The sequence below is a fragment of the Geodermatophilus africanus genome, from assembly GCF_900107105.1.
Taxonomy (GTDB): domain Bacteria; phylum Actinomycetota; class Actinomycetes; order Mycobacteriales; family Geodermatophilaceae; genus Geodermatophilus; species Geodermatophilus africanus.
In genome coordinates, this window is record NZ_FNOT01000002.1 from 395,728 (window position 1) to 450,958 (window position 55,231).

61 protein-coding genes and 1 pseudogene (2 of these 62 running past the window's edge) are annotated in these 55,231 nt (G+C 74.7%); 37 read left to right on the forward strand and 25 right to left on the reverse strand.

Translation table 11 applies throughout. The features are described 5' to 3' along the window. The 4 genes from BLW63_RS04555 to BLW63_RS04570 all read right to left on the reverse strand — a co-directional run. Positions 1-697, reverse strand: the beginning of a protein-coding gene (locus BLW63_RS04555) for a CYTH and CHAD domain-containing protein (RefSeq protein WP_091151907.1). It extends 905 nt beyond the left edge of the window; the window shows 697 of its 1,602 coding nt (coding positions 1-697); its start codon is at positions 695-697; its stop codon lies off the left edge, out of view. Positions 698-920: 223 nt separating this feature from the next. Next, positions 921-1,355 (reverse strand): hypothetical protein, encoded by a 435-nt coding sequence (locus tag BLW63_RS04560; protein WP_091151909.1) that lies wholly within the window; start codon positions 1,353-1,355, stop codon positions 921-923. Further along, positions 1,352-1,996 (reverse strand): hypothetical protein, encoded by a 645-nt coding sequence (locus tag BLW63_RS04565; RefSeq protein WP_139263471.1) that lies wholly within the window; start codon positions 1,994-1,996, stop codon positions 1,352-1,354. The genes BLW63_RS04560 and BLW63_RS04565 overlap by 4 nt, the downstream gene beginning before the upstream one ends. 215 nt (positions 1,997-2,211) lie before the next feature. After that, positions 2,212-2,490 carry a hypothetical protein gene (locus tag BLW63_RS04570; protein WP_091151914.1) on the reverse strand — a complete coding sequence of 93 codons (279 nt, stop codon included), beginning with the start codon at positions 2,488-2,490 and terminating at the stop codon, positions 2,212-2,214. Between the two features lie 289 nt (positions 2,491-2,779). Here BLW63_RS04570 and BLW63_RS26020 point away from each other — a divergent pair, with 289 nt between their 5' ends. Continuing rightward, a complete protein-coding gene (locus BLW63_RS26020) occupies positions 2,780-2,974 on the forward strand; it encodes a hypothetical protein (RefSeq protein ID WP_139263472.1) in 195 nt (64 codons plus the stop codon). 180 nt (positions 2,975-3,154) lie between these two features. On the opposite strand, the gene BLW63_RS04575 is transcribed toward BLW63_RS26020, so the two are convergent. Beyond that, on the reverse strand, positions 3,155-3,610 hold the full coding sequence (locus BLW63_RS04575; protein ID WP_091151916.1) for a hypothetical protein: 456 nt from the start codon (positions 3,608-3,610) through the stop codon (positions 3,155-3,157). 27 nt (positions 3,611-3,637) lie between these two features. Between BLW63_RS04575 and BLW63_RS27270 the strand changes: the two genes are divergently transcribed. Further along, positions 3,638-4,459, forward strand: a complete 822-nt coding sequence (locus BLW63_RS27270) for an ATP-binding protein (RefSeq protein WP_211516992.1) — start codon at positions 3,638-3,640, stop codon at positions 4,457-4,459. A 512-nt stretch (positions 4,460-4,971) separates the two neighbouring features. Here BLW63_RS27270 and BLW63_RS04590 read toward each other — a convergent pair. From BLW63_RS04590 to ppgK, 3 genes are all read right to left on the reverse strand, one after another. After that, on the reverse strand, positions 4,972-5,862 hold the full coding sequence (locus tag BLW63_RS04590) for a tyrosine-type recombinase/integrase (RefSeq protein WP_211516993.1): 891 nt from the start codon (positions 5,860-5,862) through the stop codon (positions 4,972-4,974). 117 nt (positions 5,863-5,979) lie between these two features. Then, a complete protein-coding gene (locus BLW63_RS04595; RefSeq protein ID WP_091151919.1) occupies positions 5,980-7,254 on the reverse strand; it encodes an RNA polymerase sigma factor in 1,275 nt (424 codons plus the stop codon). 303 nt (positions 7,255-7,557) lie between these two features. Beyond that, entirely contained in the window at positions 7,558-8,301 is a 744-nt protein-coding gene (gene ppgK / locus BLW63_RS04600) for a polyphosphate--glucose phosphotransferase (protein ID WP_091151922.1), read from the reverse strand. A 58-nt stretch (positions 8,302-8,359) separates the two neighbouring features. On the opposite strand from ppgK, the gene BLW63_RS04605 reads away from it, so the two are divergent. Continuing rightward, on the forward strand, positions 8,360-9,196 hold the full coding sequence (locus BLW63_RS04605) for an inositol monophosphatase family protein (protein WP_091151924.1): 837 nt from the start codon (positions 8,360-8,362) through the stop codon (positions 9,194-9,196). A gap of 121 nt (positions 9,197-9,317) precedes the next feature. Here BLW63_RS04605 and BLW63_RS04610 read toward each other — a convergent pair whose 3' ends face one another. Both BLW63_RS04610 and BLW63_RS04615 read right to left on the reverse strand, forming a co-directional pair. Continuing rightward, entirely contained in the window at positions 9,318-9,857 is a 540-nt protein-coding gene (locus BLW63_RS04610; RefSeq protein WP_091151926.1) for a LytR C-terminal domain-containing protein, read from the reverse strand. 131 nt (positions 9,858-9,988) lie between these two features. Then, a complete protein-coding gene (locus BLW63_RS04615) occupies positions 9,989-11,035 on the reverse strand; it encodes a phosphotransferase family protein (protein WP_170856641.1) in 1,047 nt (348 codons plus the stop codon). A gap of 275 nt (positions 11,036-11,310) precedes the next feature. On the opposite strand from BLW63_RS04615, the gene BLW63_RS04620 reads away from it, so the two are divergent. From BLW63_RS04620 to BLW63_RS04650, 7 genes are all read left to right on the forward strand, one after another. Continuing rightward, positions 11,311-11,613, forward strand: a complete 303-nt coding sequence (locus BLW63_RS04620; protein WP_012948011.1) for a DUF4193 domain-containing protein — start codon at positions 11,311-11,313, stop codon at positions 11,611-11,613. Positions 11,614-11,758: 145 nt separating this feature from the next. Continuing rightward, complete coding sequence (locus BLW63_RS26660) at positions 11,759-12,589, forward strand: hypothetical protein (RefSeq protein WP_170856642.1); 831 nt, start codon at positions 11,759-11,761, stop codon at positions 12,587-12,589. Between the two features lie 129 nt (positions 12,590-12,718). After that, positions 12,719-13,213: a dUTP diphosphatase gene (gene dut, locus BLW63_RS04630; RefSeq protein ID WP_211516994.1), complete on the forward strand. Its 495-nt coding sequence runs from the start codon at positions 12,719-12,721 to the stop codon at positions 13,211-13,213. Between the two features lies 1 nt (position 13,214). Continuing rightward, positions 13,215-13,907, forward strand: coding sequence for a DUF3710 domain-containing protein (locus BLW63_RS04635; RefSeq protein WP_091151933.1), 693 nt, complete (start codon positions 13,215-13,217; stop codon positions 13,905-13,907). Beyond that, positions 13,904-14,698 carry an alpha/beta hydrolase family protein gene (locus BLW63_RS04640; protein ID WP_091151936.1) on the forward strand — a complete coding sequence of 265 codons (795 nt, stop codon included), beginning with the start codon at positions 13,904-13,906 and terminating at the stop codon, positions 14,696-14,698. The genes BLW63_RS04635 and BLW63_RS04640 overlap by 4 nt, the downstream gene beginning before the upstream one ends. Beyond that, positions 14,695-15,072 carry an OB-fold nucleic acid binding domain-containing protein gene (locus tag BLW63_RS04645; RefSeq protein ID WP_091151939.1) on the forward strand — a complete coding sequence of 126 codons (378 nt, stop codon included), beginning with the start codon at positions 14,695-14,697 and terminating at the stop codon, positions 15,070-15,072. The genes BLW63_RS04640 and BLW63_RS04645 overlap by 4 nt, the downstream gene beginning before the upstream one ends. Further along, complete coding sequence (locus tag BLW63_RS04650; protein ID WP_244522355.1) at positions 15,069-15,959, forward strand: DUF3159 domain-containing protein; 891 nt, start codon at positions 15,069-15,071, stop codon at positions 15,957-15,959. Before BLW63_RS04645 ends, BLW63_RS04650 begins: the two co-directional genes overlap by 4 nt. Here BLW63_RS04650 and BLW63_RS04655 read toward each other — a convergent pair. Beyond that, complete coding sequence (locus BLW63_RS04655) at positions 15,956-16,624, reverse strand: potassium channel family protein (RefSeq protein ID WP_091151941.1); 669 nt, start codon at positions 16,622-16,624, stop codon at positions 15,956-15,958. The two genes, BLW63_RS04650 and BLW63_RS04655, sit on opposite strands and share 4 nt — an antisense overlap. Before the next feature lie 25 nt (positions 16,625-16,649). Continuing rightward, positions 16,650-17,318, reverse strand: a complete 669-nt coding sequence (locus BLW63_RS04660; RefSeq protein ID WP_091151943.1) for a potassium channel family protein — start codon at positions 17,316-17,318, stop codon at positions 16,650-16,652. Positions 17,319-17,481: 163 nt separating this feature from the next. On the opposite strand from BLW63_RS04660, the gene BLW63_RS04665 reads away from it, so the two are divergent. Next, complete coding sequence (locus tag BLW63_RS04665) at positions 17,482-19,518, forward strand: APC family permease (RefSeq protein WP_091151945.1); 2,037 nt, start codon at positions 17,482-17,484, stop codon at positions 19,516-19,518. Positions 19,519-19,561: 43 nt separating this feature from the next. Then, positions 19,562-20,857: a class I SAM-dependent RNA methyltransferase gene (locus BLW63_RS04670; protein ID WP_280140485.1), complete on the forward strand. Its 1,296-nt coding sequence runs from the start codon at positions 19,562-19,564 to the stop codon at positions 20,855-20,857. 4 nt (positions 20,858-20,861) lie between these two features. Here BLW63_RS04670 and BLW63_RS04675 read toward each other — a convergent pair whose 3' ends face one another. After that, positions 20,862-21,560 (reverse strand): hypothetical protein, encoded by a 699-nt coding sequence (locus BLW63_RS04675; RefSeq protein ID WP_091151949.1) that lies wholly within the window; start codon positions 21,558-21,560, stop codon positions 20,862-20,864. A 202-nt stretch (positions 21,561-21,762) separates the two neighbouring features. Here BLW63_RS04675 and BLW63_RS04680 point away from each other — a divergent pair, with 202 nt between their 5' ends. The 4 genes from BLW63_RS04680 to BLW63_RS04695 all read left to right on the forward strand — a co-directional run bounded on the left by BLW63_RS04680 (position 21,763) and on the right by BLW63_RS04695 (position 24,841). Next, complete coding sequence (locus BLW63_RS04680; protein WP_091151951.1) at positions 21,763-21,990, forward strand: DUF4177 domain-containing protein; 228 nt, start codon at positions 21,763-21,765, stop codon at positions 21,988-21,990. Between the two features lie 182 nt (positions 21,991-22,172). Next, a complete protein-coding gene (locus BLW63_RS04685) occupies positions 22,173-22,532 on the forward strand; it encodes a hypothetical protein (protein ID WP_091152265.1) in 360 nt (119 codons plus the stop codon). Positions 22,533-22,646: 114 nt separating this feature from the next. Further along, positions 22,647-24,563: a 1-deoxy-D-xylulose-5-phosphate synthase gene (gene dxs, locus BLW63_RS04690; RefSeq protein WP_091151953.1), complete on the forward strand. Its 1,917-nt coding sequence runs from the start codon at positions 22,647-22,649 to the stop codon at positions 24,561-24,563. Further along, the gene (locus BLW63_RS04695; RefSeq protein ID WP_091151955.1) at positions 24,560-24,841 is read left to right on the forward strand and encodes a thiamine-binding protein; all 282 of its coding nucleotides are present in this window, start codon (positions 24,560-24,562) and stop codon (positions 24,839-24,841) included. The genes dxs and BLW63_RS04695 overlap by 4 nt, the downstream gene beginning before the upstream one ends. A 110-nt stretch (positions 24,842-24,951) precedes the next feature. Here BLW63_RS04695 and BLW63_RS04700 read toward each other — a convergent pair whose 3' ends face one another. From BLW63_RS04700 to BLW63_RS04715, 4 genes are all read right to left on the reverse strand, one after another. Further along, positions 24,952-27,069 (reverse strand): 3-hydroxyacyl-CoA dehydrogenase NAD-binding domain-containing protein, encoded by a 2,118-nt coding sequence (locus BLW63_RS04700; protein ID WP_091151957.1) that lies wholly within the window; start codon positions 27,067-27,069, stop codon positions 24,952-24,954. Continuing rightward, positions 27,066-28,289, reverse strand: coding sequence for a thiolase family protein (locus BLW63_RS04705; RefSeq protein ID WP_091151960.1), 1,224 nt, complete (start codon positions 28,287-28,289; stop codon positions 27,066-27,068). The genes BLW63_RS04700 and BLW63_RS04705 overlap by 4 nt, the downstream gene beginning before the upstream one ends. 156 nt (positions 28,290-28,445) lie before the next feature. Continuing rightward, the gene (locus BLW63_RS04710; RefSeq protein WP_244522357.1) at positions 28,446-29,687 is read right to left on the reverse strand and encodes an HRDC domain-containing protein; all 1,242 of its coding nucleotides are present in this window, start codon (positions 29,685-29,687) and stop codon (positions 28,446-28,448) included. A gap of 139 nt (positions 29,688-29,826) precedes the next feature. Then, on the reverse strand, positions 29,827-30,456 hold the full coding sequence (locus tag BLW63_RS04715; RefSeq protein ID WP_091151963.1) for a DUF3000 domain-containing protein: 630 nt from the start codon (positions 30,454-30,456) through the stop codon (positions 29,827-29,829). A 72-nt stretch (positions 30,457-30,528) separates the two neighbouring features. Here BLW63_RS04715 and hemE point away from each other — a divergent pair, with 72 nt between their 5' ends. From hemE to hemQ, 4 genes are all read left to right on the forward strand, one after another. Next, on the forward strand, positions 30,529-31,596 hold the full coding sequence (gene hemE / locus BLW63_RS04720) for a uroporphyrinogen decarboxylase (protein ID WP_091151966.1): 1,068 nt from the start codon (positions 30,529-30,531) through the stop codon (positions 31,594-31,596). After that, on the forward strand, positions 31,593-32,957 hold the full coding sequence (gene hemG, locus BLW63_RS04725; RefSeq protein ID WP_091151969.1) for a protoporphyrinogen oxidase: 1,365 nt from the start codon (positions 31,593-31,595) through the stop codon (positions 32,955-32,957). The genes hemE and hemG overlap by 4 nt, the downstream gene beginning before the upstream one ends. 62 nt (positions 32,958-33,019) lie before the next feature. Continuing rightward, a complete protein-coding gene (locus tag BLW63_RS26665; RefSeq protein ID WP_170856643.1) occupies positions 33,020-33,169 on the forward strand; it encodes a hypothetical protein in 150 nt (49 codons plus the stop codon). A gap of 81 nt (positions 33,170-33,250) precedes the next feature. Further along, complete coding sequence (gene hemQ / locus BLW63_RS04730) at positions 33,251-33,967, forward strand: hydrogen peroxide-dependent heme synthase (protein ID WP_091151972.1); 717 nt, start codon at positions 33,251-33,253, stop codon at positions 33,965-33,967. An 89-nt stretch (positions 33,968-34,056) separates the two neighbouring features. Here the strand turns inward: hemQ and msrB are convergent, their stop codons facing one another. Together msrB and BLW63_RS04740 are read right to left on the reverse strand one after the other, a co-directional pair. Beyond that, complete coding sequence (gene msrB, locus BLW63_RS04735) at positions 34,057-34,479, reverse strand: peptide-methionine (R)-S-oxide reductase MsrB (RefSeq protein ID WP_091151974.1); 423 nt, start codon at positions 34,477-34,479, stop codon at positions 34,057-34,059. After that, the gene (locus tag BLW63_RS04740) at positions 34,476-35,243 is read right to left on the reverse strand and encodes a response regulator transcription factor (protein ID WP_244522358.1); all 768 of its coding nucleotides are present in this window, start codon (positions 35,241-35,243) and stop codon (positions 34,476-34,478) included. The genes msrB and BLW63_RS04740 overlap by 4 nt, the downstream gene beginning before the upstream one ends. On the opposite strand from BLW63_RS04740, the gene BLW63_RS04745 reads away from it, so the two are divergent. Both BLW63_RS04745 and BLW63_RS04750 read left to right on the forward strand, forming a co-directional pair. Beyond that, a complete protein-coding gene (locus BLW63_RS04745) occupies positions 35,242-36,096 on the forward strand; it encodes a hypothetical protein (RefSeq protein ID WP_139263473.1) in 855 nt (284 codons plus the stop codon). The genes BLW63_RS04740 and BLW63_RS04745 overlap by 2 nt on opposite strands. A gap of 71 nt (positions 36,097-36,167) precedes the next feature. Continuing rightward, complete coding sequence (locus tag BLW63_RS04750; protein WP_091151978.1) at positions 36,168-36,620, forward strand: hypothetical protein; 453 nt, start codon at positions 36,168-36,170, stop codon at positions 36,618-36,620. A gap of 66 nt (positions 36,621-36,686) precedes the next feature. On the opposite strand, the gene BLW63_RS04755 is transcribed toward BLW63_RS04750, so the two are convergent. Further along, positions 36,687-36,890, reverse strand: coding sequence for a cold-shock protein (locus BLW63_RS04755; protein ID WP_012948038.1), 204 nt, complete (start codon positions 36,888-36,890; stop codon positions 36,687-36,689). Positions 36,891-37,110: 220 nt separating this feature from the next. Between BLW63_RS04755 and BLW63_RS04760 the strand changes: the two genes are divergently transcribed. After that, positions 37,111-37,401 (forward strand): hypothetical protein, encoded by a 291-nt coding sequence (locus BLW63_RS04760; protein WP_091151980.1) that lies wholly within the window; start codon positions 37,111-37,113, stop codon positions 37,399-37,401. 24 nt (positions 37,402-37,425) lie between these two features. On the opposite strand, the gene BLW63_RS04765 is transcribed toward BLW63_RS04760, so the two are convergent. From BLW63_RS04765 to BLW63_RS04780, 4 genes are all read right to left on the reverse strand, one after another. Further along, complete coding sequence (locus BLW63_RS04765; protein WP_091151982.1) at positions 37,426-37,821, reverse strand: hypothetical protein; 396 nt, start codon at positions 37,819-37,821, stop codon at positions 37,426-37,428. Between the two features lie 99 nt (positions 37,822-37,920). After that, on the reverse strand, positions 37,921-38,193 hold the full coding sequence (locus tag BLW63_RS04770; RefSeq protein ID WP_091151984.1) for a YciI family protein: 273 nt from the start codon (positions 38,191-38,193) through the stop codon (positions 37,921-37,923). Positions 38,194-38,268: 75 nt separating this feature from the next. Then, positions 38,269-39,036 carry a DUF6544 family protein gene (locus BLW63_RS04775; protein ID WP_211516996.1) on the reverse strand — a complete coding sequence of 256 codons (768 nt, stop codon included), beginning with the start codon at positions 39,034-39,036 and terminating at the stop codon, positions 38,269-38,271. Further along, on the reverse strand, positions 39,033-39,917 hold the full coding sequence (locus tag BLW63_RS04780) for a helix-turn-helix transcriptional regulator (protein ID WP_211516997.1): 885 nt from the start codon (positions 39,915-39,917) through the stop codon (positions 39,033-39,035). The genes BLW63_RS04775 and BLW63_RS04780 overlap by 4 nt, the downstream gene beginning before the upstream one ends. 143 nt (positions 39,918-40,060) lie before the next feature. Between BLW63_RS04780 and BLW63_RS04785 the strand changes: the two genes are divergently transcribed. The 6 genes and pseudogenes from BLW63_RS04785 (at position 40,061) to BLW63_RS04805 (ending at position 44,074) form a co-directional block, all read left to right on the forward strand. Continuing rightward, entirely contained in the window at positions 40,061-41,083 is a 1,023-nt protein-coding gene (locus tag BLW63_RS04785) for a zinc-dependent alcohol dehydrogenase family protein (protein WP_091151988.1), read from the forward strand. A gap of 21 nt (positions 41,084-41,104) precedes the next feature. Then, entirely contained in the window at positions 41,105-41,515 is a 411-nt protein-coding gene (locus tag BLW63_RS04790) for a (R)-mandelonitrile lyase (protein ID WP_091151990.1), read from the forward strand. A 41-nt stretch (positions 41,516-41,556) separates the two neighbouring features. Then, positions 41,557-41,927 (forward strand): annotated as a pseudogene (locus BLW63_RS28465) (alcohol dehydrogenase catalytic domain-containing protein); the annotation flags it as partial. Positions 41,928-42,140: 213 nt separating this feature from the next. Beyond that, on the forward strand, positions 42,141-42,596 hold the full coding sequence (locus BLW63_RS28470) for a zinc-binding dehydrogenase (protein WP_280140486.1): 456 nt from the start codon (positions 42,141-42,143) through the stop codon (positions 42,594-42,596). Between the two features lie 76 nt (positions 42,597-42,672). After that, positions 42,673-43,446 carry an SDR family oxidoreductase gene (locus BLW63_RS04800; protein WP_091151992.1) on the forward strand — a complete coding sequence of 258 codons (774 nt, stop codon included), beginning with the start codon at positions 42,673-42,675 and terminating at the stop codon, positions 43,444-43,446. Positions 43,447-43,750: 304 nt separating this feature from the next. Beyond that, positions 43,751-44,074: a 5-deoxy-glucuronate isomerase gene (locus BLW63_RS04805; RefSeq protein WP_280140487.1), complete on the forward strand. Its 324-nt coding sequence runs from the start codon at positions 43,751-43,753 to the stop codon at positions 44,072-44,074. A 113-nt stretch (positions 44,075-44,187) separates the two neighbouring features. Here BLW63_RS04805 and BLW63_RS04810 read toward each other — a convergent pair whose 3' ends face one another. Beyond that, positions 44,188-45,201: a LacI family DNA-binding transcriptional regulator gene (locus tag BLW63_RS04810; RefSeq protein ID WP_244522359.1), complete on the reverse strand. Its 1,014-nt coding sequence runs from the start codon at positions 45,199-45,201 to the stop codon at positions 44,188-44,190. A gap of 210 nt (positions 45,202-45,411) precedes the next feature. On the opposite strand from BLW63_RS04810, the gene BLW63_RS04815 reads away from it, so the two are divergent. From BLW63_RS04815 to BLW63_RS04850, 8 genes are all read left to right on the forward strand, one after another. Continuing rightward, positions 45,412-46,950, forward strand: a complete 1,539-nt coding sequence (locus BLW63_RS04815) for a sugar ABC transporter ATP-binding protein (protein ID WP_211516999.1) — start codon at positions 45,412-45,414, stop codon at positions 46,948-46,950. Next, positions 46,947-48,050 (forward strand): ABC transporter permease, encoded by a 1,104-nt coding sequence (locus tag BLW63_RS04820; protein ID WP_211517000.1) that lies wholly within the window; start codon positions 46,947-46,949, stop codon positions 48,048-48,050. Before BLW63_RS04815 ends, BLW63_RS04820 begins: the two co-directional genes overlap by 4 nt. After that, a complete protein-coding gene (locus BLW63_RS04825; protein WP_211517001.1) occupies positions 48,040-49,167 on the forward strand; it encodes an ABC transporter permease in 1,128 nt (375 codons plus the stop codon). The genes BLW63_RS04820 and BLW63_RS04825 overlap by 11 nt, the downstream gene beginning before the upstream one ends. Next, a complete protein-coding gene (gene rhaS / locus BLW63_RS04830) occupies positions 49,164-50,249 on the forward strand; it encodes a rhamnose ABC transporter substrate-binding protein (protein ID WP_091151996.1) in 1,086 nt (361 codons plus the stop codon). Before BLW63_RS04825 ends, rhaS begins: the two co-directional genes overlap by 4 nt. A 69-nt stretch (positions 50,250-50,318) precedes the next feature. Continuing rightward, the gene (locus BLW63_RS04835) at positions 50,319-50,681 is read left to right on the forward strand and encodes an L-rhamnose mutarotase (RefSeq protein ID WP_091151998.1); all 363 of its coding nucleotides are present in this window, start codon (positions 50,319-50,321) and stop codon (positions 50,679-50,681) included. After that, a complete protein-coding gene (gene rhaI / locus BLW63_RS04840) occupies positions 50,678-51,847 on the forward strand; it encodes an L-rhamnose isomerase (RefSeq protein ID WP_091152000.1) in 1,170 nt (389 codons plus the stop codon). Before BLW63_RS04835 ends, rhaI begins: the two co-directional genes overlap by 4 nt. 117 nt (positions 51,848-51,964) lie before the next feature. Beyond that, positions 51,965-54,001: a bifunctional aldolase/short-chain dehydrogenase gene (locus BLW63_RS04845; RefSeq protein ID WP_091152002.1), complete on the forward strand. Its 2,037-nt coding sequence runs from the start codon at positions 51,965-51,967 to the stop codon at positions 53,999-54,001. 97 nt (positions 54,002-54,098) lie between these two features. Then, positions 54,099-55,231, forward strand: partial view of a rhamnulokinase gene (locus tag BLW63_RS04850; protein ID WP_091152004.1) — the 5' portion only. It continues 346 nt past the right edge of the window; 1,133 of the gene's 1,479 nt are visible here — the first part of the coding sequence; it begins with the start codon at positions 54,099-54,101; its stop codon lies beyond the right edge, outside the window.

Below are 55,231 nucleotides of genomic sequence, written 5' to 3' on the forward strand. Positions count from 1 at the left end.
CGGCCTTGCCACCGGTGCGTGGCCCGGGCCGGGCGTCGTCCAGGACGTGGGCGAGCTTCGACCCCGCCGCGGTGCGGAGGCCGCGGTGCCGCAGCCGGGCATCCAGCGCCTCGACGAGGTCGCCGGCGCCGTCGCCGAGCTCGACCTCGATCTCCCGCCAGCGGATCGGCGCGCTGACCACATCGCCGGTGCCGTCGTGGGAGGTCAGCCGCTGAGCGGTGACCCGGTCGTCGGCCACCTCGACGAGCACCTGACCGGTGGGGTCGCTCAGCCGTCGCAGGGTCCGTTCGGTCGTGATGCGCGCGACCGGCTGCAGCGGGCGCCCGAGGGTCCGCGCCCACACCATCGACTGCAGCTGGTCGGGAACGGCGCGCGGGGTGCGTCCGGGCGGCACCCGTCCCGGCGGCAGCCGGATCTCCGTCCGGGTCGCGGTGCCCGCCGGGAGCTTCAGGTGCCAGCCTGCGTCCTCGCCGCCGCTGCGCCGGCGCAGCGTCAGCCCGGCTGCGGCGAGGCGGAGATCGGCGGTGTCGAAGTAGACCGCCTCCAGCCGGTGCTCGGCCGCCACCCCGTCCGCCAGCGGTACGCCACCCGGCGAGGACGCCCCGGCGGCGTCGGCCACGAGCTCGACCAGCGACGGCAGCTCGAGGTCGTCGTCGGCGGCGTACTTCAACTCGACTTCTCGGTGAACAGCGGGCATCTCACAGGTGTACCCCGTGTGGATGAACGGTAGCCCCCTGGTGTCCGTCTGAAACTGAGGCGCCGACCAGTCCCCGGCCCGACTCCGCCGTCGAGCTCGCGGGGCAGCGGTAGTCCGTGTCGCGGTGGGCGGATGACCCCTGGCCTGTCCGTCGCCCACGTCGCCGCAGCGACCACCGCCGTGCTCGCAGCTCGTCCTTGCGACGGTCCGCAGCCGACGCGTGTCAGGCGCCGGAGGGAGCCCAAGCGAACCGCTCGGCGGAGCGCCGTGCACGGGGCGGGTTGCTCACCGCGACGTCGACCGGCCGCTCGCCGGAGAGGAACGCGGAGGGCGTGGTCAACCAGGTCCAGGTCGCCCAGTCGCCGAGGTCGGCGCCGACGAGGACCTCGAGCAGGGGCTGCAGCTCCGGCCGTGGGTCGCCCGCGGCGGTCAGCTGGAACGCCGGCACCAGCCGTTCCCCGTCGTGCGTGACGGTGATGAGCGCCCGGTCGCCGATCTGGCGGGCGAGCCACATGCGGGTGCAGGCCTCGTCCTGGCCGCGCATCGCGGCGAGCTCAGCGACCGTGAAGGCACCCGTGTGCAGCAGCGCGGTGCGGTGCGCGGCCAGCCTCATCGCCTGCTCGGCGCGGGCCTGCATCACCTCGACGGGGTCGGTCATGCGAGCCCCTCGTCGGCCGGCCCGGCTGCAGCCTGGATGACCGGCGGCTCGTCCGGGCCGCCGAGCTCATCGGCGGGGCGCTTGGTCCTGAGCCAGCCGTCGTTCCCGAGGGACCGGAGCTCGAACTCCCAGGGGGAGAGCTCGCCGCCCAAGGCGTGCTGGACGTCGGCGATGACGGGGCGGGGCTGCCCGGCCTCGTCGAGCTGGTGGCTGGGGAACCGCGGCGACCCGTCGGCGCCGGGCACGGTGACGCGCCGTCCGGCGAGCCAGCGGTCGACCTGCTCGTCGCCGTCGGCGTGGGCCGCGATCTCGCCCGCCGTGAGCGGACCGACCTCCGGGGCGAGCGCGACCTTCGCCTGCCCGTTCGGGCGCCGCTGCCTCCGCAGCACCGGGCCGGGGCCGGACCGACTCGCCGCGTCGTCGAGCGCCTCGGCTCCGACCTCGGGGTCGTCGTCCACGACCGACGGCACTCGGGCGTGGAATGGCGGGACGTCGTCGCCGAGAACGACGACGGTGTCGCCGACGTGCGACCGCCGGCGACCCGCGGCCTCCACGCGGGTGGGGCAGCGGCGGGCACGGCCGACGTGGGTGTGGCCGGGACGGATCTCCGGCGCGTCCGTGGGTCCGGCTGAGCGGGTCATCGACGTCGCACCCGGTAGCTCGGCCCGCACCAGGCTGGCTCGACGGCCTCCACGAAGCCGTCCAGCAGCCGGCCGTCGACATCGCGCAACTGCAGCTGGTCGCCCGACCGCAAGGATCACGCCGGCGTCGGCGATCTGCGCGCTGTTGTCGTCGACCACGCGCAGCTGGCGCTCGAGCGGACCGAGCTCGGCGTCGATGATCATCGCGGTCTGCCTCAGGTGTTTCGGTCGCCGAGTGGCGGCACGCTCGACCGGTCGGGTACCGGAATGGGCGGCTGCGCGGGCTGCGTCCCCCGGTTCCGGTGCACCCGCAGCTCGGCGGAGCCGTCGGGGTGGGCCGCGAGCACGTCCGCCTCAGGAGCGGCGGAGTCCTCGTCGACGACACGGATCCGCTCACCGACCGCGGGGCCGGCCACGCCGTGCACCGCGCCGGAGCCGGCCGACGTGGAAGGTGTCAGGTCGGGGTCGGTGGTTCGCGGTGCGGTTGTCGCCATCTCGACCTCTCTCCGCGGCACGAGGAGCCCCCGGGGCGCAGAAGGCGCCCAGGGCGTGCGGATCGTCGCCTCGGCCACCGACGACGGTCTACCGGGCCTCGGTGAACGGCCACGGCACGGCGGTCGACCAGCGGGTGGACGAACGTCCGTCCCTGGTCCCCCGGGGCCGGCCGTCCGACTTGCGCGCATCCCCTCTCGTCCTCACCACGTCTCATCCGGCGCCGGGGTTCATCACGGGGCTGGACCCACGCAGCGCCGCGGCCCACTGCGGTCATCGGCTCGGAAGGCGATGGTCGACTACGCGGCCGCCATGCTGGTCTCGCGCGTCCGCGGCAAGCGGGCAGGCCATCGCGCCGGCCTCGTGGTCAGCGCTGGTCGGGAGCGGAGTAACCGACCCAGCGTTCACCGGCGGCCCGATGGCCTGGCTCGAGAACAGCAACGGTCACTGTGCCGTCTGCTCGACGACTTCGAGCTCGACCTGTGAGTGGTGCAGTCCTCGCGCCCTCCTCAGGGTCGCCGCCGCGCTGGCGCCGTCGGCCGGTCGCCGGCAGCTGTTGGGGTGGTGTCCCCGGGGTCGGGTGTTCCGTCAGTAGTCGGCCCGTCGGGCGGGGAGGGCGCTGACCGCCAGGGGAGTGGGGGGCTGCGGTCGGCGGCCCGGGCGTGATCAGGCGTTGGCGCCGGCGCCGGCGTCTGCGACGAGGTGGGTGACTGGGACGTCGCAGCCCTTGCGCAGCCGCGTCGGCAGGTCCCGGCGGATCCACTGCGACAGCCCGCGGGGCAGGGTGGAGATGACGATCTCGTCGGCGCGGAAGCGGCCGAGGGTAAGGAGGACCGCCTGCAGCGGGTCGGGGTCGCCGACCTCGCCGTCGACCGCGGCCCCTAGGCCCCGCAGGTGCTCCAGTGCGCGGTCGAGGCGCTGCTGGGCCAGGGCGTAGGCACGGTCGGTCGCAGACGGCCCCAGGGCCGCATACGCGGCGGGTCCGTCGACCTCGTCCGGCGCCGGGGTAGCCGGCGCGACGAGGAAGAAGTGGTGCGGCTCGGCGGCGATCCGCTCCTCGACTGCGCGGGTGAGCGTGTCGGTCGTCAGGGTCTGGTTCGCGACGATCAAGCAGCGGCGCATGGCCTGTGCTCCGTTCGGTCGAGCCCCATGAACGCCTCAGTGTGGGAGCGGGACGCCATCCGGGTCCACATCCTCCACCACGCCGCCGAGGACAAGATCCACGGGACGTCCATCCGGCCCCCCGTTCGCCACATGGCAGGCGACCGGACAATGAAATCGGCGCGAACCGTGCGTATCCGGGTCGGGAACATCCGTCTGTCCCGCGCCCATCCGAGGCTTGTGTTGACCGTGCGGGGGAAGCTGCAGGTGCGCAGAGCTGCAGCAGACGGTGTCGACCGGATTCGGCTGAGGTTCACCGGCGATCCCGGGAATGCCGCTCATTCGCATGTCGGTCATGACGTGACCCTGAGGACGCAGATGAGCGTGACGGACTGGTTGCAGCGGCCGCCGGAACCGGCCGTCGATCTCACCGCGGGATGGTTGGCAACTCCCGGCACGGTCGCCGACCTGATCCAACTGCGCCACACCCTGCCCGCCCTGGTGGGGCACCGATCCGGACCGGCCGGTGACGACGCCGATCTGGAGGACTTGCTGCTGGTCTTCGAGGAACTGGCGTCCAACGGGCTGCGGCATGGTCGGCCGCCGGTGCGCGTGGTGGTCGCGTCGATCCCCGCCGGCTGGCTGCTCGATGTCTCTGACGCCGCCGCCGACACCCCGCCGGTACCCGCCCCCGACCGTGATCCGGCCACCGGTGGCCTGGGCCTGTGCCTGGTGGCCGCCCTGTCCGCCGCGCACGGCTGGACGGTGGACGGGGACCGCAAGCACATCTGGGCCCGGATCGACGCCGGCTCCTCGGCGCGCCGGTCGCCGTACCGGGCGGTTCCCGCTTCTCCACGTACTCGGGTGTGAGCGGGACGCACCGAGGAGGGCTTGCCCGCTCTCGTCGGGCGCCGCAGGTGCGGCAACGCAGAGCTCCGGTGCGCCGCGGTCCGGCCGGGCGCAGGCTCGGCGCGGCGGGCGGCTGCAGACACGCAGGCCCCAACCGACGGAAGAGGGCCACCATGCCCGACCGGGCACCGGGACAGGGTCCGCCAGCGGTGCGGCGACCAGCTGGGCCGCAGCGCGGACGGCGCCCCGATTCCGTTTCGCCGGCCGGCCGCTGCCCCGGCAGCGCCTGCAGACCGCGCTGTCCCGGGCCGTCGAGCGCGTCTCGGTGAGGCTGGTGAGCGAGCCGGCCGGCTCGGGCAGGACCGTGCCGGCGGCTACCTGGGCTCGGCGGGCGGCTGCTTGCACCGCGGGGCCGCGTGGGTCCGCCTGGGCCGCGATGACCTTGAGGTGACCGAGTTCTGCCGCGGTCCCGTGATACGGCCGGCGCCGAGCAGATGGTCGGGTCCTCAGCGGATGACCGCCGCCTGCTGCCGTCAGAAGTCGCCGAGCCCCAGGGCGCGAGCCTCCGCGGCGGCACGGGGCCGACGCCTGCGCGCGCGTGTAGCGCAGTAGCATGTCCGGCCGCGTCCAGCCGGCCACCGCCATGAGTCCACCCTCGCTGCCGCCGGCGGCGAGCCAGCGGTGTACTGCGGTGTGCCGCAGCCGGTGCGGCCGGAACCCCTCGATCCCGGCCGCGCGGGCCCGCTCGCCCAGCGTCTTGTGCAGCGCGTCGTAGGAGAACGCCTTGCCGCGGTCGCCGAGCCACAGCGCCGGGGTGTCGACCAGTCGGTGGCTGCGACGGGCCCGGAGGTAGCGGTCCAGCGCCCGGGAGGTCTGCGGGCCGAAGGGGCCACCCGGCCCCTACCACCCTTGCCCCGGCGCACGGTGGCCGTGCCGGTGGACAGGTCGACGTCCTCGGTGCCGAGCGCGACGACCTCGCCGGCCCGGGCACCGGTCTCGACCATCAGCCGCACGAGCGCCTCGTCCCGGCGGTCGCGCAGCTCGCGGCCCGCGCAGGCGGCGACCAGCGCCTTGATCTGCTCGATGGCCAGCGGCTCGACGACCTTCGCGTCCAGCCTGGGCGCCTTGAGGCCGAGCAGGGAGTCGGCGTCGCTCTCGCCCTCCTCGCGCAGCCAGGCCGAGAAGCGCCGGAGGGCGAGCTGCCGAGCGCGGGCGGTGGCGGGCTCGGCGCCGGCCTCGAGCAGGTCGGCGGTCAAGGCGTTGACGCTGGCCCGGTCGAGCACCGCCGGGCGGCCGGCGCCGTCGGCCCAGGTGAGGAATCGGAGCACCCCGTCGCCGTAGGACTTCACCGTCTCGGGGCTCCTGCGCTCGGCGCGCAGGTGCAGCTCCCAGGACGGCAGCAGGGCGGCGAGGTCGACGGCCATGCCGCGCGCCCTAGGCCAAAATCTGGACTGGGAGCGGTGTGCATGGTCTCCCCGGTCGCGAACCGACCGAGAAACCGCCCCCTGAGCTGCAGAAACAGGTCAGGGGGCAGCCAGGGCTCAGTCCAGGTAGTCGCGCAGCACCTGGGAGCGGCTGGGATGGCGCAGCTTCGACATGGTCTTCGACTCGATCTGCCGGATCCGCTCGCGGGTGACCCCGTAGACCTGGCCGATCTCGTCGAGCGTGCGCGGCTGGCCGTCGGTGAGGCCGAACCGCAGCCGGACGACGCCGGCCTCACGCTCGGACAGCGTCTGCAGCACGCTGGTCAGCTGGTCCTGCATCAGCGTGAAGCTGACCGCGTCGACGGCGACGACCGCCTCGGAGTCCTCGATGAAGTCGCCGAGCTGGCTGTCTCCCTCGTCACCGATGGTCTGGTCGAGGCTGATGGGCTCCCGGGCGTACTGCTGGATCTCCAGCACCTTGTCCGGGGTGATGTCCATCTCCTTGGCCAGCTCCTCCGGGGTGGGCTCGCGGCCCAGGTCCTGGAGCAGCTCGCGCTGGATGCGGCCGAGCTTGTTGATGACCTCGACCATGTGCACCGGGATGCGGATGGTCCGGGCCTGGTCGGCCATGGCGCGGGTGATGGCCTGGCGGATCCACCACGTCGCGTAGGTCGAGAACTTGTAGCCCTTGGTGTAGTCGAACTTCTCGACCGCGCGGATCAGGCCGAGGTTGCCCTCCTGGATGAGGTCCAGGAACGCCATGCCGCGGCCGGTGTAGCGCTTGGCGAGGGAGACCACGAGGCGGAGGTTGGCCTCCAGCAGGTGGTTCTTGGCGCGCTCGCCGTCGCGGACGATCCAGTTGAGGTCGCGGCGCATCTGCGGGGAGAGCTTCTGGCCCTCCTCCTCGGCCTGGCGCAGCCGCTCGGCGCCGTAGAGGCCGGCCTCGATGCGCTTGGCGAGGTCGACCTCCTCCTCGGCGTTGAGCAGCGCGACCTTGCCGATCTGCTTGAGGTAGGCGCGGACCGAGTCGGCCGAGGCGGTGAGCTCGGCGTCCTTGCGGGCCTGGCGGAGGGCCTCGGACTCCTCCTCGTCGTCCCACTCGAAGTCGCCGCCCTCGGCGGTGGCCTCCTCGGGGGTCGGCTCGGTCTCGGCGACGCCGTCGGGCGTGGCGACGACGGTCTCGTCGATCTTCAGGCCCTCCCCGCCGGCGTCGACCACGGCGACCGTGGCGCCGTCGGTGGCCACGGCGGTGAGGACGGCACCCTCACCGCCACCCGGCGACGGCGCGATGCTGGGCTTGCGGGCGCCCGTGGCGGCGGTGGGCTTCGCCGCGCTCTTGGCCGTCCGCTTGCGAGCGGGGGCCTTGGCCGGTGCTGGCTGGTCGGCGGGCACTCAGGTTCCTTCCCGTGCTGGGTGCGTTCCCCGGGGGGCCGTCTGGTCCCCGGGCAGCGGCCTCGGCCGGCGTCCGGAGCGGGGAGGGGCCCGACGGGCGACCGGGTTTGACCGGTGCGCAGGCGGGGGATGCCTCTCGGCTGGGAGCGACGGGGGCGGGGCTCCTCCATTGTAACGACGCGTTTCGGGTGGTCCACCGTTTCGCAAGGCCGGTGCCCCCCGACCTGGGGGGAGGACCCCAGGTCCAGGGGCGTTCTCACCCTCCGTGGTGGCCCGGCGGCGGGCGGCGGTGCCCCGCGGTCGTCACTGTCCGATGCGCTCCTCGGCGGCCAGGGCCGCGCCGACGATGCCGGCGTCGTTGAGCAGCTGCGCGGGGACGACGGGCGTGCGGGTCGACAGCAGCGGCACCCACTTGTGCGCCTTCTTGCTCACCCCGCCGCCCACGATGATGAGGTCCGGCCACACGGCGGCCTCGAGGACGTCGAGGTAGCGGTCCACCCGCTTGGCCCAGTGCGGGTAGCCGAGGTCCTCGCGCTCCCGGGCCGACGCCGAGGCGCGCTTCTCCCCGTCCTCGCCGTCGACCTGGATGTGCCCGAACTCGGTGTTGGGCACCAGGACGCCGTCGGTGAACAGCGCGCTGCCGATGCCGGTGCCGAAGGTGAGCATGAGGACGACGCCCCGCTTGTCCCGGCCGGCGCCGTAGCGCATCTCGGCGAACCCGGCGGCGTCGGCGTCGTTGAGCGTCTGCACGGTGCCCGGGATCCGGGAGGCCAGGCCCTCGGCCAGGTGCGTGCCCAGCCAGCTCTTGTCGACGTTGGCCGCGGTGTGCACCACCCCGCTCTTGAGCACCCCGGGGAAGGTGACGCCGATGCGCCCATCCCAGCCGAAGGAGTCGACGATCCGGCCCACGACGTCGTACACGGGGTCGGGCAGCGAGGGCTTCGGGGTCTCGATGCGCAGGCGCTCGCCCGCGAGCTCGCCCTTGTCGAGGTCGACCGGGCACCCCTTGATGCCGCTGCCACCGATGTCCACGCCGAACCCGAGCACGCGGTCAGGGTAGTGATCGTCGCGGCGGGCGCCAGAGCAGCTCGTGCAGGATCGGGGCATGACCACGACGCCGGAGCCCGCCGCCCTGCTCGACCTCGCCGTCTCGACCGCGCGCGAGGCCGCCGATCTGGTGGCGCGCGGGCGCGCCTCGGCCGCCGAGCAGGTCGACGTCAAGTCCAGCCCGGTGGACCTGGTCACCGCGGTGGACCGGGCCTGCGAGGAGCTGGTGATCAGCCGGCTGCTCGGCGCCCGTCCGGACGACGGGCTGCTGGGGGAGGAGGGCGGCGAGCGCACCGGCAGCAGCGGGGTGCGCTGGGTCGTCGACCCGATCGACGGCACCACCAACTTCGTCTACGGCCTCCCCGCGTACGCGGTGTCCATCGCCGCGGAGGTCGACGGGCGGCCGGTCGCGGGCGTGGTGCTGAACGCGGCGACCGGTGAGCTGTACGCGGCGACCGCGGGCGGCGGGGCGCACCTGACCACCCCCGGCGCGGAACCGGTGCGGCTGACCGGCAGCCGGCCGGCCGCGCTGGGCCAGGCGCTCGTCGCCACGGGCTTCGGCTACCGGGCCGAGCAGCGCCGGGCCCAGGCCGCCGTGGTCGCCGGGCTGCTACCGGAGGTCCGCGACATCCGGCGGCACGGCTCGGCCGCCCTGGACCTGTGCACCGTGGCCGCCGGCCGGGTGGACGCCTACTACGAGATGCACCTCAACCGCTGGGACTTCGCCGCGGGCGCGCTGGTCGCGGCCGAGGCCGGCGTCGTCGTCACCGGCCTGCCGGGACGGCCGTTCGGCGAGCCCCTGGGCATCGCCGTGGCGCCGTCGGTCGCCGACGAGTTCCTCGCCCTGCTGGGCCGGCTGCACCAGGAGGACCACGCTCCCGGGCCGGCGTCCTGACCGCCGCTGTGTGCACGGAGTGTGGTCTCCGGGGCCCCGGAGACCACACTCCGTGCACCCAGCGTGCCAGGGTCGGCCGGTGGCCGAGCCCGCGGAGTGGTGGGCGCAGGGGGTCCTCCGATCAACAGGCGGCGGCGGCGCTGGCGCCGGCGACCAGCGCGGCGTCGACCTCCTCGGGCGGCGCGAGGCCGGCCCAGTCGGGGCCGATCACCACGTCGACCGTGGCCGTGGCGCGGGTGTCCAGGAAATCACCGGACCCCGGGAGGAACAGCCGGACGTAGGCGGCCGCGTCGTTGCCGCGCGGGCCGTGCCGCAGCTCGCCGACCCCGGTGACCTCGCGCTCGGTGGGGTCGTTGGCGACCTCCTCCACCACGAAGCCCCGCTCCTGCAGCGACGCGGCGACCTCCTGGGCCAGGCCGGCCCGGTCGGTGGCGTTGAACACCCGCAGCGCGACCGTGGTCGGGTCCAGCGAGGGCGGCGCGGCCGACGCGCTGGCGCAGGCCTGGGCCTCCTCGGCCTCCAGCTCGCCCTCGGTGTCGAAGACGTTCCACCAGACGGCCAGCGCGGCCAGCGCCAGCACCAGCAGGAAGACCAGCGGCGGGATCGGCCGGCGACCGCTCCGGGGACGGACCGCGGATCGGTCGGTGGGCGGCGCGCTCACGGGCTCTCCTCGCTGGCGTTCATCGGCCGTGTACCCCGGCGCTGCCTGCTCTCACGTGAGCTCGCCAGCCCGCTCACGGAGTCCCCCTCGATCGCTGACGGTCGGCGGGAGTCTAGAGCCGGTCGAGGGACCTAGATCGCACCGTCGTCGAGCGCGGCGCGTCCCCGCTCCACGCACGGGTCGATGCGGTCGGCGTAGCCCGCGGTGTCCTTGCCGGCCATGGCGCCGGCGGCCGACCGGGCCACGATGCCGGCGACGATCGCGGCGAACTTGAAGTACGCGAAGGCGACGTACCAGGGCAGGTGGGAGAGGTCCAGGCCACTGCGCTCGCCGTAGCGCGCCGCGACCTCCGCCCGGGAGGGGAAGCCCTCCAGCGCGGTCACGGTGCTCTGCCCCGCGACGGCCTCCTCACCGGGCTGCGGCCAGTACACGTGCAGCATCCCGAGGTCGGCCAGCGGGTCGCCCAGGGTCGACATCTCCCAGTCCAGCACCGCCCGGACCCGGCCGGGGGTCTGCGGGTCGAGCAGGCAGTTGTCGAGCCGGAAGTCGCCGTGCACGATCCCGGACCGCTGCGTGGTGGGCACGGTCTCGGCCAGCCGCGCGGCGAGCGCGTCCAGGCCCGGGCGCTCGCGGTCTCGGGTGGCCTCCCACTGCTGGGTCCAGCGGCGCACCTGCCGGGCCATGAAGCCCTCGGGCCGGCCGAAGTCACCCAGCCCCACGGCCTCGTGGTCGACGGCGTGCAGGTCGGCCAGGACGTCGACCAGTCCCTCGCCGATCGCCCGCCGCTGCGCCGGCTCGTCGGCGTAGCCGGCCGGGATCCGGTCGACGACGTGCAGCCCGACGACGCGCTCCATCACGTAGAACGGGGCGCCCAGCACGGCCGGGTCGGTGCACAGGTGCAGCGTCCGCGGCACCGGGACGGCGGTCGGCACGAGAGCGGAGACGACCCGGTGCTCGCGCGCCATGTCGTGCGCGGTGGCCAGCACCGCGCCCGTCGGCGGGCGCCGCAGGATCACCGCGTCGTCGTCCGACCCGCTCTTCGGCGTGATCGTGTACGTGAGGTTGGACATGCCCGCCGCGATGAGGTCGACGCGGACCCGGGACCAGCGCTCGTCGCCGAGCACGGAGGCGAGGTAGGGCCCGACGACGGCTGGATCAGCACCCACGGGAGTCGACACGGCCGCAGGGTAGCCTCTGGCGCTCCGCGCCTCGTCCGACCCGTTCCGGCAGTGGGGTGGTCCCCCTCGCGCGTCGGGCACAAACAGGGGCCGCGCGACGTTGGGGGGTCCGCCGGTCAGACCGTGCCGGCCGATCTGCCCTCCGGCGGAGGGTCGGACGGCGCGGTGGACCCCCGGTCGCCCGCGGCGACCGGACAGCACGGCGGCGCTCCCGCGCGCCGCCGCAGACGATGCGGGCCCCTGCCCGCGACGACCCCGGAGGAGGGGCACTTCCCATGGCCACCGACTACGACGCCCCGCGCCGCAACGAGGCGGACGAGCTCGGCGAGGACTCGCTCGAGGAGCTCAAGGCCCGCCGCGCCGAGGCCCAGTCCTCGTCGGTCGACGTCGACGAGACCGACTTCAACGAGAACCTCGAGCTGCCCGGCGCGGACCTGTCCAACGAGGAGCTCACCGTCCGCGTGCTGCCCAAGCAGGAGGACGAGTTCACCTGCTCGCGCTGCTTCCTCGTGCAGCACCGCAGCCGGCTGGCCGCCACCAAGGGCGACCAGCTGTTCTGCCGCGACTGCGCAGCCTGAGGGAGGACCCCGTTGCCCCCGCCCCTCGCAGGCTCGCGGCGGGACCTGCAACGGGGCCGTTCCAGCACTCGACCGAGGAGGGCCAGTGACGGACCACGGTGATCGCACCGGGCCGGTGCGGGATGTCCCGCCACCGCGTCCGGTCGTGCCCGGCGCGGCCCGGGGAGCGACTGCCGCGCCCGCGGAGGAGGGTCCGCTCGGGCGGGCCGGCCGGCTGCTGGCCGAGGCCGTGTCCGGCCTGGTGGCCGGGACCACGGGTGGGGCCGACGGGCGCCGGTCGACCGCGGCGACGCTGCGCGACGTCGTCGCCGCGGTCGCGGCCGCCGGGACGCGCGCCGGCCGCGGCGCGCGGCCCGCCGCGCCGTCCGGCCCGGACGACGGCGGGGCTGCCCGCACGCCCAGCGCCCTGCTGGGCGACCTGCTGGCGACCGCCGCCCCGCGGCTGCCGATCCGCGACGCCGCGAGGCTGCGGGCGGTCCACCCCGGTGTCTCGGACGACGAGATCGCCGACGCGCTGGTCTCGCGGGCCGCCACGCTGACCTCCGGCATCGGCGCCGCGGCCGGTGGGCTGTCGGCGGCCCACTGGATCGCCCCGCCCTCGCTCCTGGCGCTGCCCCTGGAGCTCGGCGCGGAGACGGTGCTCACCGCCGCCGTCGAGCTGGTCCTGCTCGGCGAGCTGCACGAGCTGTACGGCCGGCCCGCGCCCGGCGACGCCCGCGATCGCGCGCTGGCCTACCTGTCCAGCTGGACGCGGCAGCGCGCGGTCGAGGAGTCCGTCGTCCCCGGGCTGGGCGCCGTCCTGTCCTCGGCCGGGCTGCGGACGCTCAGCCGCCGGATGACCCGGCGGATGGCCCGCAGCGTCCCGGGGGCGGCTCCCTTCCTCGTCGGCGCGGCCCTCGGCGGCCGGGCCAACCGCAAGGCGACCGAGGCGCTGGCCCGCCGGGTGCTCACCGACCTGCGCCGCCCCCGCCCCTGAGGCGAGGACCCGGACCCGTGCCGGGTACCGGCCCCGTCCCGAGGCTCGCCGCGAGCCTGGGAGCGGTGCGGAGGACGGGGTCCTTCTCCGAGCGGTGGGGGGCAAGGGGGTCCTCCTAGGATCGCGGGCGTGCCCGACCCCTCCCTCCCCGCCGTCACTGAGGTGGAGGTCCCGGTGCGGCTGACCTCCCCCGAGGACGTCGTCCCCGCCTACGCCCTGCCCGGTGACGCCGGGGCCGACCTGGCGATCGCCGAGGACCTCGAGCTCGCGCCGTTGCAGCGCGCGCTGGTGGGCACCGGCGTCGCGGTGGCCATCCCGGAGGGCTACGCCGGTTTCGTGCACCCGCGCTCGGGCCTGGCCCACCGGGTCGGCCTCTCCCTGGTCAACGCCCCGGGCACCATCGACGCCGGCTACCGCGGGGAGGTCAAGGTCAACCTGGTCAACCTCGACCCCTCGACGCCGCTGACGCTGCGCCGGGGCGACCGCGTCGCCCAGCTGGTCGTCCAGCCGGTCGTGCGCGCCCGCTTCGTGCCGGTCGAGCAGCTGCCGGAGAGCGCGCGGGGGGCCGGGGGCCACGGGTCCACCGGCGGGCACGGGAGCGTCCACGAGAAGGGGACCGACTGACATGCCGTTCGGACGGCGACGCAACCGGATCGACCGCAGTCTGCGCGAGCGCGGCGTGCCGCCGGAGCCGCAGCACAAGGTCCGCGAGGTCGAGGAGACGACCGGGCCGTGGGACTCCGCCGACGCCCCCGACGACGGCGTCGCCCGCATCGACCTGGGCTCGCTGCGGCTGCCCGCGATCCCCGGCACGGAGCTGCGGGTCGACGTCAACGCCCAGCAGAAGGTCATCGGCGCCACGCTCCGCTACGGCGACTCGCTGCTGCAGGTGGCCGTGTTCGCCGCACCCCGCGCGGCCGGCATCTGGGACGACGTCCGGGCCGACCTCGCCCGCAGCGCCTCGGGCCAGGGCGGCCACCTCGAGGAGGTCGACGGGCCGTTCGGTCCCGAGCTGGCCGGCTTCGTGCGGGCCACCCCGCCGGCGCAGGCGGGCCAGCCCGCGGCCGCGCCGGTGCGGCGGCCCGCTCGCTTCGTCGGTGTCGACGGTCCCCGCTGGTTCCTGCGCGGCATGATCAGCGGCTCGGCGGCGGAGACCCCCGAGGCCGCCGCGGCGCTGGAGCAGGCGTTCCGGCAGATCGTCGTCGTCCGCGGGACCGCGCCGATGCCCGTCCGCGAGCCGCTGCCGCTGACCCTCCCGCCGCAGGCCGCCGCGCAGCTGGCCGCCCGGCCGCCGGGCACCCCGCCGCCGGGCCCGTGAGCGCCGTCCGCACGACCTACGGACCGCACCCCGACCAGTTCGTCGAGCTGACCCTGCCCACGGGCGCGAACCCGGCGCCGGTGGTGGTCGTGCTGCACGGCGGCTTCTGGCGGGCCGCGTACGGCGTCGAGCGGGCCCGGCCGCTCGCCGCGGACCTGGCCGCCGCCGGCTTCGCCGCCGTCGCGGTCGAGTACCGCCGGGTCGGCGCCGGCGGGGGCTGGCCGGCCACGCTGGCGGACGTCGCTGCGGCGCTGGACGCGCTGCCGGACCTAGCCGCCGCGGATCGGCTCGACCTGGCCGGGGTCGCGGTCGTCGGGCACTCCGCCGGCGGGCAGCTGGCCGCCTGGGCGGCCGGCCGTCCCCGGCTGCCGGAGGGGGCGCCGGGCGCGCGGCCGCAGGTCCGGGTGACCGCCGCCGTCCTGCAGGCCGGCGTGCTCGACCTCGAGCGCGCCGCGGCGCAGCGGCTGGGCGACGGGGCGGTGCAGGACCTGCTCGGCGCCGCGCCCGCGGACGCACCGGAGCGCTACGCGGCCGCCGACCCGGTGCGGCTGGTCCCGGCCGGCGTCGACCTGCTGTGCGTGCACGGGACCGACGACACGACCGTGCCGCCCGAGCAGAGCACCCGCTACGCGGCAGCGGCGGCGGCGCAGGGTGCCGCCGCCGACGTGCGGCTGGTGCCCGGGGACCACATGGCGCTCATCGACCCGGCGGGCGAGCCGTGGGCGCTGGTCCGCGACTGGTTGCGGTCGCGCGCCGGGTGTGCCGGCGACCGCTCTACGCTGGACCCGTGACGCAGACACGTCAGGGCGGTTGGTTCTCGCGGACGCTGCAGCGGCTGACCGCCGACGACCAGACGATCGACGCGGAGGAGCTGCGCGCGGGCACGGCGATCGCCGGCTGCGAGGCGGTCAGCGCCTGCCGCAAGGGCGCCGTCGTCACCGTGACCGGCCGGCTGAAGTCGGTCGTGTACACCCCGCGGGAGACGGTGCCCACCCTCGAGGCCGAGCTGTTCGACGGCTCCGGCTCGGTCACCCTGGTGTGGCTCGGCCGGCGGCGCATCCCCGGCATCGAGCCCGGCCGCACGCTCACCGCGCACGGCCGCTTCGCCTCCTTCGACGGGCGGCAGGTCATCTACAACCCCCGGTACGAGCTGAGCGCCGGGTGACGGCTGCGCCCGAGGGGGACGGGCGCCCGGGTCCGGCCCGCCCCGGGGACGACGCCGGGTCCGGCCCGCGCGGCGTCGCCTTCGACCGCCACCTCGTCCTCGACCAGCTGGGCGGCTGGCGGGGCATGCTCGACGCCACGCTGCCCACGGTCGCGTTCATCGTGGCCAACTCGCTGGCCGGGCTGCGCCCCGGCATCGTCGCCGCGCTCGCCGCCGCCGTCCTGCTCTTCGGGTGGCGCCTGGTGCGCCGCGAGAGCGTGCAGCAGGCTTTCAGCGGGCTCTTCGGCGTCGCGATCGCCGTCGCCATCGCCGCCGCGTCGGGGCAGGCCCGCGACTTCTTCGTCCCCGGCCTGATCCGCAACGCCGCCCTCGGCGTGGTGCTGATCGGCTCGATCGCCGTCCGGTGGCCGCTGGTGGGCGTGGTCGCCGAGTTCCTGGCCCCCAGCCACCTGGGCTCGATGGCGTCGCACTCGCTCCCGGGGCTGCGGCGCCGCTTCGACCGCGTCAACGCCACCCTCCACCACCGGCCGCCGCCGCCCGCACCGACCGGTGCCCGCCCGGCGGACCCCGCGCCCGAGCGGCACTGGCGCGACGACCCGCGGATGGTGCGCGCCTACTCCTGGCTGACGCTGCTGTGGGGCGTCGTCTTCCTCGTGCGCGTCGCCGTCCAGTGGGTGCTCTACCGCGCCGACGAGGTCGAGCTGCTGGGCACCGCCTCGCTGCTGCTCGGTCTGCCGGTCACCGCCGTGGAGGTCGTGGCGACCCTGTGGGTGGTGTCCCGGCTGCACCGGCACCGCGTGAAGGGCCCTCCTGCCCCCCACCGCTCGCACGCTCGCGGCGGGCCCCTGCAGGAGGGCCGACGGTCCCCCGAGACGGACCTCGGTTAGAACGAGGGCGCGGGGGAGAGCACCTGCTGCAGCTGCTCCTCGACGTCGGCGTGGGTGACGAACAGCAGCTCGTCGCCGACCTCCAGCGGCTCGTCGGGGGTGGGGGTGATCACCCGGTCGCCGCGCAGGACGGCGGTCAGCACCGTCTCCCGCGGCAGCGGCACCTCGCGCAGCGGCTTCCCGGCCCACGGGGTGTCCTCGGCGAGGGTGATCTCGACCAGGTTGGCCGCGCCCTTGCGGAAGCTCATGAGCCGGACGACGTCGCCGACGGTCACCGCCTCCTCGACCAGCGCTGCGAGCACCCGAGGGGTCGAGACGGCGACGTCGACGCCCCACGCCTCGGTGTAGAGCCACTCGTTGCGCGGGTCCTTGACCCGGGCGACGACCCGGTTGACCGCGAACTCGGTCTTGGCCAGCAACGAGACGACCAGGTTGGCCTTGTCGTCGCCGGTGGCCGCCACGACGACGTCGCAGGTGGCCAGCTGTGCCTCCTCCAGGGAGGAGACCTCGCACGCGTCGGCCTGCACCCACTCGGCGCCGGGCACCGCGCGGGTGCGCACCTTGCGGCCGTCCTTCTCGATGAGCATCACGGTGTGCCCGTTGGAGAGCAGTTCCCCGGCGATCGAGCGCCCCACGGCACCCGCGCCCACGATGGCGACTCTCATGCTCGGTCCCCTCGTGCCGTGCGCATCAGTGTCCCCCTCCCGTGGGGCCCTGCTCGACGACCTGGTGCACCCGCTGGGTGATCGCGTCGGTCGCGGCGACCACGAGCTGGTCGCCGTCCTGCAGCACGGTGCCCGCGGTGGGCAGCTGGGCGTCGCCGAAGCGGACCAGCCAGGCGGCGCGCGCCCCGGAGGCGGCCTCCAGCTCGGTCAGCCGCCGCCCGACCCACGGCTCGGTGACGGTGACCCGCATGAGCAGCACCTGGCCGGTGGGCTCGCGCCACAGCTCGCTGACCTTGACCGAGAGCAGCTCGCGCAGCAGCCGGTTCACCGTCCAGGGGACGGTGGCGACGCTGGGGATGCCCATCCGCTCGTAGATCTCGGCGCGCTTGGAGTCGTAGATGCGGGCGACGACGTGCTGCACGCCGAAGGTCTCGCGGGCCACTCGGGCGCTGATGATGTTGGAGTTGTCGCCGCTGCTCACCGCGGCGAACGCGCCGGCGGAGTCGACGCCGGCGTCGAGCAGCGTCTGCCGGTCGAAGCCCAGGCCGGTGACCTGCCGGCCGGCGAAGTCCGGGCCCAGCCGGCGGAAGGCCTCCGGGTCCTGGTCGATCACGGCCACACTGTGCCCGACCTCCTCGAGCCGGCGGGCGATCGCCGACCCGACGCGGCCGCAGCCCATCACGACCACGTGCACGTGCAACTCCCGAGCTCGCAGGTCCGGTGCGCCGGGGTCGGAACCCGGCGCGTGTCCGGCCGCGAAGCTACACCTGGGCGGGGAAGCGGCCGCGGTCCGCAGCGCCGCAACTCACCCTCCTGGCGGGGGCGCGAGGGGTCCCGCCGTCCGTACCATCGCCGCCGTGCCGACCCTGTCCGACCTCGGACAACTCCCGAAGCGCCTGGTCCTGGGCCGCCCCGTGCGCAGTGACCGGCTGGGGGAGTCCCTGCTGCCCAAGCGCCTGGCGCTGCCCATCTTCGCGAGCGACCCGCTGTCCTCCGTGGCGTACGCCACGCAGGAGATCCTCATCGTCCTGACCCTGGCCGGGACGGCGTTCCTCTACCTGGCCCCGTGGCTGGCGATCGCCGTCGTCCTGCTGCTGGTGACCGTCGTCCTCTCCTACCGGCAGGTGGTGCGGGCCTACCCCTCCGGCGGCGGCGACTACGAGGTCGCGATGAAGAACCACGGCCAGTTCGCCGGGCTGACCGTGGCCAGCGCGCTGCTCGTGGACTACGTGCTGACCGTGGCCGTGTCGGTGGCGGCCGGCACCGACAACATCATCTCGGCGTTCCCCGACCTGAACCAGCACCGGGTCGCCATCGCCGTGGGGCTGGTGGCGGTGCTGGCCGCGGCCAACCTGCGCGGGCTGCGGGAGTCCGGCCGCACCTTCGCCGTCCCGACCTACCTGTTCATCTCCGGCATCCTGGTGATGACCGTCACCGGGCTGATCCGCCACCTCTTCGGTGCGGGCCTCGATGCGGAGAGCGCCGGCTACTCGATCACCCCCGAGCCCGGGTTCGAGCAGGTCACCGGTCTGGCGCTGGTGTTCTTCGTGCTGCGCGCCTTCGCGTCCGGCTGCACCGCCCTCACCGGTGTCGAGGCGATCGCCAACGGCGTCCCGGCGTTCAAGCCACCGAAGAGCCGCAACGCGGCGACGACGCTGGCGCTGATGGGCGGCATCGCCGCGACGATGTTCTCCGGCGTCACGGCGCTGGCCCTCGCCGCCGACGTGAAGTACGCCGAGCACCCCTGCGACCTCGTGGGCTTCACCGGGTGCGAGACCGAACCGCAGCGGACCGTCATCGCGCAGATCGCCGCGGCGGTGTTCGGCGGCCCCACGTCGCCGGGCTTCTTCTACATCCAGGCGGCCACCGCGCTGGTCCTCATCCTGGCCGCGAACACCGCGTTCAACGGCTTCCCGCTGCTGGGCTCGGTGCTCGCCCAGGACCGGTTCCTCCCCCGCCAGCTGCACACCCGTGGCGACAAGCTGGTCTACAGCAACGGCATCCTGCTGCTGGCCGGGTTCGCCGCGCTGCTGATCGCCGCCTTCGGTGCCGACGTCAACCGGCTGATCCAGATGTACATCGTCGGGGTCTTCACCAGCTTCACCATCGGCCAGTGGGGCATGGTCCGGCACTGGAACCGGGAGCTGCGCTCGGAGGACGATCCGCAGGCCCGCGCCCGGATCCGCCGCTCGCAGGCCATCAACGCCGTCGGCGGCACGCTGACCACGGTGGTGCTGCTCATCATCATCGTCACGAAGTTCACCCGCGGCGCCTGGCTGGTCCTGCTGGTGATGCCGGTGCTGTTCCTCCTGATGAGGGCGATCAACCGGCACTACTCGCACGTCGCCGAGCAGCTGGTGCCCGACACCGACTCGCGCCTGCTGCCCAGCAAGGTGCACGCCGTCGTGCTGGTCTCCCGGGTGCACAAGCCGACGCTGCGGGCGCTGGCCTTCGCCCGCGCCACTCGGCCGGACCACCTCACCGCGCTGACGGTCAACGTGGACGACGCGGAGACGCGGGCCCTGCAGCAGCAGTGGGAGCGCTACGACATCCCCGTGCCGCTGACGGTGGTGGAGTCGCCGTTCCGGGAGATCACCCGGCCGGTCGTCGACTTCGTCAAGTCCATCCGCCGCGACAGCCCCCGCGAGCTCGTCGTCGTCTTCGTGCCCCAGTACGTCGTCGGGCACTGGTGGGAGAACCTGCTGCACAACCAGAGCGCGCTGCGCCTGCGCGCCCGCCTGCAGTTCCAGCCCGGCGTGATGATCACCTCGGTGCCCTGGCAGCTGGAGAGCTCGATCGGCCGGGAGGACGCCGGGCTGCGCGCCACCGGGCCGGCACCCGGCGACCTGCGCCGAGGCCTGACCGACGAGCAGGAGCACACGCCGTATGGATGAAGGACCCCCTCCTCCCCGCCACTCGCAGGCTCGCGGCGGTGCCCTGGAGGGGGCCGCCCGCGGCAGGCGGCCACGGCCGGACCGGGGTGCCGGCTGGACCGGGCGCGAGTTCGAGGTCACCGTCGGCCCCGTGGCCCACGGGGGGCACTGCGTCGCCCGCCACGAGGGCCGCGTCGTGTTCGTGCGGCACGCGCTGCCCGGGGAGCGGGTCGTCGTCCGGGTCACCGAGGACCGCCAGCCCGGCTTCTGCCGCGCCGACGCCGTCGAGGTGCTCGAGGCCGCGGCCGACCGGGTACCCCGGCCCTGCCCGTACAGCGGGCCCGGGCGCTGCGGCGGCTGCGACTGGCAGCACGCCGCTCCTGAGGGCCAGCGCCGGCTCAAGGCCGCGGTGGTCCGCGAGCAGCTGACCCGGCTGGGCGGGCTGTCCGGTGAGGACGCCGTCGTGCGCGACCTCGCCGTCGAGGAGCTGCCCGGCGGCCCGCTGCGCTGGCGCACCCGCGCCCGCTTCGCCGTCGACCGCGCCGGGGCGCCGGGACTGCGCCGGCACCGTTCCCACGACCTGGTGCTGCTCGACGACTGCCCGATCACGGTGGAGCCGGCCGCCCACGCCGTCCTCGACCGCCGGTGGCCCGGTGCCGGCGCGGTGGACGTCGCCGTCGACTCCGCCGGCACGGTGACCACCACTCGGCTGGACCGCCGCGGTCGGCCGCAGTCGACGCGGGTGCTGCGCGCCGGGGAGGACGTGCCGGCCGAGCCGGCCGGGCGGTCCGCGCGGACGGCCGCCGGTCGCGACTGGGAGGTCGAGGGCACCGGCTTCTGGCAGGTGCACCCCGCCGCCGCCGACGCGCTCACCAGGGCGGTGGCCGCGTTCGCCGGCGTCCGGCCGGGGGAGACGGTGCTCGACCTCTACGCCGGGGCCGGTCTCTTCGGCGGCGCGCTCGCCCCCGCCGCCGGGACCGCGGGACGGGTGGTCTGCGTGGAGGCCGACGAGACCGCCTGCGCCGCCGCCGAGACCAACCTGGCCGCGCTGCCGCAGGCCGAGGTCTGGCAGGGCGAGGTGGACGCCGAGGGGCTCACCGACCTGCTCGCCGAGCTCGGGGGAGCGCCCGACGTCGTCGTCCTCGACCCGCCGCGGGCCGGCGCCGGGGCGGCCGTGAGCCGGGTGCTCGCCGGGGCCGGGCCGCGCGCGGTGGTCTACGTGGCCTGCGATCCGGCGTCACTGGCGCGCGACGTCGCCGCCTTCGCCGGGGCGGGCTACCGGCTGACCGGGCTGCGCGGCTTCGACGCCTTCCCGATGACCGCGCACGTGGAGTGCGTGGCGCTGCTCGAGCGCGCCTGACGGGTCAGTCGCGGCCGCGGCCGCGGTTCTCGCGCTCCTCCTCCGGAGCCGGCTCGGTCGCCGTGGCGGTCTCCGTGGGCTCGGCCGGTGTCGGCTCCGCCGAGGGCGTCGTCGGCAGGACCTGCGGGACGGCCTGCACCGGCGGCGCCGGGACGACCGGCCGGGGGACGACGGGTGCCGGGACGGCCGGCGTCGGGACGGCGGGGGCCTGCGGCGCCGGTGTTGCGGGTGACGCGGCCGACGGTGACGTGGCCGACGAGGCCGGGGCCGGCTGCTGCGCCGGTGAGGCGGCCGGGGCCGGCGCAGGGGCAGGCACCGGAGCCGGTGCGGGTGCGGCGCTCTCGGCGGGCGGGACGGGCGCCGGTACCGCTGCGGCGGTCGGCGTCCCGGCGTCCGCGGGAAGGGGAGCGGCGACGGAGGGGACCGGGGTGCGGCTCTCGGCGGCCCGGAGCGCCTCGCCGAGCTCGCCGGCGCGCGCGGCGTCCCCGATCTCCCCGGCGCGGACGGCATCCCCGACACCGCTGCCGGACACGTCGACCGCGCTGTGCGCCGACGTGGTGCCCGGACCGGACACCCCGCCGTCGTCGGCCGCGACGGCGCCCAGCCCGGCGGCCATGCCGACGAAGGACAGCATGCCCAGGGCGGTGGTCGCGATCCGGGGCGGACGGGAGCCCTCGGTGCGGGCGCGCGACAGGCGGAGCATGCGGGTAGTCCCCTCGGGCGGAGCGTGCGGCGGCGGTCGGGCGCGGGGCCCGGGAACGGCACCCCCGGTCTGCACACGCAGAGCGTTCGGATGGGCGCGCAAGGTGACGGTAACCCGGATGCGGCGGTGACGGAAGGGTCCGGCCGGGATCCGGTCGGCCGGTCCGGGAGGAGGCGACGGCGACCGACTACGGTGGCTCTCCGTGACCACCTGGGAGTACGCCTCGGTCATCACGGCCAACGACGCGGAGTCGCAGCGGGCTGGGGTGAGCGTCAAGCTCCCCGGCGGGCAGCCGGAGCGGCAGGTCGGTGACACCAGCTCGGTGCTCAACCGGCTCGGCAGCGAGGGGTGGGAGCTGGTCAGCTACCACTCCAGCGGAGCCGGCACCTGGGGCTTCGAGCAGTTCTGGCTCAAGCGCCCCACCTCCTGAGGGAGGACCCCTGCCCCCGCCACCGGCGAGCTCGCGGCGGGACCCTGCAGGGGGCCGGCGGGATCGTCGATCTCGCACGGATCCGACCCTGCAGCCGGGCGAGCTCGCCGATCTCGCCGCCGGCCGGCGCGGTGAATCGAACGTGCGTTCGACAGGTGCGGCAGACTGGCGCGGTGGACGCGATGCTGCCACCGGGCTGGCCCGCCGCCGTGCGGCCGCCCGGCGCCCCCGACTGGGAGCACACCGCCGTGGCCTGGCTGTTCGACCTCGTGCCACCGGACTACCGGGCGCACGAGGTGCTGCGCCGCTACCCGGTGCTGCTGGCCCGCTTCGCCCGCGACCACGTCACCGCCGGCCTGGAGGCGGCCCGCGCCGGCTGGCGCACGGTGCGGGTGGAGCTCGCCGACGAACTGCCGGCCGACGCCATGGAGGCGGCGATCGCCGCGTACGAGCGGGAGGGCGTCCGGCTCGCCTCGGCCGCCCGCGGGGTCGACGTGGTGGCCGGTGCGCTGCGGGGCGAGCGCTGGGTGCCGCGGCTGTGAGCCGTACCCCGGAGGCCCGCGCTCGCCCGGACGGCACGCGCGCACGCGTCTACAGTTGGTCGGCGGCACTCGCGACGCCGCACCTGCCGCCGATGGAGAGGACGCACCCCCCTCGTGTCGCTCCTGCGATCGCTCCACAGCCCTGACGACCTGAAGGCGCTGCCGGCCGAGCAGCTGCCGGCCCTGGCCGCCGAGATCCGCGACGCGCTGGTCACCAGCGTCGCCAAGACCGGCGGGCACCTCGGTCCCAACCTCGGCGCGGTCGAGCTGACCATCGCCCTGCACCGGGTGTTCGACTCCCCGCGCGAGCCGATCGTCTTCGACACCGGCCACCAGAGCTACGTGCACAAGATGCTCACCGGCCGGGTGACGGACTTCCAGCGGCTGCGCCAGCGCGGCGGCCTCTCCGGCTACCCGAGCCGCGCCGAGAGCGAGCACGACTGGGTGGAGAACAGCCACGCGTCCACCTCGCTGTCCTACGCCGACGGGCTGGCCAAGGCCTTCGCCGTCCGCGGCGAGCAGCGCCCCGTCGTCGCCGTCATCGGCGACGGCGCGCTCACCGGCGGCATGGCCTGGGAGGCGCTGAACAACATCGCCGGCGCCCAGGACCGCCCGGTGGTCATCGTGGTCAACGACAACGGCCGCTCCTACTCGCCGACGATCGGCGGCGTCGCGGACGCGCTGGCCACGCTGCGGCTGCGCCCGGGCTACGAGCAGGCGCTGCTGCAGGTGCGGCAGGCGCTGCACCGGGCCCCGGTGCTGGGCTCGGCGCTCTACGACGCGCTGCACGCCATCAAGAAGGGCCTCAAGGACGTGCTCTCCCCGCAGGGCATGTTCGAGGACCTCGGCCTGAAGTACCTCGGCCCGGTCGACGGGCACGACGTCCGGGCGATGGAGTCCGCGCTGCGCCGCGCCCGCTCCTTCGGCGGGCCGGTCATCGTGCACGCCGTCACCACCAAGGGTTTCGGTTACCCGCCGGCCGAGACCGACCAGATCGACGCCTGGCACGCCACCGGCGTCTTCGACCCCGACAGCGGGGCGAGCCCGGCCGCCCAGGGCCGGGACTGGACGACGGCCTTCTCCGACGAGCTGGTGCGCATCGGCGCCGAGCGCTCCGACGTCGCCGCGGTCACCGCGGCGATGCTGCACCCGACCGGCCTGGCCGCCTTCGCCGAGCGCTTCCCGGAGCGCACCTACGACGTCGGCATCGCCGAGCAGCACGCGCTGACCTCGGCCGCAGGCCTGGCGATGGGCGGGCTGCACCCGGTGGTCGCGGTCTACTCGACCTTCCTCAACCGGGCCTTCGACCAGCTGCTCATGGACGTCGCGCTGCACCGGCAGCCGGTCACCGTCGTCCTGGACCGGGCCGGGGTCACCGGCAGCGACGGCGCCTCGCACAACGGCATGTGGGACATGTCGATCCTCTCCGTCGTGCCCGGGCTGCGGCTGGCCGCGCCGCGGGACGAGGCGACGCTGCGGGAGGCGCTGCGCGAGGCGGTCGAGGTGACCGACGGGCCGAGCGTCGTCCGGTTCCCGAAGGGCACCCCGCCGGTCGACGTCCCGGCGCTGGAGCGGCGCGGGCCGGTCGACGTGCTGCGCCGCGGCGCGAAGCAGGAGGTGCTGCTGGTCGCGGTCGGCTCGATGGTCCCGCTGTGCCTGGCTGCCGCGGAGCGCGCCGCCGACCACGGCATCGAGGTGACCGTCGTCGACCCGCGCTGGGTGCTGCCGGTCTCGTCCGAGCTGGTCGACCTCGCGGCCGCCCACCGCCTGGTGGTCACCGTGGAGGACGGCGGCCGGGCCGGCGGCGTGGGCACCACGCTCACCCAGGCGCTGCAGGACCGCGGCGCCGACGTCCCGCTGCGGGCGCTGGGCCTGCCGCAGGCGTTCCTCGAGCACGGCAGCGTCGGCCAGGTGCTGGCCGACGTCGGCCTGACCGAGCAGGACGTCGCTCGCCGGATCGCGGAGTGGGCGGCGGTGCTCGACGAGCGCGCCGAGGGCAGCGTGGCCGAGGCGGTCGAGGAGCGGCCGTGATAGCCGAGATCCAGGTCGCGCCCTCGCCGGCCGGGACGCCCGACGACCCCCACGCGTACGTCGAGGCCGCGATCGGGGTGATCCGGGACTCCGGGCTCCGCTACGAGGTGAGTGCCCTCGGCACGACCCTCGAGGGTGACGACGACGCGGTCTGGGCGACGCTGCGGGCCGCTCACGAGGCGGTGCTCGCGGCCGGCGCGACGAGCGGGCTCTCGCACGTCAAGATCGCCTCGGTGGACCGGACGATGGCCAGCCTCACCCACAAGTTCCGCAGCTGAGACGGCGAAGGGCCCGGACCCCCGCGGGGTCCGGGCCCTTCGCCGTCCTGCCTCACCGTCGCCTGTCCTGGCTCAGCACCGGTGGTGAGCCAGGACAGGCGGTGACCAGGTCAGCTGATCATCGGGAGGCGGTGCTCAGGCAGGCTGGCGACGCCCTTCGGGAGGAACCGGGAGCCGGTCACCTGCTCGGAGACCCCGGCGCGGTCCAGGTAGGCGGAGATGCCGCCCAGCCAGAACGGCCAGCCGGCGCCGAGGACCATGCACAGGTCGATGTCCTGCACCGCCTGGACGACGCCCTCGTCGAGCATCAGCCGGATCTCGTGGGCCAGGGCCTGAACCGCGCGCTCGCGCACCTGCTCCTCGGTCAGCGGCGTTGGGTGGGCGGGAGAGCCAGGGCCGATGCCGGCGAGGTCGGGGTCGACGACGCCCGGCTCGCTGTACACCGACGACTTGCCCCGCTCGACCATCCGGCGCAGCCCCTCACCGACGGCGAACCGGTCGGGGAAGGCCTCGTGCATCCGCTCGGCCACGTGCAGCGCCACCGGCGGGCCGACGAGCGTGAGCAGCTCGAACGGCGTCATCGGCAGGCCCAGCGGGTCCAGCGCCCGGTCGGCGACGGTCACCGGCGTGCCCTGCTCCACCGACGCGGTCACCTCGCCCAGGAAGCGGGTGAGCAGCCGGTTGACCACGAACGCCGGGGCGTCGGCGACCAGCACGCAGCTCTTCCTCAGCGCCTTCCCGACGGCGAAGGCAGTGGCCAGCGTCGCGTCGTCGGTCTGCTCGGCGCGCACCACCTCGAGCAGCGGCAGGACGGCGACCGGGTTGAAGAAGTGCAGCCCCACGACCCGCTCGGGATGCTCGAGCTTCGACGCCATCTCGGTGACCGACAGCGCCGAGGTGTTCGTGGCGAGCACGCACTCGGGGCTGACGACGGCCTCGACCTCGGCGAAGACCTGCTGCTTGACCGACATCTCCTCGAACACGGCCTCGATGACGAGGTCGGCGTCGGCGAAGGCGGCCTTGTCGAGGGCCCCGGTGACCAGGCCCCTGAGCCGGTTGAGCGCGTCGGCCGAGAGCCGGCCGCGGGCGGCCAGCTTCTCGAGCTCGCCGTGCACGTAGCCGACGCCCTTGTCGACGCGCGCCTGGTCGATGTCGGTGAGGACGACGGGCACCTCGAGCCGCCGGACGAACAGCAGCGCCAGCTGCGAGGCCATCAGGCCCGCGCCGACGACGCCGACCTTGGTGACCGTGCGGGCCAGCTTCCGGTCGGGGGCGCCGGCCGGCCGCTTGGCCCGCTTGTTGACCAGGTCGAACGCGTAGAGGCCGGCCCGCAGCTCGTCGCTCATCAGCAGGTCGGCCAGCGCCTGGTCCTCGGCCGCGGTGCCGGCGGTGAAGGCCTCGCCCCCGACGCCCTGGCGGGCCAGGTCGAGCAGGTCGACGGTGCGCAGCGCGCCGGGGGAGGCGTTGCGGGTGCGCGCCGCGACGATGCCGCGAGCCCGGGCGATCGCGTCGTCCCACGCCGCGCGGTCGACCTCGGGCCGGGAGACGGTCACCTCGCCGGTGAGCACGCCGACGGCCCACTCCAGCGAGCGCTCGAGGAAGTCGGCGGGCTCCAACAGCGCGTCGGCGATGCCGAGCTCCGCCGCCTTCGGCCCGGGCGTCGTCCTGTTCTGCGCGAGGGCGTTCTCGACGACGACGGTGACCGCCGGGTCGATGCCGATGAGGTTCGGCAGCAGCTGCGTGCCGCCCCAGCCGGGCACCAGGCCGAGGAAGGCCTCGGGGAAGGCCACCACGGCGGTCGTGGCGATGGTCCGGTGGTGGCAGTGCAGCGCCAGCTCCAGGCCGCCGCCGAGCGCCGCGCCGTTGACGAAGGCGAACGTCGGGATCGCGGAGTCCTTGAGCCGGCGGAACACCCGGTGTCCGGTCTCGGCGATCTGGCGGGCGTCGTCGGCCGAGGTGATCGCCGGGACGCCGGAGAGGTCCGCGCCGACGGCGAAGACGAAGGGCTTGCCGGTGACGGCGATGGCCGCGGGGGCCGGGGTGCGCGCGGCGACCTCGTCGAGCGCGGCGTCCAGCGACGCCAGCCCGCCGGGACCGAAGGTGGACGGGCGGGTGTGGTCGTGCCCGTTGTCCAGGGTGATCAGGGCCATCTCACCGGCGAGCCCGGGCGCCCGCAGGTACCGGACCTTCGCCTGCGTGACGACCTCGTTCTCGAACGTCGCGGTCACGTGGCGACCCCCTCCCAGTTCGGGTTCTCCCAGATCACGGTGGCGCCCATGCCGAGGCCCACGCACATGGCGGTCAGGCCGTAGCGGACGTCGGGCCGCTCGGCGAACTGGCGGGACAGCTGGGTCATCAGCCGGACGCCGGAGGAGGCCAGCGGGTGGCCGACGGCGATGGCGCCGCCCCACGGGTTGACCCGCTCGTCGTCGTCCGCGATGCCGAAGTGGTCGAGGAAGGCCAGCACCTGGACGGCGAAGGCCTCGTTGAGCTCGAACAGCCCGATGTCGTCGATGGTCAGGCCGGTGCGGGCCAGCGCGCGCTCGGTCGAGGGCACCGGGCCGACGCCCATGACCTCGGGCTCGACGCCGACGAAGCCGTAGCCGACCAGCCGCATGCCGATGTCCAGCCCCAGCTCGAGCGCGACCTCCTCGGCGGCGAGGAGGCAGCCGGTGGCGCCGTCGTTGAGACCGGCCGCGTTGCCGGCGGTGACGTGCCCGTGCGGGCGGAACGGCGTCTTCAGCGTCGCCAGGTCCTCGAGGGTGGTGTTCGGCCGCGGCGGTTCGTCGACGGTGGCCAGGCCCCAGCCCTGCTCGGCGCTGCGCGTGGCGACGGTCACCAGTTCCGGACCGATCTGCCCGTTGGCGACGGCCTTGGCGTACCGCTGCTGGCTGGCCAGCGCGAAGGCGTCGGCGCGCTCCCTGGTCAGGTGCGGGAAGCGGTCGTGCAGGTTCTCCGCGGTGGCGCCCATGACCAGCGCGGACCCGTCGACGAGCTTCTCGCTGAAGAACCGCGGGTTCGGGTCGGCGCCCTCGCCCATCGGGTGGCGGCCCATGTGCTCGACCCCGCCGGCGATGGCGACGTCGTAGGCGCCGAAGGCGATGCCCGACGCGGTGGTGGTCACCGCGGTCATCGCGCCGGCGCACATGCGGTCGATCGCGTAGCCGGGCACCGACTTCGGCAGCCCGGCCAGCAGCGCGGCGGTGCGGCCGATGGTCAGGCCCTGGTCGCCGACCTGCGTGGTGGCGGCGATGGCCACCTCGTCGATCCGGTCGGCCGGCAGCGCCGGGTTGCGGCGCAGCAGCTCGCGGATCACCCGCACGACCAGGTCGTCGGCGCGGGTCTCGGCGTAGACGCCCTTGGGGCCGGCCTTGCCGAAGGGGGTGCGCACGCCGTCGACGAAGACGACCTCACGCAGCGAGCGTGGCCGCCGTTCTCCAGATGACACAGGACCTCCGCAGCAGATCGGTGCCGGGCCGGGTCGGCGCGACACCGATCAAGTTACCCGCCGGTAACCGCGGTTCCAAGCGCGGCACGTCACCCCGCGGGGTCGGTCCCCTCGCCGGGGAGGGCAGTCCCGGCGGCGGGCGGCGGTCCCCGGTCTTCACGCCCGGTCGAGAGCGTCGGTGAGCAGGTCGCGGGTCAGCTCGACCTGCCACTCGCGGGCGCCGCCGGCCCGCAGCGTCGCGACCACCGTGTCCGCGTCCCGCGGCTCGGGCGGGGTCCACATCAGCCGCCGCACGAGGTCGGGGGAGAGCAGGTTCTCCACCGGCAGGGAGTGCGTGGCGGCCAGCTCGGCCAGCCCGGCGCGGGCGGCCTGCAGCCGGGTGGCGGCGGCCGGGTCGCGGTCGGCCCAGCGGCTCACCGGGGGCGGGCCGTCGCCGGAGCGGCTGTGCGGGGGCAGCTCGGACTCCGGCAGCTGGCGACCGCGGGCCAGCGCCCTGAACCAGGTGTCCACCAACTTGCGGTTGGCCCGGCCGCGGAACACCGGCAGCTCCAGCAGCGCGGCCTCGGTCCGCGGGTCGGCCTGCACCGCGGAGACCATCGCCGCGTCGGGCAGCACCCGCCCAGGGGCGACGTCGCGGCGGCGGGCCAGCTCGTCACGCGCCTGCCAGAGCGAGCGGAGCATGCCCAGCTGCCGGCGGTTGCGCAGGCCGTGCACGCCCGACGTCCGCCGCCAGGGGTCGGCCTTGGGCGCGGGCGGCCCCGCGGTCAGGATCGCCTCGAACTCCTGCCGGGCCCACTCGGTCTTCCCCTGCTCCTCGAGGAGGGCGGCCAGCGCGTCGCGCAGGTCGACGAGCACCTCGACGTCCAGCGCGGCGTAGACCAGCCACTCCTCCGGCAGCGGGCGGGTGCTCCAGTCGGCGGCCGAGTGGCCCTTCTGCAGCGAGTACCCCAGCAGCGACTCGACGACGGCACCCAGGCCCACCCGGGGCAGCCCGGCCAGCCGGGCGGCGAGCTCGGTGTCGAAGACGCGGGCCGGCACGAGGCCGATCTCGGCCAGGCAGGGCAGGTCCTGGTTGGCCGCGTGCAGCACCCACTCGGCGTCTGCGATCGCCTCCTGCACCACCGACAGGTCGGGCAGCGGGATCGGGTCGACCAGCCCGGTACCCGCGCCGGCACGGCGGAGCTGCACCAGGTAGGCCTTCTGGCCGTAGCGGTAGCCGGAGGCGCGCTCGGCGTCGACGGCGACCGGGCCCTTGCCCGCCACCAGTGCCTCGGCGTAGTCGACCAGCGCAGTGGAGGTCTCGACGACCGGGGGCAGCCCGTCACGGGGGGCGAGCAGCGGGACCGCCGGGGGAGCGGTCGGCTCGTCGTCGGACGCGGGGAGGGGCTCGGCGGGCATGGGCTGGGTGCTCAGGGCAGGTCCACCTTCTCGCCCGTCTCGACAGCGTGGTCAGCGCGCGGTTCCGCGGCGGGGCCGCAGCAGGCCCCGGGAGAGGGGCGCCGGCGCGGGGGTGGCGCGCACCCCTGGGACACCGATGTTACGGAGTGCCGTCGTCCGGCTGCCCGGAGGGACCCAGCAGCCGCACGCCGGGCGGTGGCAGCCCGGCCGCGCTGCCCAGCACGTCCAGCCACGCGGTGAGGTGCCGGTCGAGGTGGGTGTCCTCCGCCGTCCAGGACGCGCGGATCTCGACGTCGACCGAGTGCTCGGGGCCGGCGAGCTCGCCGAACCGGGTCGAGGCGGTGCGGGTGACGGTGCCGCCGAGGGCGTGCGACGCCGCGCCGCACTCCTCGAGGGCGTCGGTCAGCCAGCTCCAGGCCACCTCGGAGAACATCGCGTCGTCGACCATGTGCTCGTCGGTCGTGGCCGACAGGTAGCCGACACAGCGGGTGGTGCCGGCCCAGGCCTCGTGGCCGGCCGGGTCGTACAGCACGATGAAGCGCCCGCTGGCGACCTCGACGTCCTCGTCGCCGTCCGGCTCGGTGACCAGCGCGCCGATCGCGTACGCGTGGGGCGCCAGCCGCTGCGGGGCGGGGATGGCCTCGAGCACGATCTCGGGGCGGGCGGTCACCTGCGCCAGCGCCTCCAGGGCAGCGCGGAACTCGGCCGGCGGCTCGCCGCCGGGCCGGTCCGCACCGTGGCCGGTGCCGGCCAGGCTGGAAGGCTCCACGTTCGCAGGGTAGGTCGCCCGACCGCCCCGTGCCGCCGACGCGCCGCGCGGGTTCTGGGAGGATGGGTCGTCGTGACCGCCGTTGCCGACGCCGCGCCGACCCCCGCGTCCTCTCCCGCCGACTCGGACCTGGTCCGGGCCGCCCGCGGCCTGCCGGTGCGGCGCACCCCGGTGTGGTTCATGCGCCAGGCCGGCCGGTCGCTGCCGGAGTACCGGGCGCTGCGGGCCGGCACCCGGATGCTCGAGGCCTGCCAGGACCCGGACCTGGTCACCGAGATCACCCTGCAGCCGGTGCGCCGGCACGGCGTGGACGCCGCGATCCTCTTCTCCGACATCGTGCTGCCGCTGGTGGTGGCCGGCGTCGACATCGACATCAAGCCCGGCGTGGGTCCGGTCATCGCCCAGCCGGTGCGCACCGTCGCCGACGTCGACGCGCTGCCGCCGCTGGAGCCCGACCGGCTGGCCTTCCTCGCCACCGCCGTCCGCCGGCTGGTCGCCGAGCTGGGGACGACGCCGCTGATCGGCTTCGCCGGCGCGCCGTTCACCCTCGCCACCTACCTGATCGAGGGTGGCCCCTCCAAGGAGCACGCCCGTACGAAGGCCTTCATGTACGCCGAGCCCGAGGCGTGGGGCCGGCTGCTGGACCGGCTCGCCGTCTCCGCGGCGACGTTCCTCACCACGCAGGTGGACGCCGGCGCCTCGGCCGTGCAGCTGTTCGACTCCTGGGCCGGCGTGCTCTCCGCGGCCGACTACGCCGAGCGGGTGCTGCCGCACTCCCGGGCGGTGTTCGACGCGCTCGGCGACCGCGACGTGCCGCGCATCCACTTCGGCGTCGGCACCGGCGAGCTGCTCCCGCTGATCGGGGACGCCGGGGCCGACGTCGTGGGCGTCGACTGGCGGGTGCCCCTCGACGAGGCCGCCCGCCGGGTGGGCCCGCAGCGCTCGCTGCAGGGCAACCTCGACCCGGCCGCTTTGCTGGCCGACCGCGCCACCGTCGACCGCGAGGTCCGCCGGGTCGTGCAGCAGGGCCGCGCCGCCCGCGGCCACGTGTTCAACCTCGGCCACGGCGTGCTGCCCGAGACCGACCCCGGCGTGCTGACCTCCGTCGTCGACCTGGTCCACGAGCTGACGACTCGATGAGCCGGCTGGTCGTCGTCGGCGCCGGGATCACCGGCCTGGCGGCCGCGTTCGAGTGGCGCCGGCGGCGGCCGGACGACGAGGTCGTCGTCCTCGAGGCCGGCGACCGCGTCGGGGGCAAGCTCGACCGGGTCGAGCTGGCCGGGCACTGGTACGACACCGGCCCCGAGGCGGTGCTGGCGCGGGTGCCCGAGGCGGTGCAGCTGGTCGAGCGGCTCGGGCTGGCCGACCGGCTGGTCGCGCCGGCCACCACGCAGGCGTCGGTGGTGCTGCCCGACGGCCGGTACCCGCTCCCGGGCGGCACCGTGCTCGGCGTCCCGGCGTCGGCCGAGGGGCTCGACGGCGTGCTGACGCCGGCCGGCGTGGCCCGGGTGGCCGCCGAGGCCGACCTGCCGCCGCTGACGCTCGGCGGCGACGTCGCGGTCGGCGCCCTGCTGCGCGCGCGGCTGGGCGACGAGGTCGTCGACCGGCTGGTCGAGCCGCTGCTCGGCGGCGTTTACGCCGGGCGGGCCGACGAACTCTCGCTGGTGGCGACCATGCCGCAGCTGGCCGCGCACCTGCCGGCCGCCGGGTCGGTGCTCGGTGCGGCGGCGGCCGCCCGCGACGCCGGGGCGCGCAGCCGCTTCGACGCGGACAGCCCGGTGTTCGTGACCGTCGCCGACGGCATCGGCTCGCTGCCCGCCGCGCTGGTCGCGGCCTCCCGCGCCGAGGTCCGGCTGCGCACCCCGGCGCACGGGCTGGTGCGGACGGCCGCGGGCTTCGAGCTCTCGATCGGCCGGGCCAACGCCCCCGAGCGGCTGACCGCGGACGCCGTCCTGGTGACCTCCCCGGCGCCCAAGGCCGCCCGGCTGCTGGCCGGGATCGCGCCGGGCGCGGTCGAGCCGCTGCAGGGCATCCCGTACGCGTCGATGGCCGTGGTGGCGATGGCGTTCCCGGCGCAGGAGGTGGCCGCCGGGTCCGGGCTGCTGGTGCCGCCGGTGACCGGCCGGCTGGTCAAGGGCGTCACTGTCTCCTCGCGCAAGTGGCCGCACCTGGACGGCGGGCACCTGCTGGTGCGCTCGTCGGTCGGCCGGTTCCGCGACGAGCACCAGCTGCAGCGGGACGACGACGACCTCGCCGCGGCCGTGGTCGCCGACGTCGCCGACCTGCTGCAGCTGTCCCGGCCCGAGCCGGTCGCCACCCGCGTCGTCCGATGGGGTGGCGGACTGCCGCAGTACCTGGTCGGCCACCAGGAGCGGGTGGACGCCGTCCGCGCGGCCGTCAGCGCGGTGCCGGGGCTGGCGATCGCCGGGGCGGCGTTCCGCGGGGTCGGCGTGCCGGCGTGCATCCGCGACGCGTACCACGCGGTCGACGCGCTGCTGTGAGGGGTGGCCGACGCCACGGCCGGCCCGGGCATGGGGCGCGAGCCGGGGTCGTTGAGTCCGCAGTGAGCACCGTGCACCACCCCGTCCGACCCGTCCTCCGACCCGCCCGCTGCCTGCGCCACCACGTCTGGATGGCCGCCTGCAGCGACTGCCGCGACGCGCACACCGCGCCCGTCCGCGACCTGCGGGAGACCGGCCCGGCCTCCCGCTGAGAAAGGACCTCCCTGCCCCCCGCCACTCGCGAGCTCGCGGCGGGACCCTGCAGGGAGGCCGCCGCGGGGGATGATGGGGACATGAGCGAGCAGACCGACCAGCGCAGCATCGGCAAGCGGGCGAACGAGTTGAACGCCACCATCCGCTTCACGATGTGGTCGGTGTTCCGACTGGCCCGCCCGCTGGGCGAGGAGGGTCGGCACCGGGTCGCCGACGAGGTCGCCGAGCTGATCGCCGAGCTGGCGCACAAGGACGTCGTCGTCCGCGGCACCTACGACGTGAGCGGCCTCCGTGCCGACGCCGACCTCATGGTCTGGTGGCACGCCGAGACGCCCGAGGCGCTGCAGGAGGCCTACACCCGGCTGCGGCGCACCGCGCTGGGGCGGCACCTGGAGCCGGTGTGGTCGCAGATGGCGCTGCACCGGCCCGCCGAGTTCAACCGCAGCCACATCCCGGCGTTCCTCGCCGACGAGGAGCCGCGCCGCTACGTGTGCGTCTACCCGTTCGTGCGGTCCTACGAGTGGTACCTGCTGCCCGACGAGGAGCGCCGGGCGATGCTCGCCGAGCACGGCCGGATGGCGCGCGGGTACGCCGACGTCCGCGCCAACACCGTCGCCTCGTTCGCCCTCGGCGACTACGAGTGGATGCTCGCCTTCGAGGCTGACGAGCTGCACCGCATCGTCGACCTCATGCGCGACCTGCGGGCCTCGACCGCCCGGCGGCACGTCCGCGAGGAGGTGCCTTTCTACACCGGCGTCCGCAAGCCCGTCGCCGAGCTGGTCGCCGACCTGCCGTGATGCGCTGCCCTCCCGGCGATCATGAAGTCCGGGAAGTGACACACCGCTGAACGGCGGTGAGTCGCTTCCCAGATCTCATGATCGCGGAGTCAGGACTGCGCGGGCTCCAGCCGGATCGAGACGCTGTTGATGCAGTAGCGGTCGCCGGTCGGGGTCTGCGGGGCGTCGTCGAAGACGTGGCCGAGGTGGCTGTGGCAGGTGCCGCACAGGACCTCGGTGCGCGCCATCCCGTGGCTGCGGTCCTCGCGGAGCACCACGTTGTCGGCGGACGACGGCTCGTAGAACGACGGCCAGCCGCAGTGCGAGTCGAACTTCGTCCCCGACCGGAACAGCTCGGCCCCGCAGGCGCGGCAGCTGTAGACCCCCTCCGTCTTGGTGTCGACGTACTCCCCGGTCCACGGCCGCTCGGTGCCGGCCTGGCGGAGGACGGCGTACTCCTCGGGCGACAGCTGCGCCCGCCACTCCTCGTCGCTCTTGCTCACCTTCGGCTGGTTCTGCGCGGACGTCGTCATGCGCTCAACGGTACGAGCCGCGCGCCAGTGTGGATCAGCGTCCGAGCCCGGGCTCGCGGGCCCGCACGATCGCCTGCGCCCGGTCGGTGACCTGCAGCTTCGTCAGCACGTTGGAGACGTTGTTGCGCACCGTCTTCGGCGACAGGTACAGCGCGGCGGGCGATCTGCGCGTTGGACCGCCCGGCCGCGACCAGGTCGAGCACCTCCCGCTCGCGGGCGGTCAGCTGCGGGAACGTGGTCTCCGGCCCGCTAGGCCCGGCGGCGAAGAACTCCGCGATCCGCCGCGCCAGCGCCGCGCCGAACACCGCCCCGCCACCGGCGACCGTGGTGATCGCCCGCACCACCTCCTCCTGGTCGGCGCCCTTGAGCAGGTAGCCGCGGGCACCGGCGCGGACCGCGGCGAACACCGTGCCGTCGTCCTCGCTCATGGTCAGGACGACGACCCCGACCGACGGCGACTCGCCGGTGATCCGGCGGGTGGCCTCGATGCCGTCGAGGACCGGCATCTGGACGTCCATGACCACGACGTCGGGCTGCTCCTCGCGGGCGAGCGCCACCGCGGCCGCGCCGTCCGCCGCGGTGCCGACGACGGCCAGCCCGGGCACCGAGCCGAGCAGCACGGCCAGCCCGTGGCGGCGGTCCTCCCGCGAGGGCGTGCCGGGACGGCGTCGATGCCGGGGGCGTTCCGGGTCCGCGTCCGCCTGCCGATGGTTCCGGGTGGAGGGCGGCCACGAGAGCCGTCCCGTCTGGAAGGCCTGGTGCATGCGTCGCACGATCCTGCCCACCGCCGCGGTGGTCGCCGCCGTCGTCGGACTCCCGGGGGTCGCCTCGGCCGAGACGACCACGAGCTACGTCGTCCCCCTAGACCTGACCGTCGTGGCGTCCCCCAACACGTGCCCCAACCCGCTGCTCACCGACTTCTGCGGCTATACCCGCGGTACGGGCACGGTCGGAATCGCCCCAGGTGCGCCGGACGCGGCGTCCGGGACCGATCACCTCGTCATCAGCACACCGGACGGCAACGCGAAGGCCTACGCGTTGAGCTACGAGTTCGCCGGCACGCCGCTGTCCGACATCGAGACGCTGGGCTACCGGTCCTACGTCGCTCAGGTCAACCCCGCGGAGCCGCGGCAGGCCCCCGCGCTCAACATCGAGGTCGACCGCAACGGCGGCACCCTGCAGCCGGGGGACTACGCCGTCCTCGTGTGGGAACCCGTCTACACCGCCGAGTCGACCGACGCCCGGCGGTGGATCACCCGCTCGCCGTCGACCAGTGATGGCGGCTGGTGGTCTCCCGCGAACCGCTCCACGACGCAGCTGCCTCAGCCCCTCGGCTTCCCCCAGGAGGAGGCGACCTGGGAGCAGGTCCAGGCTGGTCTGCAGAACGCGACGGTCCTCGGGATCGGCGTCAACCAGGGTGGCGGCAACCCCGGGCTGCTCGCCCAGGTCGACCTCCTGCAGGTCAACGGCACGGTCCACGACTTCGAGACCGAGCTGCCGTACCCGACCGCGAAGGAGCAGTGCAGGAAGAACGGCTGGGCCGAGTTCACCGCTCCCGGGTTCCGGAACCAGGGGCAATGCGTGAGCTGGGTCGCCCGCCGGTCCGGCGACGCCTGATCGAGACCCTGTCGGCGCCCCGTCACCTCCCGGGTGGCGGGGCGCCGTCGCGTGCAGCGGACACTGGCCCGGTGCCTGAGCTCCTCGACGACGTCTGGTTCACCCGCGACCTGCCGGTGCTGCGCGCGATCGCCCGGCTGGTCGACGGGCCGGAGTACGGCGGCAACCCCTACCTGGGGCAGGTGGTGCCGGCCAGCGGGCTGCCCAAGGCCGAGGTGACGGCGGCGGCGCGGGCGCTGGTCTCGGCGGGCTACGTCGAGGCGCTGACGAACTACGCCGGCGAGATCGTGCGGTTCACCGGGATCTCGGCCGAGGCCCGGCGGCTGGCCGGGCTCTGGCCGACGCCGCAGGGGGAGTGGGACCGGCTGGTCGAGCAGCTCACCGCCCGGGCGGAGAACGCGCCGACCGACGTGGAGCGGACCCGCTGGCGGGCCTTCGCCGACGCCGCGGCGGCGGTCGGGCCGGACGCCGGCGCGCTGCTGATGTCCGCGCTCATCGGCGGGTACGTGCCGCGGGCCCGATAGGGCTCCCACAGACGACAGCGCCCCCGCCCGGCTGAGCCGGGCGGGGGCGCTGTGCTGATCGGTCGATCAGAGCGGGTTGACGTTCGCCGCCTGCGGGCCCTTCTGGCCCTGCTCGATGTCGAACGAGATCCGCTGGCCTTCGTCGAGCGAGCGGTACCCGCTGGTCTGGATGGCCGAGTAGTGGACGAACACATCAGGTCCGCCACCGTCAGGGGTGGCGAAGCCGAACCCCTTCTCCGCGTTGAACCACTTGACAGTTCCTTCGGGCATTGCTCGCTCCTAGCTGAGGTGGTGCATCGGGGTCCTGCCAGTGCGCAGGGCCTTCCCGACGGCGACGACCCTAGCGGTCGAGAGGGGTCCGCGGGGTGTTGGGGCGGGTGCGTCCGATCTTGCGGCGATCATGCGGCTCCCTGAAGCGGGCGCTGAGGGGTGGACCGGAACGTCGTTCCTGCCGGGACGGACCCGGCCCCGCGACGGAACGGACTCCGCCATGACCGCCACGCCCTCCACCGACCCGGTCGTCCTGGTCGACGTCGACGACCTCGCCGAGGCCGACCTCGACGCCGACCTCGCCGAGCGGCTGGAGGTCGACGGCCGATCGTCTCTGCGCCCGGACGCCGCAGGCGCGTCGGCCGACGAGGTCCAGCAGCTCGTCGCGAGCACCGGCCCGCGGCCCGGCCCCGCCGACGCCGTGTCGCTGGCCTGGGCCATCCGTCGGGCCGGAGCCGCCGTGGCGGCCGTGCACGACCTGGGCCTCAGGGCGGCGATGCTCGCCGGCTGAGGACCCCGGCGGCCGCACCGCGCATCAGAGCAGGTGGCCGGCGTCCTCGGGGAACGGCCGGCCACGTGCGGGGACGGCGTAGTCGCCGCCGGGTGCCGGCTCCCAGGGGCGGCCGGCGGGCAGCGCCAGCGGCTCCGAGCGCCAGGAGGCGACGGTGATCGTCCCGGGCTCGGCCCACGCCTCGGCGGCGAGCCGCGCGCTCTCCTCCCGCCGCGCCACCACCGAGCGGTGCCAGTGCCGCCCGCCGACGTCCGCGCCGACGAGGACGGCGATGCCGACGGCCACGGTCAGGCAGGCGTTGGCGACGGCGGTGGCGACGTCCAGAGCGGTCAGGTGGGGCCAGCCGATCGCCTCGATCTGGGCGCCGACGATCTCGACGACGACGTAGAGCACGCCGTAGACCAGGAACGAGAGCCGCACCGTGCACCTCCTCCGTCGTGGATCGGACACGTCCTCAACGGCAGGTCGGGCGCGACGGCGTCGTCCGCGCGGCGGGCCGTCACCCGTCCGGGTGACGGGTCAGGGCTGCAGCACCTCGTGCCACGGCCGCACCGTCCAGCCGGCCACCACGCCATTCAGCACGAACGGGTCGCCGGCGATGAACTCCTCGGCGGCCTCCCGGGTGGTGAACACGCCCATCGCGTCGCCGTTCATCGGCTCGTCCAGGGTTCCGACCATCAGCAGGTCCCCGCGGTGTGCGAACTCGTCGACCCGCGCGGAGTGGGCCGGGTAGTTCTGCTGCGCCAGCGGCAGGAAGTCCTCGACCGCGCGGTAGGTCATCACGTACTTCATGGCCGGGCATCCTGGCGCGCCGCGGTGCCCGGCCGGGGCTCCTGCGGCGTGCTGGTCGGGCGAGGGGAGCGCTGCTCAGCCGAACGTCGCGCCGGTGATCTCGGCGCGGAAGAACTCGCCTTCCTGCTGCCGGTCGGTGCCCCACCACCAGCCGGCCCGGAGGACCGAGCCGATGGTCACGCCGGCGAAGGTCTCCTCCGCCTCGACGGCGACGCCGAAGGGGTACCGCCCGAAGGGGCCGCCACCGGGATGGCCCCAGCGCTGCAGGACGACACCGAGCAGCCGCCCGCCGTCCCCGACGTGGAGCTCGGCGCTCTCCACCTGCTGGTCGATCCGCCAGGAGGCCACGGTCCGGTCCGGGTCGCTGCCGGGAGTCCACATCGCCGCGCGGAAGGTCGTCGGGGTCAGCGCCGTCTCGCCGGCCAGGCGACCGGCGGCGCTGCGCGTGACGTCGGGTCCGCGGGCGGTCATGACGGGGACCAGCCCGCCCAGGCGCCAGTTCATCTCGCCCGATCCCGAGCTGTACCGGTCGTAGCCCACGACCGGGAGGCCGGCGACGCGGGCCGTCGCGGCCCAGACGAACCCGTGCGGCGGGCGCAGCACCTGGGCCGCCGTGAAGGGCCGCCAGGCGCCGAGCCGGATCTCCCCGCGCATCGTGAGGACGACCGAGGGCCACAGCGGCGTCCCTGGTGCGAGCGCGTGGGTGAGCCACCGGCGCGCCGGCTCGGGCAGGCCCGCGACCATCGAGACGTCGAAGGCCTCCGGCGGGCTGCCCGCCGAGGCCAGCCGGTCCCACTCCCGCCGGACGCCGCGTGCGGCCCGGGGCGCCCGGGACGTGGTCACACCCGGTCGACCGTGGAACCGGGCTGGTGCTGGCCGGCGGTCGCCCCCCAGCTGGCGAGGAGCTTGACGGCGTCCTCGGAGGGGGACCCGGGCTCGGCGGTGTAGACGGTCAGGACGAGCTTCCCGTGGTCCTGCGTGGGCAGGTCGAGGCTGTGGTAGACCAGCTCGAGGGTGCCGACCGCGGGGTGGCGGAACTGCTTGGTCCCGGCGTGGTGGATGCGCACCTCGTGCGCGGCCCAGCGGGTGCGGAACTCCTCGCTGACGGTGGACAGCTCGCCGACGAGCTCGCGCAGGTCCCGGTCGTGCGGGTCGCGCCCAGCCTCGGTGCGCAGCAGCGCGACGGTGACGTTGGCCGCGGCGCCCCAGTCGGTGTGGTAGTTCCGCGCCCGCGGGTCGAGGAACTGGAAGCGCGCGATGTTCGCCCGCCACCGTGGCTCGTCGAACACCGGCGAGTACAGCGCCCGGGCCAGCGGGTTGGCGGCGACGATGTCCATGCGGCCGTTGGCCACGAACGCCGCCGACGAGGTCATCGAGTCCAGCATCCACTGCACCCGCGGGGGCACCCCGGCCCGGCTGCGCCGCTGGGGTGCCCGGGTCGGCCTGGCGGCCCGGGCGAGGTCGAACAGGTGGGTCCGCTCGGCCTCGTCCAGCTGCAGCGCCCGGGCGACCGCCTCCAGGACGTCCTCGGAGACGCCGGCGATGTGGCCCTTCTCCAGCCGGGTGTACCAGTCGGTGCTCACCCCGGCCAGGACGGCGACCTCCTCACGGCGCAGGCCGGGCACCCGACGCCGGCCACCACCGGGCAGCCGGCCGGCCTGCTCGGGCGTGATCCGGGCGCGTCGGCTGGCGAGGAAGTCCCGGATCTCGGCTCGGTTGTCCACCGGGTCGACGGTACGGCGCACCATCGCTCGAGGGGGGTCGAGGTTCTCCCCCCCCCAATCCCGACCCCCCGCGCGGGCGCAGGACGGGGTTCCGTGGAGTCCACACCCCACCCGCTGCAGCAGCAGAGAGAAGGAGCACCGCCGTGCGAGGAGCCGTTCTCCATGCCCCCGGCGACGTCCGTGTCGAGGACCGCCCCGACCCGCGGATCGAGCAGCCCACCGACGCGGTCATCCGGCTGGTCGCCGCCTGCGTGTGCGGCTCGGACCTGTGGCCCTACCGCGGCATCGAGGCCGTGGACGGTCCGTCCCCGATGGGGCACGAGTACGTCGGCGTCGTCGAGGAGGTCGGCAGCGACGTCCGGACGGTGCAGCCCGGCCAGTTCGTCGTCGGCTCGTTCTTCGCCTCCGACAACACCTGCGAGATCTGCCGGGCCGGCTACCAGACGCACTGCGTCAACCGGCAGCCCGGCGCCCCCACGGGCGCGCAGGCGCAGTTCGCCCGCATACCGCTGGCCGACGGCACGCTCGTCGCCACCCCCGGCATGCCGGACGACGACCTGGTGCCCGGCCTGCTGGCCGCCTCCGACGTGCTCGGCACCGGCTGGTTCGCCGCCGTCGCCGCCGAGGCCGGGCCGGGCAAGACCGTCGCCGTCGTCGGCGACGGCGCCGTCGGCCTGCTCGGCGTCCTGGCCGCCCGGCAGCTGGGCGCCGAGCGGATCGTCGTCTTCAGCCGCCACGAGGACCGGCAGCGGCTGGCTCGCGAGTTCGGCGCCACCGACGTCATCACCTCCCGGGGCGACGAGGGAGTGGCCGAGGTCAAGGAGCTCACCGGCGGGCTGGGCGCGCACTCGGTGGTCGAGGCCGTCGGCACCCAGGAGTCGATGCTGCAGGCCATCCGCGCCACCCGGGCCGGCGGCCACGTCGGCTACGTCGGCGTCTCTCACGACGTCTCGCTGCCCGGCGAGCAGCTGTTCTTCTCGGGCGTCCACCTGCACGGCGGCCCCGCTCCGGTGCGCCGCTTCCTGCCCGAGCTGATCGACCTGATCTGGACCCGGGCGATCGACCCGGGCCGGGTCTTCGACCTCTCGCTCCCGCTGGAGGAGGCCCCCGAGGCCTACCGCGCGATGGACGAGCGCCGTGCCGTCAAGGCGCTGCTGCGCCCCTGACCTCCCGGAGGGAGAGGAACCGTGCAGATCACCCGCAGCTCGACCGACACCGTCAAGGGACCCGCCGACTGGTTCACCGGGGACGTCTGGATCGACGCCGTCGCGGCTTCGCCCGCGCCGTCCCGGGTCACCGCCAACCTGGTGCACTTCACGCCGGGCGCGCGCACCCACTGGCACCGCCACCCGCTGGGCCAGACCGTCTTCGTCACCGAGGGCGTCGGCCTGTGCCAGCGCCGGGGCGGCCCCGTCGAGGTCATCCGTCCCGGCGACCGCATCCTGTTCGAGGCCGACGAGGAGCACTGGCACGGCGCCGCGCCGAACCGGCTGATGGTCCACCTGGCCATCAACGAGGGCGACGCCGACCACGCGGTCGTCCACTGGCTGACCCCCGTTCCCGACGAGGAGTACACCGCCGCACCGGCTGTCGGCTGACGGCCGCCCCCGACCCACCACCCTGCACCGAGGAGAACCCCTTGCGCGTCAACGCCTACGCCGCCCCCGCCGCCGGCAGGCCCCTGGCCCCCACCACCATCGAGTGCCGGGACGTCGGTCCGAACGACGTCCTCATCGAGATCACGCACGCCGGCATCTGCCATTCCGACATCCACACCGTCAACGGCGACTGGGGCCCGCAGCCGTTCCCGGTCGTGCCCGGCCACGAGATCGTCGGCACGGTCGCGGAGGTGGGCGACGAGTCACCACCCACCGGGTCGGCGACCGGGTCGGCGTCGGCTGCATGGTCAACTCCTGCGGCCACTGCGCCAACTGCCGCACCGGCGACGAGCAGTACTGCCTGAACGGCATGGTCGGCACCTACGCGGTCACGGACCGCGACGGCACCACCACCCAGGGTGGGTACTCCACCCACGTGGTGGTTGACGCCGGCTTCGTGCTCCGGGTGCCCGCCGGCATCGACTCGGCGGCCGCGGCCCCGTTGCTGTGCGCCGGCATCACCACCTACAGCCCGCTGCGCCGCTGGGGCGCCGGGCCGGGCAAGCAGGTCGCCGTCGTCGGCCTCGGCGGTCTGGGCCACATGGCCGTCACGCTCGCCGCCGCGATGAGCGCCGAGGTGACCGTGCTATCGCAGTCGCTGAAGAAGCAGGAGGACGGCCTCCGGCTCGGTGCCGCGCACTACGCCGCGACCAGCGACCCGGACACGTTCGCGCAGCTGGCCGGCCGGTTCGACCTGATCGTCAACACGGTCAGCGCGGCGGTCGACGTGGACGCGTACCTGTCCCTGCTCGCCGTGGACGGCGCGCTGGTCAACGTCGGCGCCCCCGCCGAGCCGCTGAGCCTCAACGCCATGTCGCTCATCGGCGGTCGCCGCACCTACGCCGGCTCGATGATCGGCGGCATCGCCGAGACCCAGGAGATGCTGGACTTCTGCGCCGAGCACGGCATCGGCGCCGAGGTCGAGGTCATCGCCGCCGACGCGGTCAACGAGGCCTACGAGCGCGTGCTCGCCTCCGATGTCCGCTACCGGTTCGTCATCGACACCGCCACCCTGCGCTGACCCTCCGCCCCGCCCGGCCAGGCACCGACGGCCGGGCGGGGCTCCCCACCCACCCCGGGAAACAGGAGCTGCCCCGATGACCTCCACCGACGGCCCCCGGTTCGGCGGCCGGGTCGCCTTCGTCACCGGCGCCGGCAGCGGCATCGGCCGGGCGACCGCCCTGGCCTTCGCCGCGGAAGGCGCCGCCGTCGCCGTCGCCGGCGTCCCCGAGGACGGCGTCCGCGAGACCGCCCGGCTGGTCGAGGCCGACGGCGGCCGCGCGCTGGCGCTGACCTGCGACGTCACCCGCGAGGACGACGTCCGGGCCGCGCTGGAACGGACGGTCGAGGCCTTCGGGCGGCTGGACCTGGCCTTCAACAACGCCGGCGTCGAGCAGTCCCGCACCCCGCTCGCCGAGCTGGCCACCGAGGAGTGGCACCGGATCGTCGGCGTCGACCTCACCGGCGTGTTCCTGTGCATGAAGCACGAGATCCCGCTGCTCCGAGCAGGCGGCGGCGCGATCGTGAACACCTCCTCCGGCGCCGGCGTGATCGGCATCGCCGGACAGGCCGGCTACGCCGCCGCCAAGTGGGGCGTCATCGGCCTGACCAAGTCCGCGGCGCTGGAGTGCGTCGGCGCCGGCATCCGCGTCAACGCGATCTGCCCCGGCATCATCGACACCGACATGATCGGCCGGGTCTCCGGCGGCACCGACGCCGGCCGCGACGCCATGATCAGCCAGGAGCCGATCGGCCGGATGGGCCGACCCGAGGAGATCGCCTGCGCGGTGCTGTGGCTGTGCTCGGATCTCGGCGGGTTCGCCGTCGGCCACGCCCTAATCGTCGACGGCGGCCAGACCGTCGGGCTCTGACCCCGGGGGCCGCCCGCCCGGCCCCGGCAACCGCGACAACCGGCCGCACACCCACCACCACCGACGGGGCGTCCCCGTTCCGCACAGTCAGGGAGCAGGTGACCACCATCGCCATCGTCGGGGCCGGCCGCGGGCTCGGTGCCGCCGCCCGCCGCTTCGGGCGCGAGGGCTTCGACGTCGCCCTCCTGTCCCGCAGTGGCGCCCGTCGACGCGCTGGCGACGGAGCTGACCGGCGAGGGCTCCCCGCGCGCGGCTACCCGGCCGACGTCCGCGACGCCGCCTCGCTCGCGGTCACAAGAACGGCATCCGGTCCTGCCAGATCGTTATGGGGGTGACCGAGCTGCACCCGGGCTCGATGTGGAACACCATGCCCGCCCACACGCACGACCGGCGCACCGAGTGCTACCTGTACTTCGACGTCCCGGAGGACGCCCGGGTCGTGCACCTGTGCGGTGAGCCGGCCGAGACCCGGCATCTGGTGATCGCCGACCGTCAGGCGGTCATCTCCCCGTCCTGGTCGGTGCACTCCGGGATCGGCACCGCGGCCTACTCGTTCGTCTGGGCCATGGCGGGGGAGAACCAGTCCTTCGACGACATGGACCCCGCACCGGTCACCGCGCTGCGCTGACCCCGGCGGGGCCCCGCGTCGCGCGCCGCTCGGTCCCCCGCGCTGCGGCTCGACTCGCTCCGCGGAGCCGGCGGGTGACCGGCCGGCCGCCCCGTCTCACCCGGCGGCGGTGGTCACCGGGGTCCCGCACCGTCCGCCGCGGGGTCCCGGCGCACCGTGCTCGACTCGCGGACCACCAACTCCGGTTCGAAGACCGGCTGCTCGTGGCGGTGTCCCTCCCGGGACTCGGCCAGGAGCAGCTCCGCGGCGCGCCGGCCGAGCTCCTGGCGCGGTTTGCGCACCGAGCTCAGCGGGACCGCGGCCGCGGCGGCGAACTCGATGTCGTCGTAGCCGACGATCGCGAACTCGTCCGGCACCCGCACGCCGTACCGGACCATCCCCTGCAGCAGGCCCAGCGCGATCAGGTCGTTGGCGCAGACGGCCGCGGTCGGCCGCCGGGCCGCCGGGATGCCGACCAGCCGTGCGGCGGCCTCGCGCCCGCCCGCGACGGTGAGCTCGTCGGGGGAGAGGACGGTGAGCTCGGCGCCCGGGGTCTCCTGCAGCGCACGCAGCACCCCCGCGTGGCGCTCCTGCACCTGCGGCAGGTCCGAGTGCCCGCCGACGAACGCGATCCGGCGGTGGCCCCGCTCGAGCAGGTGCTCGGCGGCCAGCCGGCCACCCAGGACGTCGTCGACGGCGACGGCGCACTGGTCCGGTCCGGGGGCGCGCCGGTCGAGGAGGACGACCGGGACGCCGCGGGCACGCAGCGACTCCAGATCGGGGGTCAGCTCGGCGGTCGGGGTGATGAGCACGCCCTGCACCCGCTGCTCGGCGAGCACGGCCAGGTGCGCAGCCTCCTTCTCCGGCCGGTCGTCGGAGTTGCACAGGATCAGTGCCAGACCGGCCGCGTTGACGACGTCCTCGACCCCGCGGGCGACGTCGGTGAAGAACGGGTTGGCGATGTCGAGGACGACGAGGCCGACGGTGCGGCTGGACCCCGCCCGCAGCTGGCGGGCCGACTCGTTGCGCACGAAGCCGAGCTCGGCGATCGCGTCGAGGACCTTCGCCCGCGTGGCCTTGCTGACCGTGTCGGGCCGGTTGAGCACGTTGCTCACCGTGCCCACCGACACCCCGGCCCGGCCGGCCACGTCGCGGATGCTCGCGGTCAGGGCTCCTCCTCGGTCGCGACCAGTGTGCGAGCCACGATCGTCAGCCGCCCATTGAATCGTGTCAATCACCCGCGGGGCGCCGCCGCCGTGTTCAGCGCGCGAGGCGGACGTGACCGTTGACACGTTGGTCCGCGCTGCCTATGGTCTGGGCCACACACCGCATGAATCGTTTCATGAAAGGTGGTGGACGTGGAACAGACCCCGCGAACACCCATGCCGGGAGCTGCGGTCCTCGCCCTCGAGGACGTCAGCAAGTCCTTCGGCGCGGTCGCCGCGCTGCGCGGCGCCCGGCTCGAGCTGCGCGCCGGCGAGGCCCACGCGCTGGTCGGTGAGAACGGTGCCGGCAAGTCGACGCTGGTGAAGATCCTCGCGGGCGTGCACGCGCCGGACGCCGGCCGCGTGCTGCTCGACGGGCAGCCGGTGCACCTGGACGGCCCGGCCGCCGCGCGCGCTGCCGGCATCGCGGTCATCTACCAGGAGCCCACGCTGTTCCCCGACCTCTCGGTCGCGGAGAACATCTTCATGGGCCGCCAGCCGCTCGGCGGTGGCCGGCGGATCGACCGCAAGGAGCTGCACGCGCGCTGCGCAGCGCTGTTCGAGCGGCTCGGCGTCCGGCTGGACCCCGAGCGCCCGGCCCGCGGGCTGTCCATCGCCGACCAGCAGATGGTGGAAATCGCCAAGGCGCTGTCCTTCGACGCCCGCGTGCTGGTCATGGACGAGCCGACCGCGGCGCTGTCCGGCGTCGAGGTCGAGCGGCTGTTCACCGTCGCCCGCGCGCTGCGGGACGGTGGCGCCGCGGTCCTGTTCATCTCGCACCGGTTCGAGGAGGTCTTCGACCTCTGCGACCGGATCACCGTCATGCGCGACGGCCAGTGGGTCGCCACCGACGACGCCGCCGACCTCACCGTCGACCAGGTGGTCCGGCTGATGGTCGGCCGGGACGTCTCCTCGCTGTTCCCGAAGCAGGACGTCGAGCCCGGTGAGGTGGTCCTGTCGGTGCGGGGGCTTACCCGCCGCGGCGTGTTCTCCGACGTCTCCTTCGACGTCCGCGCCGGCGAGATCGTCGCGCTCGCCGGGCTGGTCGGCGCCGGCCGCAGCGAGGTGGTGCGCGCGGTCTTCGGCGTCGACGCCTACGACGAGGGCAGCGTGGAGGTGGCCGGGCGCCCGCTGCGCCCCGGGCGTCCGGCGGCCGCGATGGCCGCCGGCGTCGCGCTGGTCCCCGAGGACCGCCGCCAGCAGGGGCTGGTCATGGAGCTCTCGGTCGAGCGCAACGCCACGCTGACCCGCCGCTGGCAGCTGGCCAGGGGGGGCCTGCTCTCCTCGCGGGCCGAGCGGGCCACCGCCGCCGAGTGGTCGACGAAGCTGCAGGTCAAGGCCGGGAAGCTGGCCGACCCGGTGTCGACGCTCTCGGGTGGCAACCAGCAGAAGGTCGTCCTGGCCAAGTGGCTGTCGACGAACCCCAGGGTCCTGATCGTCGACGAGCCCACCCGCGGGATCGACGTCGGCACCAAGGCCGAGGTGCACCGGCTGCTGTCGCAGCTCGCCGCCGACGGCCTGGCCGTCGTCATGGTCTCCAGCGAACTCCCGGAGGTGCTCGGCATGGCCGACCGCGTCCTCGTCATGCACGAGGGCCGTCTCGTCGACGACATCCCCCGCGCCCGCGCCGACGAGGGCAGCGTGATGCTCGCGGCCACCGGGCAGGGCAGGACGACGGCGGTGGCCCCGTGAGCGAGCGTGCGAGCTCACCGGTGGGCACAGCAGAGCCTGCGAGCGGAGCGAGCCCGACCGCGACCCCCACCCCGACGGCGTCCCCGACCGAGCGCCCGGGCCGCGGCGCCGCCCTGGTGCACCGGCTGGTCGTCGTCCGGGAGCTGGGCATCCTCGCCGCGCTGCTGCTGCTGGTGGTGGCCACGGTGGTCGCCAACCCGCGCTTCCTCTCCGGGCAGAACATCCGCGACCTCCTGATCTCCGCGTCCATCCTCACCGTCCTCGCGGCCGGACAGACGGTCGTGATCATCACCCGCAACGTCGACCTGTCGGTCGGCTCGACCCTCGGGTTGTCGGCCTACGCGACCGGCACGCTGCTGGTGAACGGGACGCCGGTACCGCTGGCCGTCCTCGCCGGTGTCGCGGTCGGGGCGCTGTGCGGCCTGCTCAACGGGGTGATCGTCGCCGTGGCGAAGGTCCCCTCGCTCGTGGTCACCCTCGGGACGCTGTACGCGATCCGCGGCCTGGACTCGCTGTGGGCCAGCCAGAGCGGGCGGCTGCAGATCAACGCCGCCGACCTGCCGTCGGGCTTCAAGGCCATCGCGGGCGCCCGGGTGCTCGGCGTCCCGGTGCTGTTCCTCGTCGCCGTGGCCGTCGTCGTGCTGGTCGGCCACCACCTGCGGAGCTACCGGAGCGGCCGGGAGCTGTACGGCATCGGCAGCGACCCGGACGCGGCGCGGCTCTCGGGCATCCCGGTCGGACGGCGGGTGCTCGCGGCGTTCGTGGTGAGCGGTGCGCTGGCCGGGCTGGCCGGCGTCATGTACGCCGCCCGCTTCCAGACGCTGGACGCCACCGCCGGCACCGGCCAGGAGCTGTTCGTCGTCGCGGCCGCCGTCGTCGGCGGGGTGGCGATCTTCGGCGGCAGCGGCTCGGTCTACGGCGCGGCGCTCGGCGCGCTGCTGCTGACCACCATCGGCGCGGCCCTGCCGCAGCTGGGGCTGAACCCGTTCTGGCGGGAGGCCGCCGTCGGCGCGCTGATCCTCGCCGCCATCGTGCTCGACCGGTCCTTGTCCCTGCGGCTGGCCCGCCGCCTGCGAGGGAGGAACCTCCGTGGCAGTTGACACCACCCCCGCCACTCCGGCCGGTCAGGCGCCGGCGCAGCGTCCCCGGACGGCGTCCCGCCTGCGCCTGCTCGGCAGCGGCGACGCGGTCATCACCGGCGTGCTGGTGCTCTTCCTCGTCGTCGCGGCGCTCACCGTCGAGGGCTTCGCCTCGGCCCGCAACACCGGCTTCCTGCTCCTGGACGTCGTGGTCATCGTGCTCATCGCGCTGCCGCTGACCCTGGTGATCGTCACCGGCGAGATCGACCTGTCGGTCGCCAGCACGGTCGGCCTGTCCAGCGCGGTCATGGGCCAGCTGTGGTTCAGCGGCCTGCCGCTGGAGACCGTCATCCCGCTCTGCCTGCTGCTGGGCGCGATGCTCGGCGCGGTCAACGGCTTCTTCGTCACGCGGCTCGGGCTGCCCTCGCTGGCGGTCACCATCGGCACCCTGGCCCTCTACCGGGGGCTGGCCTTCGTCGTCCTCGGTGACCGCGCGGTCGCCGACTTCCCGCGGTCGTGGACCACCTGGGCGATCAGCGGGATCGGTGGTACCGGCATCCCGGTCGTCGTCGTCCCGCTGCTGTTCCTGGTGCTGCTCACCGGGGTGGTGCTGCACGCCACCCCGATCGGCCGCTCGCTGTACGCGATGGGCAACAGCGAGGACGCCGCCCGGTTCAGCGGCATCGACGTCGGCCGCACCAAGTTCTGGCTGTTCGTCGTGACCGGCGTGGTCAGCGCGCTCGGCGGCATCTACTGGACGCTGCGGTACGGCAGCGCCCGGGCCGACAACGCCCAGGGCCTGGAACTGCAGGTGATCGCCGCGATCCTGCTCGGCGGGGTCTCCATCTTCGGCGGCCGCGGCGGGCTGCTCGGCGTCCTCGCCGGCGCCCTGCTGCTCGGGTCGGTCCGCAACGCGCTGCAGCTGGAGAACGTGCCGGCCGACGTCCTCAACATCGTCACCGGCGGCCTGCTCGTCGTCGCCGTCGTCGCCCCGCAGGTGGCCGCGCGGGTCCGCAGCCGGACCCGCGCGCGGCCCGCCGGCCCCCCGAGCGCACCACCCGCGCGTCCAGCTCCCGATGCGCACCCGTCGACCGACCCGGCCGCCCAGGTGCCGGCAGACCAGAGAGGGAACCGATGACCAGCTTCCTGTCCCGCCGCCGCCTGCAGGGCGGGGTGACCGGCCTCGCCGTGGCAGCCCTGGTGCTCACCACCGCCGCGTGCGGCGGCACGACCCGTGGCGAGGAGGAGACCACGTCGAACGGGGGCGGGGCGGCGGCCAGCGCCGACCCCGACGCCGAGATCCCGGCCGACCTCGCCGTCGGGTTCCTGCCCAAGCAGGTCAACAACCCGTACTTCTCCGTGGCCTCCGCGGGCGCCGAGGCCGCCACCGGCGAGTTCCAGGGCCAGTACACCGAAACCGGCCCGTCGGAGGCCAGCGCCTCGTCGCAGGTCAGCTACATCAACACGCTCAGCCAGCAGGGCACCGACGTCATCCTGACCTCGGCCAACGACCCGAACGCGATCTGCAGCGCGCTGGACCAGGCCCGCTCGGCCGGTTCCAGCGTGGTCACCTTCGACTCCGACACCGACCCCGAGTGCCGCGACGTCTTCATCAACCAGGCGACGACCGAGGGCATCGCGCAGACCCAGGTCGACCTGATCGCCGAGCAGACCGGCGGGCAGGGCCAGGTGGCGATCCTGTCGGCGACGGCCAACGCGACCAACCAGAACACCTGGATCGCGGCGATGGAGGAGTACGCCGCGGCCGAGTACCCGGACCTGGAGTTCGTGGCCACCGTCTACGGCGACGACGAGGACGAGAAGTCCTTCCAGGAGACCCAGGGCCTGCTGCAGACCTACCCCGACCTCGCCGGGATCATCTCACCGACCACGGTCGGCATCGCCGCGGCGGCCCGCTACCTGTCCGGCTCGGAGTTCAAGGGCCAGGTCGCGCTGACCGGCCTGGGGACGCCGAACCAGATGCGCGAGTACGTGCAGGACGGCACCGTGCAGTCCTTCGCGCTGTGGAACCCCGAGGAGCTCGGCTACCTGGCCGCGTACGCCGGCGCCGCGCTGGCCGCGGGCCAGATCACCGGTGCCGAGGGCGAGACCTTCGAGGCCGGCGAGCTGGGCCAGTTCACCGTCGAGGCCGACGGGGTCGTCGTCCTCGGTGACCCGACCGTCTTCACCGCCGAGAACATCGACGACTTCGACTTCTGACGTCGTCCCCCTGCCGCCGCCGGGCTCCCCGGCGGCGGCAGGGGCCCCACCCGGAAGGACCCTTCCGCTGTGCCCCGCGTCTGTTTCACCCTCCAGGTCCGGCCCGACCGGCTGACCGAGTACCGGGAGCGCCACGCCGCCGTCTGGCCCGACATGCTCCGCGCCCTGCGCGACGCCGGCTGGCGCGACTACCAGCTCTTCCTGCGCGACGACGGACTGCTCGTCGGGATCGTGGCGACCGACGACCTGGCCGCCGCGCAGGCCGCCGTGGACGCCGCCGAGGTGAGCGCCCGCTGGGAGGCCGAGATGGCCCCGTTCTTCGCGACCGGCGACGGCCGCGGCAAGTCCACGCTCGACCTCGTCTTCGACCTCGACGCCCAGCTCGCGGCGGCCGAGGAGCAGACCCCCGCACCGATCGGAGAACCCTCGTGACCGACCTCCGCTCCAGCGCCCTGGCTGCGCTGGCCGAGCAGACCGTCGAGTTGCCCTCGTGGGCGTTCGGCAACTCCGGCACCCGGTTCAAGGTCTTCGGCCAGCCCGGAGTGGCCCGCGACCCGTTCGAGAAGCTGGAGGACGCCGCCCAGGTGCACCGCTACACCGGCGCCGCGCCGCGGGTGTCGCTGCACATCCCGTGGGACCTCGTCGACGACTACGGCAAGTTGGCCGCCCACGCCCGCGACCTGGGCGTCGAGATCGGCGCGATCAACTCCAACCTCTTCCAGGACGACGAGTACCGGCTCGGCTCGCTGACCTCCGCCGACCCCGCGACCCGCCGCCGGGCGGTCGAGCACCACGCCCAGTGCATCGAGGTCATGCGGCAGACCGGCTCGACCGACCTGAAGATCTGGCTGCCCGACGGCACCAACTACCCGGGCCAGGACGACCTGCGCGCCCGGCAGGACCGGCTGGCCGACTCGCTGCAGCAGGTCTACGCGATGCTCGACCCCGAGCAGCGGGTCCTGCTCGAGTACAAGTTCTTCGAGCCCTACTTCTACGCGATGGACATCCCCGACTGGGGCACCTCGCTGGTGCACTGCCTGGCCCTCGGCGACCAGGCGACCGTCGTGCTCGACACCGGCCACCACGCCCCCGGCACGAACATCGAGTTCATCGTCATGCAGCTGCTGCGGGTGGGCCGGCTGGGCGCCTTCGACTTCAACTCGCGCAACTACGCCGACGACGACCTCATCGTCGGCTCGGCCGACCCCTTCCAGCTGTTCCGGATCATGAACGAGATCGTGGCGGCGGACGCCCTGCGACCGGAGTCCGGCGTCAACTTCATGCTCGACCAGTGCCACAACATCGAGCCGAAGATCCCCGGCCAGATCCGCTCGGTGATGAACGTCCAGGAGGCCACGGCCAAGGCGCTGCTGGTCGACCGCGACGCGCTGCGCGAGGCCCAGCTCTCCGGTGACGTGCTCGGCGCCCACGGCGTGCTGATGGACGCGTACTCCACCGACGTCCGGCCGCTGCTCGCCGAGCTGCGCGAGTCGGAGGGCCTCGACCCCGACCCGTACGCCGCCTACGCCCGATCCGGTCACCAGGAGCGCATCGCCCGCGAGCGCGTCGGCGGCCGGCAGGCCGGCTGGGGCGCCTGAAAGAGGACCTGGCCGCCCCCGCGACTCCCCGGCGAGATCGCCGATCTCGCACACCTCACACCCCCAAGCCGTGCGAGATCGGCGATCTCGCCGACAGGAGAACCGGAGCACACCCTGATGCCCAACCCCGTGGTCAGTGAGCTCGTCCAGCGCAGCAACCGCCTGGGCGCCGACCCCCGCAACACCAACTACGCCGGCGGCAACACCTCCGCCAAGGGCACCGAGACCGACCCGGTCACCGGACAGCCGGTCGAGCTGGTCTGGGTCAAGGGCTCCGGCGGCGACCTCGGCACGCTGACCGAGACCGGCCTCGCCGTCCTCCGGCTGGACCGGCTGCGCTCGCTGGTCGACGTCTACCCCGGCGTCGACCGCGAGGACGAGATGGTCGCCGCCTTCGACTTCTGCCTGTTCGGCAAGGGCGGCGCCGCGCCGTCCATCGACACCGCCATGCACGGGCTGGTCGAGGCCGCGCACGTCGACCACCTGCACCCCGACTCGGGCATCGCGCTGGCCACCGCCGCCGGCGGCGAGGCGTTGACCCGCGAGTGCTTCGGCGACCGCGTCGTCTGGGTCCCGTGGCGCCGCCCCGGCTTCCAGCTGGGCCTCGACATCGCCGCGATCAAGGACAAGAACCCGCAGGCGATCGGCTGCATCCTCGGCGGGCACGGCATCACCGCCTGGGGCGCCACGAGCGCGGAGGCCGAGGCCAACTCGCTGGAGGTCATCCGGACGGCGGAGCGGTTCCTCGCCGAGCGCGGCACGCCCGAGCCGTTCGGCGCCGTCGTCCCCGGCTTCGAGCCGCTGCCCGAGGCCGAGCGCCGCCGGAAGGCCGCGGCGCTGGCCCCGGTGATCCGCGGGCTGGCGAGCACCGACAAGCCGCAGGTCGGCCACTTCACCGACTCCGACGTCGTCCTGGAGTTCCTCTCCCGGGAGAAGCTGCAGCCCCTGGCGGCGCTCGGTACCTCCTGCCCCGACCACTTCCTGCGCACCAAGGTGCGGCCGATGGTCGTCGACCTGCCGGCATCGGCTCCGGTCGAGGACGTCGTCGCCCGGCTGCGAGAGCTGCACGAGGAGTACCGCGCCGAGTACGCGGCCTACTACTCCCGTCACGCGACCCCGGACTCGCCCGCGATGCGCGGTGCCGACCCGGCGATCGTGCTGGTCCCCGGTGTGGGCATGTTCAGCTTCGGCGCCAACAAGCAGACCGCGCGGGTGGCCGGCGAGTTCTACGTCAACGCCATCAACGTGATGCGCGGCGCCGAGGCGGTCAGCACCTACGCGCCGATCGACGAGAGCGAGAAGTTCCGCATCGAGTACTGGGCACTGGAGGAGGCCAAGCTCCAGCGGATGCCGACGCCCGAGCCGCTGGCCACCCGCGTCGCGCTGGTCACGGGTGCGGCGAGCGGCATCGGCAAGGCCATCGCGCACCGGCTGGCGGCCGAGGGCGCCTGCGTCGTCGTCGCCGACCTGGACCCGCAGAAGGCGATCGACGCCGCGGCCGAGATCGGTGGCACCGACGTCGCGGTGGGCGTGACCGCCGACGTGAGCGACGCCGAGGCCGTGGCGGCCGCGTTCCGCGAGGCGTGCCTGGCCTTCGGTGGGGTGGACCTGGTGGTCAACAACGCCGGGTTGTCGATCTCCAAGCCGCTGCTGGAGACCACCGAGCGCGACTGGGACCTGCAGCACGACGTCATGGCCAAGGGCAGCTTCCTGGTCTCCCGCGAGGCCGCCCGGATCATGATCGAGCAGGGGATGGGCGGCGACGTCGTCTACATCTCCAGCAAGAACTCGCTGTTCGCCGGGCCGAACAACATCGCCTACGGCGCCACCAAGGCCGACCAGGCCCACCAGGTGCGGCTGCTGGCCGCCGAACTCGGCCCGCACCAGATCCGGGTCAACGGCATCAACCCCGACGGCGTCGTCCGCGGGTCGGGCATCTTCGCCGGCGGCTGGGGCGCCTCCCGCGCCGCGGTCTACGGCGTCAAGGAGGAGGAGCTCGGCGAGTTCTACGCCCAGCGGACGCTGCTCAAGCGCGAGGTGCTGCCCGACCACGTGGCCGACGCCGTCTTTGCGCTGACCGGCGGCGACCTCACCCGGACGACGGGGCTGCACGTCCCCGTCGACTCCGGCGTGGCTGCGGCCTTCCTGCGCTGAGCGGCCTTCCTGCGCTGATGGGCACCGCGAGAACGACGGCCGAGCGAGCATCGCAGCGAGGAACGAGCGAGGAGCGGAACGAGGCAGGAGTCGAGCCATGAGCACCGAGCTGACCCTCGCGGCCGTCGACCTGGGCGCCTCGAGCGGCCGGGTGATGGCCGCGCGGGTCGGTCCGGAGCGCCTGGACCTGCACGAGGTGCACCGGTTCCCCAACCGGCCGGTCCGGACGGCGGGCACCCTGCACTGGGACGTGCTCGCCCTCCACGCCGGCATCCTCGACGGCCTCCGGGCGGCCGGGCGCGACCTCGGCCGCCTGGACGGCGTCGGCATCGACAGCTGGGCCGTCGACCACGGCCTGCTCGACGCCGACGGCGCGCTGCTGGGCAACCCGGTGCACTACCGGGACGCCCGGCACGAGACCGCGGTGCCGACGGTGCACGCCGTCGTCCCGCCCGAGGAGCTGTACCGGGTCAACGGCCTGCAGCACCTGCCGTTCAACACGGTCTTCCAGTTGGCCGCGGCCCGGGGGACGGCGCAGTTCGCCGCGGCCCGGACGGCCCTGCTCGTCCCGGACCTGCTGGCGTACTGGCTCACCGGCGCGGTCGGCGCGGAGGTCACCAACGCCTCCACCACCGGGCTGCTGGACGCCACGACCCGTGAGTGGTCGGGGGAGCTGGTCGACCGGCTCGGGCTCGACCGTGGCCTGTTCCCCCCGCTGCGGCAGCCGGGGGAGCGGCTGGGGGAGCTGCGCGAGGACGTCCTGGCCGAGACCGGGCTGACCGGGCCGGTGCCGGTGGTCGCCGTCGGCTCGCACGACACCGCCTCGGCCGTCGCCGGCGTCCCGGCGGCGACCGAGAAGTTCGCCTACGTCTCCTGCGGCACCTGGTCGCTGGTCGGCGTGGAGCTGGAGAAGCCGGTACTCACCGAGGCCGGCCGGGCCGCCGGGTTCACCAACGAGCTCGGCGTCGACGGCACGGTCCGCTACCTGCGCAACGTCATGGGCCTGTGGCTGCTGCAGGAGTCGCAGCGCACCTGGGCGGCGGCCGGGCTGACCGCGGACCTGCCCTACCTCCTGGCCGCAGCCGCACGGGTACCGGCGTTCACGACGCTCGTCGACCCGGACGACGCCCGGTTCCTTCCCCCGGGCGACATGCCGGCCCGCATCGCCGCCGCCTGCACCGAGAGCGGGCAGGCGCCGCCGCGGAGCCAGGCCGAGACGGTCCGCTGCAT

Excerpts from the sequence above, each read along its gene's own strand:
- BLW63_RS04560 (WP_091151909.1), bottom strand. The coding sequence starts at position 1,355 with ATGACCGACCCCGTCGAGGTGATGCAGGCCCGCGCCGAGCAGGCGATG.
- BLW63_RS04565 (WP_139263471.1), bottom strand. The coding sequence starts at position 1,996 with ATGACCCGCTCAGCCGGACCCACGGACGCGCCGGAGATCCGTCCCGGC.
- BLW63_RS04570 (WP_091151914.1), bottom strand. The coding sequence starts at position 2,490 with ATGGCGACAACCGCACCGCGAACCACCGACCCCGACCTGACACCTTCC.
- BLW63_RS26020 (WP_139263472.1), top strand. The coding sequence starts at position 2,780 with ATGGTCGACTACGCGGCCGCCATGCTGGTCTCGCGCGTCCGCGGCAAG.
- BLW63_RS04575 (WP_091151916.1), bottom strand. The coding sequence starts at position 3,610 with ATGCGCCGCTGCTTGATCGTCGCGAACCAGACCCTGACGACCGACACG.
- BLW63_RS27270 (WP_211516992.1), top strand. The coding sequence starts at position 3,638 with ATGAACGCCTCAGTGTGGGAGCGGGACGCCATCCGGGTCCACATCCTC.
- BLW63_RS04590 (WP_211516993.1), bottom strand. The coding sequence starts at position 5,862 with ATGGCCGTCGACCTCGCCGCCCTGCTGCCGTCCTGGGAGCTGCACCTG.
- BLW63_RS04605 (WP_091151924.1), top strand. The coding sequence starts at position 8,360 with ATGACCACGACGCCGGAGCCCGCCGCCCTGCTCGACCTCGCCGTCTCG.
- BLW63_RS04620 (WP_012948011.1), top strand. The coding sequence starts at position 11,311 with ATGGCCACCGACTACGACGCCCCGCGCCGCAACGAGGCGGACGAGCTC.
- BLW63_RS04635 (WP_091151933.1), top strand. The coding sequence starts at position 13,215 with ATGCCGTTCGGACGGCGACGCAACCGGATCGACCGCAGTCTGCGCGAG.
- BLW63_RS04655 (WP_091151941.1), bottom strand. The coding sequence starts at position 16,624 with ATGAGAGTCGCCATCGTGGGCGCGGGTGCCGTGGGGCGCTCGATCGCC.
- BLW63_RS04675 (WP_091151949.1), bottom strand. The coding sequence starts at position 21,560 with ATGCTCCGCCTGTCGCGCGCCCGCACCGAGGGCTCCCGTCCGCCCCGG.
- BLW63_RS04685 (WP_091152265.1), top strand. The coding sequence starts at position 22,173 with ATGCTGCCACCGGGCTGGCCCGCCGCCGTGCGGCCGCCCGGCGCCCCC.
- BLW63_RS04710 (WP_244522357.1), bottom strand. The coding sequence starts at position 29,687 with ATGCCCGCCGAGCCCCTCCCCGCGTCCGACGACGAGCCGACCGCTCCC.
- hemG (WP_091151969.1), top strand. The coding sequence starts at position 31,593 with ATGAGCCGGCTGGTCGTCGTCGGCGCCGGGATCACCGGCCTGGCGGCC.
- hemQ (WP_091151972.1), top strand. The coding sequence starts at position 33,251 with ATGAGCGAGCAGACCGACCAGCGCAGCATCGGCAAGCGGGCGAACGAG.
- msrB (WP_091151974.1), bottom strand. The coding sequence starts at position 34,479 with ATGACGACGTCCGCGCAGAACCAGCCGAAGGTGAGCAAGAGCGACGAG.
- BLW63_RS04745 (WP_139263473.1), top strand. The coding sequence starts at position 35,242 with ATGCGTCGCACGATCCTGCCCACCGCCGCGGTGGTCGCCGCCGTCGTC.
- BLW63_RS04740 (WP_244522358.1), bottom strand. The coding sequence starts at position 35,243 with ATGCACCAGGCCTTCCAGACGGGACGGCTCTCGTGGCCGCCCTCCACC.
- BLW63_RS04755 (WP_012948038.1), bottom strand. The coding sequence starts at position 36,890 with ATGCCCGAAGGAACTGTCAAGTGGTTCAACGCGGAGAAGGGGTTCGGC.
- BLW63_RS04760 (WP_091151980.1), top strand. The coding sequence starts at position 37,111 with ATGACCGCCACGCCCTCCACCGACCCGGTCGTCCTGGTCGACGTCGAC.
- BLW63_RS04770 (WP_091151984.1), bottom strand. The coding sequence starts at position 38,193 with ATGAAGTACGTGATGACCTACCGCGCGGTCGAGGACTTCCTGCCGCTG.
- BLW63_RS28470 (WP_280140486.1), top strand. The coding sequence starts at position 42,141 with ATGAGCGCCGAGGTGACCGTGCTATCGCAGTCGCTGAAGAAGCAGGAG.
- BLW63_RS04800 (WP_091151992.1), top strand. The coding sequence starts at position 42,673 with ATGACCTCCACCGACGGCCCCCGGTTCGGCGGCCGGGTCGCCTTCGTC.
- rhaS (WP_091151996.1), top strand. The coding sequence starts at position 49,164 with ATGACCAGCTTCCTGTCCCGCCGCCGCCTGCAGGGCGGGGTGACCGGC.
- BLW63_RS04845 (WP_091152002.1), top strand. The coding sequence starts at position 51,965 with ATGCCCAACCCCGTGGTCAGTGAGCTCGTCCAGCGCAGCAACCGCCTG.